43 protein-coding genes (1 of these 43 running past the window's edge) are annotated in these 57,671 nt (G+C 41.5%); 20 read left to right on the top strand and 23 right to left on the bottom strand.

The window, feature by feature from the left end; all coding sequences use genetic code 11:
* From L1272_RS02770 to L1272_RS02760, 3 genes are all read left to right on the top strand, one after another.
* Positions 1 to 472, top strand: the 3' end of a protein-coding gene (locus L1272_RS02770; protein ID WP_235372681.1) for a TrkH family potassium uptake protein. 896 nt of this gene lie to the left of the window's left edge; the window shows 472 of its 1,368 coding nt (coding positions 897-1,368); its start codon lies beyond the left edge, outside the window; its stop codon occupies positions 470 to 472.
* 69 nt (positions 473 to 541) lie between these two features.
* Positions 542 to 1,108 (top strand): type IV toxin-antitoxin system AbiEi family antitoxin, encoded by a 567-nt coding sequence (gene abiEi, locus L1272_RS02765; RefSeq protein ID WP_235372680.1) that lies wholly within the window; start codon positions 542 to 544, stop codon positions 1,106 to 1,108.
* A 1-nt stretch (position 1,109) separates the two neighbouring features.
* Positions 1,110 to 2,030, top strand: coding sequence for a nucleotidyl transferase AbiEii/AbiGii toxin family protein (locus L1272_RS02760; RefSeq protein WP_054553460.1), 921 nt, complete (start codon positions 1,110 to 1,112; stop codon positions 2,028 to 2,030).
* A 7-nt stretch (positions 2,031 to 2,037) separates the two neighbouring features.
* Here L1272_RS02760 and L1272_RS02755 read toward each other — a convergent pair whose 3' ends face one another.
* Positions 2,038 to 3,972 carry a RecQ family ATP-dependent DNA helicase gene (locus L1272_RS02755; RefSeq protein ID WP_235372679.1) on the bottom strand — a complete coding sequence of 645 codons (1,935 nt, stop codon included), beginning with the start codon at positions 3,970 to 3,972 and terminating at the stop codon, positions 2,038 to 2,040.
* A gap of 257 nt (positions 3,973 to 4,229) precedes the next feature.
* Here L1272_RS02755 and L1272_RS02750 point away from each other — a divergent pair, with 257 nt between their 5' ends.
* The 3 genes from L1272_RS02750 (at position 4,230) to L1272_RS02740 (ending at position 8,442) form a co-directional block, all read left to right on the top strand.
* Positions 4,230 to 5,534 (top strand): NAD(P)/FAD-dependent oxidoreductase, encoded by a 1,305-nt coding sequence (locus L1272_RS02750; RefSeq protein ID WP_054563253.1) that lies wholly within the window; start codon positions 4,230 to 4,232, stop codon positions 5,532 to 5,534.
* A gap of 120 nt (positions 5,535 to 5,654) precedes the next feature.
* Entirely contained in the window at positions 5,655 to 7,784 is a 2,130-nt protein-coding gene (locus tag L1272_RS02745) for a hypothetical protein (protein ID WP_235372678.1), read from the top strand.
* Positions 7,785 to 7,869: 85 nt separating this feature from the next.
* Positions 7,870 to 8,442 carry a manganese efflux pump MntP gene (locus L1272_RS02740; protein ID WP_119853239.1) on the top strand — a complete coding sequence of 191 codons (573 nt, stop codon included), beginning with the start codon at positions 7,870 to 7,872 and terminating at the stop codon, positions 8,440 to 8,442.
* On the opposite strand, the gene L1272_RS02735 is transcribed toward L1272_RS02740, so the two are convergent.
* The gene (locus L1272_RS02735) at positions 8,439 to 10,886 is read right to left on the bottom strand and encodes an EAL domain-containing protein (RefSeq protein WP_235372677.1); all 2,448 of its coding nucleotides are present in this window, start codon (positions 10,884 to 10,886) and stop codon (positions 8,439 to 8,441) included. The genes L1272_RS02740 and L1272_RS02735 overlap by 4 nt on opposite strands.
* Before the next feature lie 145 nt (positions 10,887 to 11,031).
* On the opposite strand from L1272_RS02735, the gene L1272_RS02730 reads away from it, so the two are divergent.
* From L1272_RS02730 to L1272_RS02720, 3 genes are all read left to right on the top strand, one after another.
* Positions 11,032 to 11,973: a GGDEF domain-containing response regulator gene (locus tag L1272_RS02730; protein ID WP_199528803.1), complete on the top strand. Its 942-nt coding sequence runs from the start codon at positions 11,032 to 11,034 to the stop codon at positions 11,971 to 11,973.
* Between the two features lie 54 nt (positions 11,974 to 12,027).
* Positions 12,028 to 12,429, top strand: a complete 402-nt coding sequence (locus L1272_RS02725) for an Hpt domain-containing protein (protein ID WP_199528804.1) — start codon at positions 12,028 to 12,030, stop codon at positions 12,427 to 12,429.
* A 129-nt stretch (positions 12,430 to 12,558) separates the two neighbouring features.
* Entirely contained in the window at positions 12,559 to 14,064 is a 1,506-nt protein-coding gene (locus L1272_RS02720) for a phospholipase effector Tle1 domain-containing protein (RefSeq protein WP_235372676.1), read from the top strand.
* A gap of 18 nt (positions 14,065 to 14,082) precedes the next feature.
* On the opposite strand, the gene L1272_RS02715 is transcribed toward L1272_RS02720, so the two are convergent.
* From L1272_RS02715 to arfA, 5 genes are all read right to left on the bottom strand, one after another.
* On the bottom strand, positions 14,083 to 14,835 hold the full coding sequence (locus L1272_RS02715) for a substrate-binding periplasmic protein (RefSeq protein WP_235372675.1): 753 nt from the start codon (positions 14,833 to 14,835) through the stop codon (positions 14,083 to 14,085).
* A gap of 453 nt (positions 14,836 to 15,288) precedes the next feature.
* Complete coding sequence (locus L1272_RS02710; protein ID WP_235372674.1) at positions 15,289 to 17,922, bottom strand: glycosyl hydrolase family 18 protein; 2,634 nt, start codon at positions 17,920 to 17,922, stop codon at positions 15,289 to 15,291.
* Positions 17,923 to 17,987: 65 nt separating this feature from the next.
* A complete protein-coding gene (locus tag L1272_RS02705) occupies positions 17,988 to 19,595 on the bottom strand; it encodes a lytic polysaccharide monooxygenase (RefSeq protein ID WP_235372673.1) in 1,608 nt (535 codons plus the stop codon).
* A gap of 52 nt (positions 19,596 to 19,647) precedes the next feature.
* Positions 19,648 to 22,812 carry a glycosyl hydrolase family 18 protein gene (locus L1272_RS02700; protein WP_235372672.1) on the bottom strand — a complete coding sequence of 1,055 codons (3,165 nt, stop codon included), beginning with the start codon at positions 22,810 to 22,812 and terminating at the stop codon, positions 19,648 to 19,650.
* A gap of 463 nt (positions 22,813 to 23,275) precedes the next feature.
* The gene (gene arfA / locus L1272_RS02695) at positions 23,276 to 23,467 is read right to left on the bottom strand and encodes an alternative ribosome rescue factor ArfA (protein ID WP_054553449.1); all 192 of its coding nucleotides are present in this window, start codon (positions 23,465 to 23,467) and stop codon (positions 23,276 to 23,278) included.
* Between the two features lie 234 nt (positions 23,468 to 23,701).
* On the opposite strand from arfA, the gene L1272_RS02690 reads away from it, so the two are divergent.
* Positions 23,702 to 25,579: a monovalent cation:proton antiporter-2 (CPA2) family protein gene (locus L1272_RS02690; protein ID WP_235372671.1), complete on the top strand. Its 1,878-nt coding sequence runs from the start codon at positions 23,702 to 23,704 to the stop codon at positions 25,577 to 25,579.
* Positions 25,580 to 26,611: 1,032 nt separating this feature from the next.
* Here the strand turns inward: L1272_RS02690 and L1272_RS02685 are convergent.
* The 3 genes from L1272_RS02685 to L1272_RS02675 all read right to left on the bottom strand — a co-directional run bounded on the left by L1272_RS02685 (position 26,612) and on the right by L1272_RS02675 (position 31,147).
* Positions 26,612 to 29,155 (bottom strand): TonB-dependent receptor plug domain-containing protein, encoded by a 2,544-nt coding sequence (locus L1272_RS02685; RefSeq protein ID WP_235372670.1) that lies wholly within the window; start codon positions 29,153 to 29,155, stop codon positions 26,612 to 26,614.
* 313 nt (positions 29,156 to 29,468) lie between these two features.
* The gene (locus L1272_RS02680) at positions 29,469 to 30,119 is read right to left on the bottom strand and encodes a UPF0149 family protein (RefSeq protein ID WP_054553445.1); all 651 of its coding nucleotides are present in this window, start codon (positions 30,117 to 30,119) and stop codon (positions 29,469 to 29,471) included.
* An 80-nt stretch (positions 30,120 to 30,199) separates the two neighbouring features.
* Positions 30,200 to 31,147: a sensor histidine kinase gene (locus L1272_RS02675; protein WP_235372669.1), complete on the bottom strand. Its 948-nt coding sequence runs from the start codon at positions 31,145 to 31,147 to the stop codon at positions 30,200 to 30,202.
* Between the two features lie 95 nt (positions 31,148 to 31,242).
* Between L1272_RS02675 and L1272_RS02670 the strand changes: the two genes are divergently transcribed.
* Together L1272_RS02670 and hemH are read left to right on the top strand one after the other, a co-directional pair.
* Positions 31,243 to 32,550 (top strand): HD domain-containing phosphohydrolase, encoded by a 1,308-nt coding sequence (locus tag L1272_RS02670; protein WP_138599364.1) that lies wholly within the window; start codon positions 31,243 to 31,245, stop codon positions 32,548 to 32,550.
* Positions 32,551 to 32,628: 78 nt separating this feature from the next.
* The gene (gene hemH, locus L1272_RS02665; protein WP_054553442.1) at positions 32,629 to 33,651 is read left to right on the top strand and encodes a ferrochelatase; all 1,023 of its coding nucleotides are present in this window, start codon (positions 32,629 to 32,631) and stop codon (positions 33,649 to 33,651) included.
* Positions 33,652 to 33,710: 59 nt separating this feature from the next.
* On the opposite strand, the gene L1272_RS02660 is transcribed toward hemH, so the two are convergent.
* Positions 33,711 to 34,859 carry a benzoate/H(+) symporter BenE family transporter gene (locus tag L1272_RS02660; RefSeq protein WP_138599365.1) on the bottom strand — a complete coding sequence of 383 codons (1,149 nt, stop codon included), beginning with the start codon at positions 34,857 to 34,859 and terminating at the stop codon, positions 33,711 to 33,713.
* Between the two features lie 209 nt (positions 34,860 to 35,068).
* Between L1272_RS02660 and L1272_RS02655 the strand changes: the two genes are divergently transcribed.
* The 4 genes from L1272_RS02655 to L1272_RS02640 are packed head-to-tail and all read left to right on the top strand — an operon-like array spanning position 35,069 to position 38,969.
* Positions 35,069 to 36,373 (top strand): DUF5666 domain-containing protein, encoded by a 1,305-nt coding sequence (locus L1272_RS02655; RefSeq protein WP_138619794.1) that lies wholly within the window; start codon positions 35,069 to 35,071, stop codon positions 36,371 to 36,373.
* Between the two features lie 57 nt (positions 36,374 to 36,430).
* Entirely contained in the window at positions 36,431 to 36,964 is a 534-nt protein-coding gene (locus L1272_RS02650) for a hypothetical protein (RefSeq protein WP_054553439.1), read from the top strand.
* Entirely contained in the window at positions 36,964 to 37,647 is a 684-nt protein-coding gene (locus L1272_RS02645; RefSeq protein WP_138599367.1) for a response regulator transcription factor, read from the top strand. Before L1272_RS02650 ends, L1272_RS02645 begins: the two co-directional genes overlap by 1 nt.
* The gene (locus tag L1272_RS02640; protein WP_187489855.1) at positions 37,647 to 38,969 is read left to right on the top strand and encodes an ATP-binding protein; all 1,323 of its coding nucleotides are present in this window, start codon (positions 37,647 to 37,649) and stop codon (positions 38,967 to 38,969) included. The genes L1272_RS02645 and L1272_RS02640 overlap by 1 nt, the downstream gene beginning before the upstream one ends.
* On the opposite strand, the gene L1272_RS02635 is transcribed toward L1272_RS02640, so the two are convergent.
* Complete coding sequence (locus L1272_RS02635; protein ID WP_187489854.1) at positions 38,966 to 39,922, bottom strand: ATP-grasp domain-containing protein; 957 nt, start codon at positions 39,920 to 39,922, stop codon at positions 38,966 to 38,968. The two genes, L1272_RS02640 and L1272_RS02635, sit on opposite strands and share 4 nt — an antisense overlap.
* Positions 39,923 to 40,117: 195 nt before the next feature.
* Between L1272_RS02635 and L1272_RS02630 the strand changes: the two genes are divergently transcribed.
* The gene (locus L1272_RS02630; RefSeq protein ID WP_138619797.1) at positions 40,118 to 40,654 is read left to right on the top strand and encodes a hypothetical protein; all 537 of its coding nucleotides are present in this window, start codon (positions 40,118 to 40,120) and stop codon (positions 40,652 to 40,654) included.
* A gap of 177 nt (positions 40,655 to 40,831) precedes the next feature.
* On the opposite strand, the gene L1272_RS02625 is transcribed toward L1272_RS02630, so the two are convergent.
* From L1272_RS02625 to L1272_RS02610, 4 genes are read right to left on the bottom strand one after another with little or no spacing between them, the layout of a single operon-like run.
* Positions 40,832 to 42,025 carry an alkaline phosphatase family protein gene (locus L1272_RS02625; protein WP_235372668.1) on the bottom strand — a complete coding sequence of 398 codons (1,194 nt, stop codon included), beginning with the start codon at positions 42,023 to 42,025 and terminating at the stop codon, positions 40,832 to 40,834.
* A 12-nt stretch (positions 42,026 to 42,037) separates the two neighbouring features.
* Positions 42,038 to 43,795 (bottom strand): hypothetical protein, encoded by a 1,758-nt coding sequence (locus L1272_RS02620; protein WP_235372667.1) that lies wholly within the window; start codon positions 43,793 to 43,795, stop codon positions 42,038 to 42,040.
* 16 nt (positions 43,796 to 43,811) lie between these two features.
* Entirely contained in the window at positions 43,812 to 46,127 is a 2,316-nt protein-coding gene (locus L1272_RS02615; protein ID WP_138599373.1) for a carboxypeptidase-like regulatory domain-containing protein, read from the bottom strand.
* A gap of 10 nt (positions 46,128 to 46,137) precedes the next feature.
* Positions 46,138 to 47,550, bottom strand: a complete 1,413-nt coding sequence (locus tag L1272_RS02610; RefSeq protein ID WP_235372666.1) for a glycerophosphodiester phosphodiesterase — start codon at positions 47,548 to 47,550, stop codon at positions 46,138 to 46,140.
* A gap of 219 nt (positions 47,551 to 47,769) precedes the next feature.
* Between L1272_RS02610 and dgt the strand changes: the two genes are divergently transcribed.
* On the top strand, positions 47,770 to 49,227 hold the full coding sequence (gene dgt, locus L1272_RS02605; protein WP_235372665.1) for a dGTPase: 1,458 nt from the start codon (positions 47,770 to 47,772) through the stop codon (positions 49,225 to 49,227).
* Positions 49,228 to 49,336: 109 nt separating this feature from the next.
* Positions 49,337 to 51,736, top strand: coding sequence for a hypothetical protein (locus tag L1272_RS02600; protein WP_235372664.1), 2,400 nt, complete (start codon positions 49,337 to 49,339; stop codon positions 51,734 to 51,736).
* A 237-nt stretch (positions 51,737 to 51,973) separates the two neighbouring features.
* Here the strand turns inward: L1272_RS02600 and L1272_RS02595 are convergent, their stop codons facing one another.
* The 3 genes from L1272_RS02595 to L1272_RS02585 all read right to left on the bottom strand — a co-directional run bounded on the left by L1272_RS02595 (position 51,974) and on the right by L1272_RS02585 (position 53,930).
* Positions 51,974 to 52,669, bottom strand: a complete 696-nt coding sequence (locus L1272_RS02595; protein WP_235372663.1) for a hypothetical protein — start codon at positions 52,667 to 52,669, stop codon at positions 51,974 to 51,976.
* A gap of 761 nt (positions 52,670 to 53,430) precedes the next feature.
* Positions 53,431 to 53,712, bottom strand: coding sequence for a putative quinol monooxygenase (locus L1272_RS02590; protein WP_054553427.1), 282 nt, complete (start codon positions 53,710 to 53,712; stop codon positions 53,431 to 53,433).
* Positions 53,709 to 53,930: a DUF2798 domain-containing protein gene (locus L1272_RS02585; RefSeq protein ID WP_054563225.1), complete on the bottom strand. Its 222-nt coding sequence runs from the start codon at positions 53,928 to 53,930 to the stop codon at positions 53,709 to 53,711. Before L1272_RS02585 ends, L1272_RS02590 begins: the two co-directional genes overlap by 4 nt.
* Positions 53,931 to 54,011: 81 nt before the next feature.
* Between L1272_RS02585 and L1272_RS02580 the strand changes: the two genes are divergently transcribed.
* Positions 54,012 to 54,866, top strand: a complete 855-nt coding sequence (locus L1272_RS02580; RefSeq protein ID WP_235372662.1) for a LysR family transcriptional regulator — start codon at positions 54,012 to 54,014, stop codon at positions 54,864 to 54,866.
* Between the two features lie 41 nt (positions 54,867 to 54,907).
* Here the strand turns inward: L1272_RS02580 and L1272_RS02575 are convergent, their stop codons facing one another.
* From L1272_RS02575 to L1272_RS02560, 4 genes are read right to left on the bottom strand one after another with little or no spacing between them, the layout of a single operon-like run.
* Complete coding sequence (locus tag L1272_RS02575; protein ID WP_235372661.1) at positions 54,908 to 55,633, bottom strand: hypothetical protein; 726 nt, start codon at positions 55,631 to 55,633, stop codon at positions 54,908 to 54,910.
* Between the two features lie 38 nt (positions 55,634 to 55,671).
* Positions 55,672 to 56,193 (bottom strand): hypothetical protein, encoded by a 522-nt coding sequence (locus tag L1272_RS02570; protein WP_235372660.1) that lies wholly within the window; start codon positions 56,191 to 56,193, stop codon positions 55,672 to 55,674.
* A 1-nt stretch (position 56,194) separates the two neighbouring features.
* On the bottom strand, positions 56,195 to 56,503 hold the full coding sequence (locus L1272_RS02565) for a hypothetical protein (RefSeq protein ID WP_235372659.1): 309 nt from the start codon (positions 56,501 to 56,503) through the stop codon (positions 56,195 to 56,197).
* A 24-nt stretch (positions 56,504 to 56,527) separates the two neighbouring features.
* A complete protein-coding gene (locus L1272_RS02560) occupies positions 56,528 to 57,508 on the bottom strand; it encodes a hypothetical protein (protein WP_235372658.1) in 981 nt (326 codons plus the stop codon).
* Between the last annotated feature and the right edge of the window lie 163 nt (positions 57,509 to 57,671).

The raw sequence follows: 57,671 nt of genomic DNA, 5'->3' as shown, positions 1-57,671 counted from the left end.
GAGTCAAGATTCAACGCTTTTGACTATGCTGCTGATGGTAATTGGCGGTGGTTCAGTCAGTACGGCGAGCGGCATAAAACTAGGCACCTTTGTGATCCTAATTTTAGCGATGCGCAGCTATTTAAAACAGCAAACCACGGTCACCGTGTTTAACCGTCAGCTGAGCGACAAGTTAGTGATCAAGGCATTAAGCGTCATGATACTGTACTTATTTATCGCTTTTACCAGCATTATGATCATCACCAAGCTTGAACAAGGGTCGTTACTTGATATCACCTTTGAGGCAATTTCGGCACTCAGTACCGTAGGCCTTTCGCGAGGTATAACTGGGGATTTAAGTGCGCCTAGTCAGCTCATCATCATACTGCTGATGCTGATAGGTCGGGTTGGGCCATTAACCTTTGCTTATTGTTTTGCTCGCCAGCACGGCCAACCTTTGACCTACCCGACTACCAGTATTCAAATTGGTTAAGTGTACAATTTTGACACTTTTTAGTGTTAAATTTGTGAACTTGAAAAGCACTAAAATAAGTCTACAATAATGACATATAAATATGCCATTAATCATTACTTGAGAAATAAATTGAAAAAGTCAGATGCAATCAAAAAGCTATCAGAATTTGATAAACAAGGACGTTATATTTTTACAATGTCTGATTTTGCAAAGATTTTTTTTGATGATACTAATAGGAGCTTGAGAGCGGGGATTTCTCGACTCATCGATGATGGCTTTTTAATTAGAGTTGCAAATGGCATTTTTATTTACGCTCTTGCTCAGTCAAAAGGAAGTGATACGCTGGAGCTAATTGCAAAAACAATCCGCCGTGGTGAGTACAATTACGTTAGTTTAGAGTCTGCACTTTCAGAGTATGGAATTATTTCACAAATCCCCGTTGGCAGATTGACCATTATGACAACAGGACGCTCGGGTGAATATAAAACGCCTTTTGGTACAATTGAATTTACTCACACTAAGCGAGACCGTTTAGACATTCTAGAAAACACAATGAAAACAGATCGCTCTTTGAGATTTGCAACGAAAAATACTGCTCTAAGGGATTTAAAAAGAGTTGGCCGAAATACTCATTTAATTGCAGAGGAAGCATAAGATGAAAACTGAACAAGAGAACTTTGCGCAACTAGTAAATCTCGCTATGCAAACCACAAATGTTTCTCATATGCGAGCTGTTATAGAAAAAGAGTTATTGCATTACGACATCCTATTTGCTCTCGAACGAGGTGGATTCCTTGATAAGCTGGTATTTCAAGGAGGTACTTCTTTAAGATTATGTTACGGCGGAAATCGCTTTAGTGAAGATTTAGATTTTGCTGGTGGTAAAGAATTCAATTCACTCATGTTAAAAGATATCAAAGCATGTATTGAAAAGTATATTGGCGAAAGATATGGCCTTGAGGTGACAGTTAAAGAACCGAAAGAGTTAAAAAAAGACCCTAAATACTCAGAATTAAAAATTGATAAGTGGCAAGTTGCAGTAGTAACTGCACCACAAAGAAAGGATTTACCCAAACAAAAAATTAAGTTAGAAGTTGCCAATATTCCGGCCTACACAAAGCAGCCTTTACCACTGAATGTGAACTATGATTTTCTGCCTGATGGATACAGCGATACACTGATCTTAGCTGAAACACTCGATGAGGTGATGGCTGACAAAATAATTTCATTACCAGCCACAACAAAGTATGTGCGACATCGAGACATTTGGGATCTTGCTTGGTTGCAACAGCAAGGGGCTCAATTAGATATTGAACTAGTTAAAAATAAAGTTGCTGACTATCAACTTGAGCAATATCAGCCCATGCTCTCTCATTTAATTGATAGGTTACCCGAACTTACCACGAGCCCTGAGTTTATCGGTGAAATGAAACGCTTTTTAGATACCGAAGTATTCGATAGAACTCTCGGTAAAGAAAAGTTTCAGTTGTACTTACAAAACACCCTGACAGAGTTATTCAAGACAGTTCTGTCAAAAATGTTTACCGAAGCTAAAGAGCCTGATTTTAAAATGTAAGACCCTGCTACAACTGCTGTAGCAAGGCTTTAATGTCACTGTAGCGCTGCTGCTCGCAAAGGCCAAAACCTGAAAGCTGCCTGACTTTATTACGGGTAAATAAAGGCACGCTCATGCCCGCTAAAAAGCGGCACTGAGTATCGATGCTGACATCACTAATTCCTTTAGCGGCTAAGTGCTGTTTAAGCTCTGCAACTTTACTGGCAATCACATTTTGCTCAGGCATTTGATGCACTAATGAATAGCTAAGCTTTACTTGCTGGCCTCTACACACTGAACAATGGCCACATTGCTGGGGTGCATTCTGGTCATCAAAATAGCGGGCTAAGTTATAACTTAAGCAGCTATCTAGCTCAAAAAAGCGCACTAAAGTGGCGATACGTTTAATTTCGGCCTGTTCTTTTTCGATAAAATATTGGTGAAGTTGCGGTGCTAAATCTGCGTGGTTTATTACCGAGTTATTCACCTCATACACTTGCGTGATGCGTTTGGTCTCAAGGGCTATATGACCTTTCTCGGCCAAATAATCGAGCGCTGCAACCACACGTTTTCTATCAACTTGAGTGGCACGGGTTAACGCATCAAAATTAAGTGTGCCCCAAATTTTCTTAAACTCAGTGTGTTTGAATACCTGTTGTAAAAACGCTTGTCGGTCAGCATCAAACTGGCTAAGTAGCTCGTTTTGATCCGTTAAAAACTTATATTTAAAATCGGCGTAATAGGCATATAAAGGCGTAATAGCCCCTTGCATTTCTAACTGCACTAGTAAGGTTTTTAACGCTAAAGCACGAATATTACTTTCGCTAGATAAGCTGTACTCTTGCATTTCCCACTGGTTGTTCGTTTGTTCGTTGCGAATGTTATTAATGACATAGTCAATCCCACTTTGCTCGGGCGTGTCGGCATAAACAAAGTTCTCAACGGTATTTAAGCCATCAAGGTTTGCTAGGGTAAAACAGTTTGAAGGCGAACCATCTCGCCCTGCGCGGCCAATTTCTTGGCTATAGTTCTCAATCGATTTTGGCAAATCATAGTGGATCACAAAACGAATATCAGACTTATCAACACCCATCCCAAAAGCAATGGTTGCTACGACGATATTAATTTTACCCGCCATAAAATCGTCTTGAATTTGCCAGCGTTTATCATCCTCAAGGCCTGCATGATAGGCCACTGCATTAAAGCCCGCTCTTGCCAAGCCTTCGGCCACTTGCTCAGCAGTATGCTGTAAGGTGACATAGACAATCCCTGCCCCTTGTTGGCTGGCTATGATATTTGCTAATTGCTGAGGTTTTTCTTGGCTTGCAACACTGAGCACTGATAAATCGAGGTTGCTTCGGTAAAAGCCTGTTTGCACTACACATTCTGGGGCAATGGCAAAACGCTCACACATATCGCGCTTTACTTTTTTAGTTGCGGTGGCGGTAAGTAGCAATACCAACGGAATATTAAGCTCTTCACGATAGCGCGGCAGTTTTAGATAATCAGGCCTAAAGTTGTGGCCCCATTCAGATATACAGTGTGCTTCATCAACCACCAGCATCGAAATAGGCACTTGTTTAATAAATTCACGAAAGCGCTCATTCTTAAAACGCTCAACTGAGACCATTAAAATTTTCACCTTCCCTGCTCGCACATCACTCATTACCGTATGGCTTTGCTCACTGGTTTGGCTTGAATCAAGGCTTGCCGCGTAAATACCTTTGCTATTTAAAAAGCTGATTTGATCTTTCATCAGTGCCAATAATGGCGATACCACTAAGGTCAAGTTGGGTAAGTGCAATGCGGTTAATTGATAGCACAAAGATTTACCTGAGCCAGTTGGAAAAATTGCCAACGACGATTGCTGATTTAATAGCTGCTCAATGGTTTGTTGCTGACCTTGGCGAAACTCATTAAAGCCAAAGTATTGATTCAACGAAGTGTGTAGTGGTGTAGTCATCCTGATCCCTCACTTTCATTCCCTTTTCAGGTAATGATAGGTCTCTTACTGCGAATTAGCCATGTTAACGTGTTTAACTCAATCTCCCAAGGCCATTGATATAACTAAGCGCACTATATTGTTCTTAACAGGTACTGACAAAACCAGTAAAAAGGCGCACAATGGGCGCGTTGCCATGGGTATTGATGGATGGACTTGCAATACCTAAGCGCTTTTTCGCAAGAGTGTTTAGGTATTATACTTTTGAGGGCAACGTAATGATTAACCAACCTCCTAAAATCGTGATAGTCGGTGGTGGCGCTGGTGGCTTAGAGCTAGCAACACAATTAGGACACAAACTCGGGAAAAAACGTCAAGCAGAGATACTTTTAATCGATAAAAACCGCAGCCATATTTGGAAGCCGTTACTTCATGAAGTAGCGACGGGGTCGATTGATGCCGATTTAGACGGCGTTGTATACTCAGCTCATGCAGCAAAACATCATTATAATTTTCAACTCGGCAGCTTTTGCCACTTAGATCAAACCAACAAAACCATCACTTTAAGCGAGTTAAAAGACGAGCTTGGCCACCGAATTTTACCCGAGCGCCAAGTCAGTTATGACTACCTTGTACTTGCTATAGGCAGTGTCAGTAACGACTTTAATACCCCTGGCGTTAACAAGCACTGTTTTTACCTTGATTCAAACCAGCAAGCTGAACGCTTTCAGCATGCTCTACTCGATAACTTCACCCGTTTACATCAAGATGACGACCCACAGCATTCTTTAACCATTGCTATAGTGGGAGGTGGTGCAACCGGGGTTGAGCTGTCGGCAGAGCTTTATCATGTGTCAGACATGCTAAAAATGTATGGCCTTAATAAAATGACCGCGAAACGCTTACACATTGATTTAATTGAAGCGGGGCCGCGAATTTTGCCCGCATTACCCGAGCGCATTGCAAACTCAGCTAAGCGTGAACTGGTTAAATTAGGAGTAACAGTCCGCGAAGGCACGCAAGTAAAAGAAGCCACAGAAAACAGCTTTATTACCAAAAACGATGAACATATCAAAGCCGACATTATGGTTTGGGCTGCGGGTGTAAAAGCACCTGATTTCATTAAAGATATTGGTATCTTTGAGCTCACCCGCAATAACCAAATTAAGGTGAACCAATATCTGCAAAGTAGCGTTAACGACGATATTTTTGTGATTGGTGATTGCTGTGCATTTACTCAAGAAGATGGCACACAAGTGCCACCCAGAGCACAATCGGCTCATCAAATGGCGCAATGTGTTGAAAAAAACCTTATAGCTACACTCAAAGACCAGCCTCTGAGTGCCTTTACCTACAGTGATCATGGCTCTTTAGTTAATTTGTCACGCTACAGCACGGTAGGCAGTTTAATGGGCAACCTAACCAGTAATAGCTTTTTTATAGAGGGTAAAATAGCGCGATTTATGTATATTTCGCTCTATCGTATGCATCAACGTGCTATCCATGGCAGTGCAAAAACTTTTGCACTGTGGATCAGCGAAAAAGTACTCCGCGTTGTTAGGCCAAAAATGAAACTGCATTAAGCTACGGCATAAAGCCGGCAAATTAGTTGTTTGTCGGCTATTTATGCACTTCGTCCCTAGGTAATTGACATCACTCTACAAAGTCATACACTTCAAGCAAGATAGCTCCATGGATTGAAGATGAAAAAAGGTATTTCGCTAACCGTTTTTGCAGTGCTTTGTGCCTGTGGGGCCTACCTGATATTAGATAAACCCACACCCATCGAAGCGATAAGCAATGAAGTCTCGACATCTTCTGCTACTGTCGCTGAACAAAAAAAGGCTACGAGCCTCTTTAAACCATCAAATCAGCCTAATAGCAAAGCAACAGAGCTGGCTAAACTCAAGCTAGCCAAACGCCAGTGTAAGCAACAAAGTTTAAAAGCCACTCAAGCTGCAGCTGATCACAGTCAAATAGAAGCAGCGATTAAACAAGCACTAAAAGACAGCGACTCCCTTGAAGATATTTTAAGTTATTCGGAACTTGTGAAAATATCTTACCGTTCATTTAATACCTTAGTTATTAACGCAATCAAAGAGAATGCAGAACAGCAATTTCAATATGCCTCATCAGTCAACATATTAAAAAGCTGGCAAGGGATTGAGGTCATTGATTATTTTGAAATAGATACAATCAATCAACTAACGGCAATTGATGGACCCCTTAGTCAAAATACTGGCTCAATGATGTTTAATGTGCCATTACCTGAGCAAGTAAACAAAACAGCATTGTACAAACTATTGGATAACAACGATGATTTTAATACCTATTTAAAAACGCCGTTTAAAATCGGCCCATCAAGGCTCATTTCACCATCTATTTTGTTTCTTGTTAATGCTCATGCGCTTAGTTTAACTGAGTTTGAAAACGCAATATCTAGCAAAGAGTTTACTGTTAACGACATTGCTGTGGCTTTAAAAAGCAACTTACCTAATGATTACCTAACAGCGCTCATCTCTCAAACAGCACAGCTAAACGGCTCGCCTACAGCAATGAGTGATGACTTTATGGATGAACAACTGTATTTAAACCTTGCAGATGTCGCTGTGAGTGAATTTAACGTACCAATTTTAAAGTTATTAAGTGAGCGAGGTATTGAGCCCACTAATCAGCCAAATGTATTTACGGCGATGGATATTGCCATTATAAACCTAAAAGGCAGCTCAAATAGCGAAGTCCAGCCACTAGAGAGCAAACACATAGAAACACTAAATTATCTAAAAAAGAAAGGTTATCGAGCTCACGGCGAGCTTGTGCGCGACACACCGAACGATAGACTACTGATGCTTAAATCTTCATTCTTACCGAGTAGCCTTTTATTTGTTGGCGACCAAGTTGCTAATGATGCTTTTTCTCAGTTTATAGGTTTAAAGCTAATCCCAAATAACCTAGCATTTAAACGTAAAGAAAAAGATAACTCTGTAATATCAAAAGCACTCAGCGCCTATGAACTACAAAAACAGCAAGCGAAAAAAATACCTCCTGAGTGTGAAACGATAGATCAGCGGATCAATTCACTAGAAGCGATAAAAACACGCTCTCAAGCACTCAAAGAATTAGAAACACTCGAAGCGCAACAAGGCTTACTTACCCTGGACACCCTTCAAGAAATCGACCCTGTACAAGTTCATAATTGGCAATTCTTGCATTCAAATGAGTATAAATATCAAACCTCAACGCAGTATCAAACCTATAAAGAAGCAATTGTCGAAAAAGACTTTAATACTGTTGCAACGATTACCCAAACAGCAAAGCTCAGTACCCACCAGACAAATATGTTGCTTGCAGCAACAATAGAAAACGCTCAACAATTGACGTCTATTTGGCAAAACAGAGTCGCTCCAACTGCACCTGAAAATCTTTATCTATTTACTAAGTTACCATTAGCACAATGGCAAACATTAGCTGATAACGGCTTTGATTTTTCATTAAAAGACATGCAAAACAACGACATGTATTTTTATGCAAGCATGCATTCAAAAGAAGCCGTTAAGTTTTTAATGAGCCTTGCAGTTGCGCATGACTTTTCTAAACCTGGGCTTGATATTCTCGACCAAGCACTGGAGCAAAGCTATAACACACAAACCCTCGCTGACTATATGCCAAGCGCATTAAAACTTGTTGACCAATATGAGCCTAACCACTTTCGTCGTGCCGAGCGTCTAAAAATTTTTGTTCCTGATGTTTATGAAGAGCTTATTAAACTTGAGCCAAAACTTGCACCCAAAGATGGCACTGTAATGAATAACTATCTGTACAGCGCTTATTAAGCCTCTTACTAATTTGAGCTGTAAATTAACCTATCTGTTTACGGCTTAGCCGCGTATAATGCCCACTTTTTGTGGGGCGCAAAAATTGAATATTATTACGCTAAGCGTTTTGTCGCTTGCAATGTCGACTGATGCTTTTGCAGCTTCAATCACCAAAGGCAGTACACTTAAAAACCCTCGTGTTCTGAGTGCAATCAAGCTTGGTTTATTGTTTGGCTGTATCGAAGCTATCGCACCGATTGTTGGCTGGCTGATTGGCAGTGCCGGTGCAGATTACGTTGAAGCCTTTGATCACTGGATTGCTTTTGTGTTGTTAGTGGGTTTAGGCATTCATATGTTGCTTGAGAGTCGTAAAGAAGATGACGACGATGAAGAGGAACTTGCACCGAATACCAAGCGCTCTTTCATTGCCACACTACTAACTGCCGTTGGCACCAGTATAGATGCGATGACAGTAGGTATCAGCCTTGCTTTCATGAAAGTGAATATTTACCTAGCTGCCGCCATGATAGGCCTAGCAACCACAATTATGGTTACCATCGGCGCGCTACTTGGTAACGTAATGAGTGGCTGGGTAGGCAAAAAAGCCGAAGCAATTGGCGGTGTTGCACTTATTTTTATCGGCTGTGGCATCCTATACAGCCATACCATGGCTTAAACTAATAGCTTATCAAACTCTTCTTTGGGCATGGGCTTATAAAAATAGTACCCCTGCCCAAGTTCACAGCCTAAATCGATCAACTTATTTAGGTGCTGTTTTTCTTCTACTCCCTCGGCAACAATTAATAGACTTAATGAATGAGCTAAGCTTGTTATTGTCTTGACTATATCCATACTCTGCGAATCAACCATCATGTCTCTAACAAATGATTGATCTACTTTTAAAACATCGACCGGAAAAAGCTTTAAATATGAAAGACTGGAATAACCCGTTCCAAAATCATCAATCGCAATAGTCAGGCCAAGCACCGCTAAATCATTCAGCATACTCTTAGTTACTTCAAAATCTTCCATTAACGCACTTTCTGTAACTTCTAATTCGAGCAATTCACTCGGTAAGCCCGACATTTGGAGAGTTTGCGCCACAAAGTTGCAAAAGTTTTTATCCGTAAACTGCTTTGCTGAAATATTGACAGCAACCTTGATACGAAAGCCTTTATCTAACCACTCCTTTGCTGCGTAACAACTTTGCTTTAAAACTGACTCACCAAGAGCGTTAATAAGTCCAGTCTCTTCAGCTAAAGGAATAAATTCAACTGGCAATATAATTTGATTATTAGTATCTCGTAACCGAACAAGTGCTTCAACACCGACTATTTTTTGTGAACCCAGTGCGACCTTGGGTTGATAATAAACTTCTATCTTGTCGTTTTCTATCGAAGTACGAATCAGTTTTTCAACATTTTGGCGCTGTTTAAACTGATGCTCTAAATCATCTGAGTAATAACAAAAGCGATTACGTCCTTGCTCTTTCGCTTTATACATAGCAGCATCAGCATGAGTCATCATATCTTCTGCTGTCACTGATTCTCTAGGATAAATGCTAATACCTACACTCACTGACAAAATATAAGGTTGTTCATCAATTTTGAATGGTTCACTCATTGTATTAATGATGTCAGTAGCAATCACATCAATAATTGATGTTAGCTTTATTTCAGGGATTAATATCGCAAATTCATCACCGCCGATCCGCGCTAATGTGTAGTTTAAATCAATTAAAGATTCTAATCGCTTCGCAACAAGTTTAATTATTAAATCACCTTGTTGATGACCAAGTGTGTCATTCAAGTATTTAAAATGATCAATATCAATTAAAATTAAAGCAACTTGTTGCTCCTTGCTCTTGGCTACTTTGCAAGCATAGGAGACTCTATCATAAAGCAAGACTCGATTAGGCAAGTCGGTTAGTAAGTCATGATTAGCAAGGTGACTCATTTTAACTGCCATTGCCACTGACTCACTAACATCGTGAAAAACGATGATCCCACCACTGACACGACCATCATCATCACGAATTGGCGCAGCAGAATCTTCGACTCGATAAACACGGTTATCTAATGCTGTTAATTGGGTATTTAACGACATAGCAACAATACGATTTTCTCGCAAAGCAAGTAGGATAGGATTAACTAGGTTTTGTCCTGAATACGCATCAGTCAACTTCATCACGTCATCAATATGTTTTGCCTGAGCCTGCTGTGCTGAATAACCCGTTAGCTTTTCAGCAATGGGATTCATAAACGTAATATGGGCTTCATTATCTGTTGCGATAACCGCATCACCAATCGAGTTGAGCATTACTCGCAATCGCTCAGACTCAGCAGCTAATAACTTTTTAGTGCGCTTAATTGATGTAATATCCGTAAGCGTCAATATAACGCCTACCGCTTGTCCTTCATGAAATTGTAAATTAATTTGTGCCCTAACATGCTCAATATTATCGCTCGGATCGACAAACGGTACATTTAACACTTCCTGCGGCTTTTGCTCTTCTAAACAGTTATGCAAAGCAAGGTATAGATCATCAGGAAGAATATCTTTAGCTCTGTGGCCAATCATCTCATTGCCACTTACGGCAAACCACTGACAAGTCATGTCATTATTAAAAAGGTTTAGCTCTTGCACTGACCAATAAGAAATAAATACCGGAACTTGAGCTATTAGTGCCGCAACGTCATCTTTTGCAGTACTTATTTGCGCTTCCTGTTGCTTCATTTTTAGATGATTTACTATTCTCAACCGACATAGATTTAAGTCTACAGGCTTATGAATTAAATCAACTCCACCATTCTCAAAACTCTGATACTCAAATATTTGTTCATTATGCGAGGTAACAAAAATAACGATTGATAGGGCTGTTAGTGGGTTTTGTTTAATTGCTTTGCATACTTCGAAGCCATTCATATTTGGCATTTCAATATCAAGTAAAATAATATCGGGCCTGAATGAAAATGCTACGCCTAAGGCTCCAACTCCTGACGCACATCCAATAACTTCACCTAAATCACCAAGAGCCTCAGTCATCACCAATAGACTTGTAGGTTCATCATCAACAACGAGTATTTTACTCTGCCGATTATTTAGATGAGAAAAAAGCAAGACTATGACCTCAATTAATGTAACTAAAAAAACTCTAGTCCTATCTCATCAGTAGCGCCAATAAAAAATATAATTTTCCATTCTTTAGTTGTAGAAATTCTAAAAATTCAGTCTATGCTTAATCAACACTCAGGGAGAAGATAATTTGCAATCTAATGAAGTAAATAACAACAAACTGATTGATGATTCCATCATTTTGATAGTCGATGACGAGCCAATCAATGCGACTGTCATTGAAGGCCTACTAGCATCACATTTTAAAACCCACACGATTAATTGTGGTGAAGAAGTGATGTCTGTTTGTGACTCTATTAAACCCGATCTAATATTGTTAGATGTCATGTTAGGGTCTATGAGTGGTCTTGATGTGTGTAAAGAGCTAAAAGCTCACCCTTCTTATAAAGATATTCCGGTTATATTCATCACTGCAATTATGGATCAAGAAGAACAAAACCAATGCTGGCAAGCAGGCGCTGTGGATTTTGTAGCTAAGCCAGTCTATGGTGTAACCCTTCTAAACAGAGTGACTGCACACCTAACATTAAAGAAACAAGCAGATCTTTTAAAACAACAGACACAGCAAGACAGCCTAACGGGATTAAAAAACCGCCGTTCTTTAAATACGACTCTGACGCAAAACCTATTACTTGCGAAACGTCATAGTCAGGCACTATCTGTGCTGATGATCGATATAGACTGGTTTAAACAATACAACGATCAGCTTGGACATCAACAAGGCGACAACTGCTTAATAAAAGTAGCTACAGAAATCAAAAATAGTATTAACCGACCAACAGACACAACTATTCGCTACGGTGGTGAAGAATTCCTCTGTATTTTACCTGATACCGATATTCAAGGAGCACAGTTTATTGCTCATAAGCTATTGGCCAACATTAAAAATCTAGCTATTAAACACCCAACTACAGAGTCAGGAATAGTCTCTATAAGCGTGGGAAGCGCAACACTGTCAGATGATAAAAATTTTACTCCAGAAAATTTAATCAACAGTGCAGATACAGCGCTATATCAGGCTAAACAACAAGGAAGAAATCGCTGCGTTTGTATTATCGCAACCAGTGAATAATTTAAATTTTTGTAGATTTTTTCAAAATGACATAACTATAAAGGCAAATAAAAAATGAACAGTGAGATGTCAGGGAAGCAGCAAAAAACAGACTCGAAAAGCGAAAGTTTAGAATTGAACCATTGGAATAAAAAAGCTGCACTTTACCGACTCATGAACAATGAGGTCTTGCTCATTAGAGTAAGCAAAATGTTTTTAGATAGTTCTCATGTCAAATTAGCGTCACTATCTCAGTCCATACAGAACAGAGACTTTAAAACAACTACATCAGCCAGTTATTCACTTAAAGGAGCCTGCGGCGATTTAGGTGCTACAAGATTAGATCAGCACCTAAGCGAATTAATTGTATTAATCGCCAATGAGCGTCACCCTTTTGAGGAGATACAATCGAAATTATTTGAAATAAAAAAAGACTACCAAGTATTACTGACAATCTTACAAAAATACACCTCTTGATAAACCACTTAGTTTTAATTTAGCAACCACGTTAGCGTAGCATCAAAAATGCTCGTCTAGGTGAATCTTTGTCTTCAAATTTTCATAAAGTGGGAGTATGTTTATACAAACCACTAAAGGAATGACGCTATGACCGCTAAAACGCTGATTTTCAACTTTGATGGCACAGGCAGTGAGCCTCGTGATGCTGAACAATTCAGCGCCGCACATTTCAAAGAAGACGCCAGTATTTCTAATATTCTTAAACTTCATTTATTGTTCGGCGGCGCACTCAATAGCGAACCCGCAACACCATTTCCAACTCAACTTAGCTTTTATTATCAAGGTATAGGCACCCAAGGTAGTCGCTTTCGACGTTTATTCAATCAAGCCCTTGCGCCAAGAGGTGATGATGTTGCCAGCATTTTAAATCGTGCTATGAGCGACTTTAAAAGCTATTACAATGTAGGCGACAAGATACTTCTAACTGGTTTTAGCCGCGGTGCTGCTCTTGCTAGGCGCTTTGCCAAATGTTTAGAGCCACTTATCAGTAATGATGTGTACTTATGTGTATTCGATACCGTTGCATCAATAGGCTTTTCGAAAGTAACAAAAGCAACCCGCGGTGCTGAGCATGTCATTTTTGAAAACTACACACTAGCAAGCAATATAAAAGCTGCCCTTCATTGCGTGGCACTTGATGAAAAACGCCGTGCATTTGAACCCACACTTATAAACAGTGCACCGCATGTGCAAGAGATCTGGTTTGCAGGCGCCCATTCTGATGTGGGTGGCGGCTATTATCGTGATGGCTTAGCAGACATTTGCCTGCGCTATGCGATTGAGTGGCTGATTGAACAAACCGTTGCATTAAACTTACTTACCAGCGCGGATATCAATTACAACACTCTGCTCCCAGAAGAGCATCGTAACCTCATTGCACAAGATGATGTAACCGTTACCCCAGATCCGCTGGCTCTTAGTCATCAGCAAAACTATTTTTGGTTTAACCCGTTGTTCAAACTGGTAGATCGCGAATGCTGTGTATTGGTTGATAACGAACAAAGCACGCTCGCACCAACCATTCATTACACAGTAGCAGAGCGCATTAATCGCCTAACGAGCTATCGTCCGGAGTCGTTAAAAAGCCTTCATTACGATGTACTTTATAGCGATGAAACCCGCTTGAAATTTAAAGGCTTAAGCCCACATATTGCGCTTGATAAACAAAATATGACGGTGTTGGGCATAGACGAAAGTAAAGATGTGTTTGTGTATGGCGCTGAAAAGTACAATCACACAGGCTTAATGTTAGAGCAAGGTGGCACGTACCGATTTACGCCTTACCCAGAGCAAACTTGGTATGACGACGGCATTAGTTGCGGACCTGCAGGTTGGCACCGCGACAATATCCAACTTGGGGTGAAAGAAATCCCAATGGCCGTGCTTGAACCGTTTAGACGTTTACCCCACGCACAATGGTTTGCGCTAATTGGTGCTATCGATAACAACGACGATCATTTATTTGAAATTGCTGAGGGTGCTGATATTCGTATTGCTAAATCAGGTGAGCTTTGTCCTTTTGCCAACGACCTAAACCGCTTTTATGGGGCGAATGCGGGGCGAATTAAATTGCGTGTGACTCGTTTAGGATAATTTAGTGATTAGGCTAGCTTAGTGCTTAACATAGCGAGCGATAATCTCGGTTATCGCTTGCTGGTTGTTTATAATTGCTGAGTTAATAGCTGCTCTGTCTTCTGCTAAAAGGGTTGTTTCACTCAGCATAAAATGGACGCTGTCATTATTGACAATATACGGATGCAACTCGATCCCCTGCTGGTTATTTTTTTGAATTAAATATAAACCGGCTAATTCATCATCAACAAAAAAATCGACCCGCTTAGCAACCAGCATAGCTAGCCGCTGGCGCAAAGAGGGTACAGTAACGAGTAGCTCTTTATACTTTGGTTCTTCTTTTAAATGAGTAAAGTCAGATCCAAAGTAGCTCCCGCTGTTAGTTAAAATAACTTGCTGATGTTCGAGCAAACCTTGCAAGTCTAAAGACTCTAACCGGCCATGAGGATACCAAAACAAGCGCATCTCTTCATTACGGTAAGGCTCTGAAAAAAAACTAAAAGAGTCACGCTCTGTGCTATAACTTGCGGCAGGTAGTAAATCGACTTTACCGTGTTTAAGCTCTGTAAACCCGCGTTTAGATGAAGGCATGACGACGTATGTTGCACAAAACCCTGCCTCATTTAGTACTAAGTTGACCACATCGATATCAATGCCGATGAGTTCACCGTTTTGCGTAAAGACATAAGGCGCCCACTGCTGACTAATTCCCACTTTTAAGGTTTTATCGCAGCTAAATACCGAGTTACTAAATACAAAAACGGTAAGTAAAAACAACGCACTTAACCTCATTTATCCACCTTAGCTTAAATACTTACAGATCATATTATTCAAGTATGGTTGATAATGCCTGAAAGATCAGTGTATGAAATGAGAAACAGAAAGTTAGTAAGTTTTAAGGGGAAAGTTCCGAAATGCGAGGTGGCAGCCCGTAGGACTGGCTTTAGCCGGGAAATGTTTTAAGTTAGCGAGTTTCAAGGGGAAAGAGTAAAGTTAAGAGATTCGAGGTGCGAGATACGAGTCTGTAGCAGAGTTTTTACATCACGCCCCAGCGCCTATGTTTTCCCCGTAGGCGTGAAACTTGTTTCGCGCGTCTGAAGATAAGAAATTTGAAAAGGTTTACATGGATTATGTTGGGTTTCACTCCGTTCTACCCAACCTACTTCCCCCACAAAAAAGCAGCCATGCGGCTGCTTTAAAGGGAAATCACATTTTAATGATGGGCATTAAATGTGGTTATTACACTTAAAGTGCTTTCCATACATCCGCGACGCCTGGCTCGTCTCCTTGAGTCCACCATTTCGCTTCGTATTTATTACCTTGGTGAGTGACTTGGTCACCACCGTTGTAGATACCCGCAGCTTGCCACACAACATCACCATTACCGTCGGTTGGTTGTGAGCTAGCTTCCCATGGGCCACCTAAATCAGGGCGGTCACCTTGTGTCCACCATTTAGCTGTGTACTCAACGCCGTTATAAATCACCGTATCACCACCAACATAAGTCGCTGCTGCATCCCATGTGGTTTCACCATTTGGCGGAGTTGTTGTACCAGAATCTGTCACGGTGACATTAAAGCTCACTGCTGTAGCAGTTTGACCATCGCTTACTGAAACCGACACAACATAACTTGTATCTGCATCAACGCTGCCCGCTTGTAAGCTCACATCAGCACCTGAGCCCACTAACGTTAAGCCTGCTGGCACACTCCAGTTGTATGAAAGTGCATCGCCATCAGCATCAGATGCCGAAACCGCCACAGCCACACTCGCGTCTTCTGCTACGGTTTTATCTGCAATTGCTGCAACCACTGGTGCTTGGTTCTCGCCTGTCGTTGGTGCAACTACATTCACTGTAACGTTACGGCTTACACTTGCCTCACCATCGCTCACACTCACAGCAACCGTGTATTGCGTATCAGCAGTCACTGATGGCGCTGTGATAACAAGGGTATTTGAATTTTCACCGCTTACTGTTAACGCGCTGTCAGCTGTCCAGCTAAAGCTTAGCGGATCGTTATCAGCATCTGTTGCCGATGCACTAATAGATACACTTTCGCCCGCATTCACAGATACGGTACTTGATACAGATAGCACTGGCGCTCTATTGCTAGGCTCAGTTACTGTGCCACCAAGCGCTTCGTGCATAGCGTTAAGAATATCGCCATTATCAGCGTCAATTTCCCATGCAAACAGACCACCTAGATTATATTGATTAACATAAGCACCTTTTGCCAAAACAGAACGACGGTTATCGTATGTAATTAATTTACCGTTACTGCGGTTCCATACATAAGCGGCTTCGGCTTGTTCGTCATAACCTGTTTCAAACCCATTGATGCCATTTTCTGCAGCGCCCAGCATGTAAGTTTTGATGCCTTTATAATCAATTACACCATCTTCCCATACGCCTTGCGCTGTAGTGCCTTTAAGTTTGCCGTTGCCCGGTGCTGTCATAGGGTTATCAGCGATAGTGGCATTTTCTGGATAAACGCCTTCCCAGCCACGGCCATACATAGCGGCACCTACCACGATTTTCTTCGATGGTACGTTTTGCGCAAGTAGATTTTGCACTGCGTTATCAGTTGTGTAAGCAGGGCCTTTATATGGAACGCCTTCTTCATCAACACCTGTGCCATCACACTGACCAACACGGAAATGCGATGAACAATAAAGCGCAGCCTGATGGCCAGTTACATTGCTCCATGCACCATAGTAGTCGTAGCTCATTAAGAAAATGTAATCCATATATTGTTGAGCTTGTGAGTAGTCGACATCTTCAATTTTGTCGTAACCCGCACCAATCGCTGATGTTAACTCATACTCACGACCAGTCTCTGCTTCAAGCTTATCAAGCATCGCGCGCAGCTCTTGCATTAACGCAACGTATGCTGGGCCGTCAGCAACTGGGTCGCCTAAGTTTGGATTAGCCCCCTGACCACCCGGGTATTCCCAGTCAATATCAACACCGTCGTAGAACTTCCACGTTCTTAAAAACTCTTCCATTGATGCCACAAACGTGTCGCGATTTGCTTTATCGGTAAAGTAGGCAAATGGGTCTGATAAAGTCCAACCACCCACTGATGGTAAAATTTTCAGATCAGGATAGCGCTGCTTTAACGCCATTAACTGCGAATATGTACCACGAATTGGGTCATTACTATCAACACCCGGTAGCGCTTTTTGAATCGCAGCCCATGGGTCGTGGATCACAACTTCAAAATCTTGCGAACCCGCACAGGCAGTATTTAACGCGTTTTTAGGGCCACCTGTTAACGAGTCATTAGGTCCACAAATTGGAATAAACCCATACAAGATATGACTGAGGTTTTGTGCTGGTATATTGGTTACGTCGAAATCGCGACCATAAATACCCCATTCAACAAAGTAGGCACCGGTAACAAGACCATCTTTGGTGCCAATATCTTGGTTGTTTGGATCATAATCCATCGGCAATGGCGCTAAGTGACCGCCATCTGTATCGGCAATAACAATTGGCTTACCTTCACTGCGCGCGCAGGTGGTACCGCCTTCACATAGTTCTACATATAATGTGTGACGACCTGCTTTATCATACGGGAAGCTAATAACACCACTTTTAGTGCCTGCTGCCAGCGAGCCTTCATTAACCAACATATCATCGAAGTACACTTTATAGCTGTCGCCGCCATCCCCACTCCATGCGTTCCATTCAATGCTGATAGTGACTTCATCAACGCGGTTCACTAAGCTCTTGTATGAGCCTGTACCTTCAAGATCAACCTCAACAAATGAGTACTCTTGTGGCTCCCAAATAATGGTTGGTGTTGAAGGTGCTGCATTCGCTGCACTTGCAAAGAGTGCAACACCAATGGCTGCGCTTAATTGTTTTATATTCATGATTCTCTCTTATCTGTTTTTATATAGCGTTACGCTGTTATTGATAAAGTTTGAACTACAAAACTTTAGATTTCTGTCCATACTTGGCTGGCACCCGGTACATCTCCTTGGGTCCACCACTGCGCTCGATAGCGCTGTCCTTGATAGGTTACTTCGTCGCCGCCTTGATAGGCTTTGCCGCTGTTCCACTCGATTGATGCACTGCCAGATTCAAGCTGCCATGCATCACTACTATCTGGTTGTGCGCCTTGGTTCCACCATTTCGCACTGTAAACGCCGCCGTTAAAACTCACTTTATCGCCCGTGTTGTATTGGCTTGTGCTATTCCAAGCAGGCACGCTCGGATCAACAGGGTCAGGGTCGACCACAGTGCTATTGAGCACAGTCACGGTAAAACTTACTTGGCTTGTGAGCTCGCCATCTGACACCGATACTCTTACGGTGTAGCTTGTATCAGCATCTACAGAGGGGGCATTTAGCGTGATGTTGGCATCGCTACCCGTAAAGCTCAGTGGTGCAGGTACATCCCAGCTATAAGTTAATGTGCTTTGTTGATCATCAAAGGCGTGTAGGTGTATCGCGGTGCTGCTTTCTTCTTCGACTTGAAGGTCATCTGGTTGATGAATTATTGGCGCGGTATTGTCAGGAGCCGCTTGTACGCTTAGTGCAAAGCTGTAATTTGCATTCGTTGTAAAGACCTGATTAGTCATTAAATCAGACGCATCAAAGGCAATATCTCCAGCGCTATTTTGCACGCCAATATTAACTAAGTGCGCGTAATTAAGGTTTAACAGTGCTGCAAATTCAGCCTGCCAATTAGCTTGGTTATCAGCTGTGATCTGCATTTGTTGAGTGAGTAACTCTTGGCCATTTTCATCAAATAACCTCGCTGACACTCTACCGCCAACCTCAGCGTCTTGTCCTTGACGAACAAAGTAGCTGATTGCTGTCCAATCGCTTGGCTCTGTTGGGGTCGCATCGCTAACGATATTGATATCGCTACAGTTGTAGAAGCCCTCGCCACCGGCATCATCTCGTTGCCAACGCGTATATAAAATGGCATCACCACTGCGCCCTTGTGGGATAGACACGCTCATTTCATAGTAACGGTCGTTGTTAGCATCAATGCTAAAATCAAGATTACCGTACTCTTCAACAAGCTCTAGATCATCCCAAGTAAGCACTTGAGTCGCACTATCAAAGCCCGGTTTTGTTAAATAAAACTGCCAGAAACTCGGGTTATGCGGCGTACTTGCTAAAAAACGCACTAAAATATCGCCATTCGCATTAGGAATAACCTCACTGCGTTGCCAATGTGCTGAAGGTAAATCCATACCGCGTTTTTCAGGGTCGCCTGCGGCACATAATCGGCCATCAGGCACGCTTTGCTTTACTGCATCAAGGCTTGTGTAATCAATGGTATTAGCTGAAAATTCAATGTCTTGCACAAACTGTACATGCCCTGCTTCAACAAACGCTGCACGACAAGCAAGGTTAGGAATACCCGTACCATCAGCAGGCCACCAGTACCCACCATCAGCATTACATATCGCTTGACGAGCCTTCGGGCTTTCTAAAAATCCGTGGGCATTCACATGGCTTGATGCACAGGCAAGCAGCATACTGGTTGCCACTGCCGATAAAGACAATGCCTTTGATTTCATTACTTTCATTGTTGTTCTCGCTGTAGAAATGCGGAGCAAAGTGCTTGCTCCGCTTAGTTGGTTAAAGCGTGCAACTCACCGTCCAGTCAGCAGATGTGCCTGGTTCTGTGCTCGTCCACCACTTTGCTTCGTAAATCACGTTGTTGTGATTCATTAGGTCGCCGCCAACAGCATGGCTTGGATTACCAGCCCAATCAGTTTGCGGCCAATTTGGATACACAGGGATGCTTGCTACATCAACACCATTACAGCTTCCCTCGCCACCCGTATCACCACCGGTGTCACCGCCAGTATCACCACTGCCGGCAGTGCCATCTGGTAGCATTGGGTATTCGTATTTGAAGGCGTAAGTTTTGCCATTTTTCTCAATCGTGAAGTTAGTTGGCCCCGTAATTGGCATGTAGTACATAACTTGCGCCTCAACGGTTTCACCTGTGTTAAATGACTTTTCGATACCGCCCCACTCATTCACTAAGGTGATTGAAAAACGATGAAACTCATTTTCAAAGCCGCCGATATTATCGCCAGCCGCATTAGAGCCATTCGCTTCAACAGCCATGCCGAGCTTTTCTTGTGCATTCCAATTTGATTTGAAAATTGCCGAGGTAGAAACGGGCACATCAAAGCTGATTTTTGCGCCGCTTAAGTCGATACCTGAGTTATTGTTGAATGCGAATGTAGGTGCGATTGGGTAGTTATCATCACCAATTGGAAAGTCTTTCACTGTAAAGCTTACGTCAACCGCTTCGCTTGGCAGGGTGAAATCGACATTACCTTGATGAGTGCTGTAAGCCACACCACTTTGGTTAAATTTATCGTAAGCAAGTGTGGTTAAGCTTGAGCCCATGAAGTACTCACCTTTCGCTGAGTCATAATCATAGTCACCGGCAAGCTCCCAGAACATGATGCCGCCAAGACCATTGTTGATAACATAATCAACTTTAGTTGCCATTGATTGCTCATCTTCAATTGATAAGAATACCTTTTTCTCTGCATTCCATAGCCATGGAGCAACCGCTACATCATCGTAAAAACGTGTATAAGTACCCGTTAATACATCATCTGCATCAGTTTCTGGCGTTAGACCATAGATTTCAAGGTAAGAAGGGTTAATGCCATTTTCAAGATTTTTCGCATGCCATAGTGGGTTAGAACCTGCTGGCATTTCTTCACCAACATCGTTCTTATCGTGCCATAGGTTATCAATGCCGAGTGCGCCATTACCGCATTGATTTTTCTCACCAACGCCAGTCCCTTTCGCACATTTTGATTGATCTGGTAGCGCTGCTTGGCCCCATAAACCATTAGTACCACCGGATACATCTTTAAAGCCACGGGTATAATATGGAATACCAATATTGATTCGACCTGCAGAGACCGCACCGCGGAAGTAACGCACAGCCCAATCCGTATTTAAGTAGCCAATACCTTCAAACTCAGCGGTGGTATAAACGCCCCATTGCGCTAATTCAGAATCAAGACCGGTATCAAACAAGGCTGCGTTATGGCCTACATGTGAATTCCATGCACCATGTAAGTCATAAGACATAATGTTAACGTAGTCGAGATACTTCACGCTTTGGAATGTTTCCATGCCACGTAATAAGTAACCTGAAGATGGCGAAGCAATCGTTAGTAAGTAATGTTTACCTGCCTTTTCACCTGCAATATCAAGCTCTTCACGTAGTTTTTGCATCAATACACGATACGAGGCGTTAAGACCTGCGCGACGAGCATTAGAGATAGGAAAATCATCAGGGTGGCCTGAGTCATTCATTGACGATGGGTATTCGTAATCAATATCGACACCATCAAAACCGTAGGTTTCAATAAACTCAACGGCACTTTTCGCAAAGGCATCAATCCCCGCTTGGTTCACTGAGCCATCGGCATTGGTTGTCATCGTGTAGAAACCACCGCTGTTTACGCGAGTACCGTCTTCACCAAAATAACCACCTGTTTCAGCCCAGCCACCTACAGAGATTAAGGTTTTTACATCTGGGTGTTGTTTTTTGAATTTATTGAGTAAGTTAAAGTGACCTGTGTAACTAAAGCTTGGATCCATTTCAGCGCCTGTAACGCCCGGCCAAGTCATGTTTGTCGCTGGGTTGCCAGCTGCATTTGGATCACCTATCGAGACCTTGTTATTACCATCAACATGCGCAAAGGCATAGTTGATATGGGTGATCTTGTCCCAAGGAATATCGTTAACTAAGTAGCTTGGCTGGCCATTGGCACCATTTCGCCAACTCGTAAAGTAACCAATAACGCGGCGTGGATGATCTGGGCCCATTTTCTCGCGGCCATTTGCATCATACACGCTACAATATGGGGTATTTACACCCGGCGTTTGGTATAAACCTTGCGGTTTACAATCTGTGCCTGGCTCTGTTGCTTCAACAACATTCACAACTTTGCTTTGTGTATCCGTCGCGCCTTCGTTATCGGTCACCGTTAAGGTAAATGAAAATTGCCCAAGTGCTGGAGCCTGCCACGTGTAACTTGAAGAAGCAGCACTTGCTTGATGAACTTCAGTGCTGTTTTCAGTTAACGATAACGCGGTCACTTGACCATCGCTATCAGTGCCAGAAAGCGCAAACACCACACTGTCACCCACAGTTACTTGTGACGGCAGTGAGCTAAATTCAATGCTTGCCACCGGTGCTTGGTTGACCGGCTCAACGTCATCAGACACATTCACTGAATGTGCAACCGCTGTAGAGGTTAGCCCTAAATCATCCGTTGCGACCGCGCTGATTACATGGCTGCCTTGGGTTGCTTGCCAGCTCGCTGAATAAGGTGCGCTTGTCACAACACTCAGCGAAGTACCATCAACAAAAAACTCTACACTTGCCACACTACCATCAGGATCAGCAGCGATCGCACCTATGACAACGCTGTCACTTATGGTAAATAAAGAACCCTCTGCGGGTGTTAAGCTGCTAATTTGAGGTGCTTGATTTTCATTGACAACGCTGTCACAAACACCCAATAAACGCCACTCTTGATCGACACCAGAAGTCTCCACAGGGTTGGTTTGCGTCCACCACTTGGCTTCATAAGCGCTACCTTGTGCTTGAACCTGATCACCACCAACATGAGTTTGCCCTTGTTGCCACACTTCTAAGTTGCTGCAATCAATCGCAGCCTGTGCTGTAAAGCCGTATAAACCTAGTGACAGCGCACTCAGTTTAAAGGCATTTTTTATTAATTTATGCGAGCTCATTCGCTCCCTCCGCCCAAAGTTTTAATAACATTTATTTTACAAATCCAACTTTAAAGTAACACAAAGCGCTATTACGTCAAGTTTTCATTTACCTATAAAGGGTAAAATAAACACACTTTTTGATGCAAAATTTAAATATAAACACTAAAAAAGAATTAATTATTTTTATTGAAAAGCAAAAACGAGGATGATTCTACAGAGTAAAAATGAACATGAAATTAACAATATTTTAACCACAAAAGTACGGTTTATCTGGTTTGCGCACAAAATAGTCAGAGGTTATGTGAGGTAAAACAAAAATAATTACCGTATCGATTCTGGGTATATAACGAATAAATTAGTTTTTAGGTAAAAATTTCTATTAAAATTGGGGGAAATTTATTCTTAACACGAATTTTAGTCATAAAAAAAGCAAACACTCAGTGTTTGCTTTTCACAAAAATCCTATTTGATCACAACTTAATTAAGCAGCGATTAAATAGGACTCTCGTCCTGCATGTTTTGCCTTACGTTGATAAGCACCTTTACCTTTTTTAGGTTTCTCTACTTTTGCTGTGAACAGCTTAGATGTCACCATTGCGGCGTACACATTGTCGTTGATTACACCACGACCAGTATCAACTTGGCCTTGTGCGCGTTGTTTCTTTTTGCTCATTTTTTGCTCCTATTAAACGTGCTGCGAGTATATACCTAGCCAAGCTCTACGCAAGTATTTTTAATAAAAAAACGATGATTTTTTACCCCTTATTTTGTCTTACTTGTTTTGACTAAACACCATTCCTTGTTGTCATTTTACTGACTAAATTCGCTTTTTGATTGCATTCACTACCTAACTACTGGCAAAACTAGCGAAACCATCCATAGTTAATTAAAAACAAACAGGATTACGATGACTGACTTTCTCTTAATCGCCTATATTTTCCTTATTGCAGGTATTATTGCCGTGCCTATTGCCAGCAAACTGGGGTTAGGCTCAGTACTTGGCTACTTACTCGCTGGTATTGTTATTGGGCCAACACTGACACTTTTAAATGTTGATGTGATTGCCATTCAGCATTTTGCTGAATTTGGTGTGGTAATGATGCTGTTCATTGTTGGCTTAGAGCTTGAACCCAAAGCGCTTTGGTCAATGCGAAAACAGCTTATTGGACTTGGTGGCGGACAGGTGGTTTTATCATCTGCCGCCTTTACGGGTATTGGTTTAGCATTTGGTCATGCTTGGCAAACAGCACTTACAATAGGCTTAATTTTATCACTTTCATCGACCGCGATTGTGCTGCAAACGCTTTCAGAGCGCGGGTTATTAAAATCAGATGGTGGTCAAGCCTCATTTAGCGTATTACTTACTCAAGACATAGCCGTTATTCCTATGCTTGCGTTTATTCCCTTACTTGCTTTACCTGAATTAGCGCCAGCCATTGCAGATACAGCCCATACAAGTGAAGACACTCATGCTAGTTTAAGCTTGGTGGCGGGTCTTGAGAGCTGGCAAGCAGCGCTGGTTACTTTAGGTATGATAGCGCTCGTTGTTTTTGGCGGTAACTACTTAACCGCACCCATTTTTAGATTTGTAGCACAAGCACGGCTTCGCGAATTATTTACTGCAACAGCCCTATTCTTTGTTATTGGTATCGCTTTGATGATGTCGTTAGTAGGCTTATCACCTGCACTTGGTACTTTTTTAGCGGGTGTTGTGCTTGCAAATTCACCTTATAAACACGAACTCGAAAGTAATATCGATCCCTTTAAAGGGCTGTTGCTAGGATTATTCTTTATCACCGTTGGCGCTAGTATCAATTTTCAATTACTCGCAGATAACCTAGCTACCATTGTGCTCTTAACCAGTGCATTGATTGTAACAAAAACAGCTGTACTGCTTATTTTAGGTCGTATTTTTGGTCTTAGAGGCGCCGCACTCTGGTTGCTAGCACTGGGGCTTGCTCAAGCTGGTGAGTTTGGTTTTGTACTACTTGCTTACAGTGTCTCTAATAATGTATTGGCAGACAACATCGCCGACCAACTTTTACTGGTTGTTACTTTATCCATGCTACTTTCACCTGGGTTATATATCCTTTATCAGCGTGTGATAGCACCCCGTTTCATTTGTGAGCAACCAGGAAAAGAAACAGACGAGTTTCCCGATGATAGCCATGTGATCATTGCAGGCTCAGGCAGAATGGGTGGGCTGGTTGACCGTATTTTACAAGCTGGCGGCTATAAAACGACTGTGATTGATTACAACTACAAGCAACTCGAAGCCTTAGAGCGTGTTGGTATTCGTAACTTCTTTGGTGATGCAACTCGACCAGACTTACTCAGTGCTGCAGGCATTGAAGATGCAAAACTGCTGGTTGTTGCGCTTGATGATGCCGAACAAATCACTAAATTAGTTCGTTATGCGATGCAAAATTACCCGCATTTACATGTGGTTGCCCGCGCTGTAGACCGCCATCATGTATACGATTTATGGGCTTACGGTTGTCGAGATATTATTCGCGAAACATACGACAGTACCATGCGTATGGGCCGCTCAGCTTTTGAAGCACTCGGTATTGAGCAAGAGAAAGCCCAAGAAATGGTCGATATTTTCAGTGAGTTCGATAAAGAAATGCTACGCGAAGCCGCCGATGTCTACGAAATCGGCGTGCCATTCGAAGAAAACCATGCCTATATCGAGCGGATCAACAAGATATTCGATGAAAAAGAACCCGAAATAAAACAACAAATGCGCGAGATTTGCGACCGAGTGGTTAATGGTATGAAATAGCAAAAATATTACAATTATGGAGGAGGTGTTTTCACTTCCTCTTTTTCTTCTCATAAACTTCTCTTTGTGAAAATAATTTTAATCACAGACAACAAAGAGGCGCTTCGCGGTACACAGAGAAAACAAAAATTCTCAAAGAGGCTGCGCATTGAATAGGATAAAACGCGATATGAAATCGCTGCTACAAATTTGATGTTGTTCGTAGGAATGGCTTCAGCCATGAACTCTTAAACACCACACCTATGTAAAACGATTAGACGTAGGCGTGAAATTTATTTCGCGCGCCATGCAAGCATAACGCCTACGTAGCAGCGGCTTTATGGCTCGACATTGGTGCGAGTTACGAGTTACGAGTTGCGAGATGCGAGTTGCGAGTTGCGAGATGCGAGATGCGAGATGCGAGATGCGAGAATAAACCCGATATAAAATCGCTGCTACAAATTTGATGTCGTATGTAGGAATGGCTTTAGCCATGAACTCTTAAACACCACACAAATGTAAAACGATTAGACGTAGGCGTGAAACTTGTTTCGCGCGCCACGCAAGCATAACGCCTACGTAGCAGCGACTTTATGGCTCGACATTGGTGATGGATGCGAATTATGAGATGAGATGTTCGAGGGGCTAGGTGCTAGGTGCTAGGTGCTAGGTGTGAGGATAAACGCGATATAAAATCGCTGCTACAAATTTGATGTCGTTCGTAGGAATGGCTTTAGCCATGAACTCTCAAACACCTCACAAATGTGAAACGATTTAGACGTAGGCGTGAAACTTGTTTCGCGCGCCATGCAAGCATAACGCCTACGTAGCAGCGGCTTTATGCCGCGACATTGGTGATGGATGCGAGATACGAGATGCGTGATGCGAGTGTAAACGCGATATAAAATCGCTGCTACAGACTCGCATCTAGTATCTCGAAACTCGCAAACTTTCCCCTTGCAACTCTCTAATTAAAGACAAATGTCGGATACTACAATTAAGCAAAAAAATAGCGCCGTTAGGCGCTATTTAAGTTTCATATCAACTTAGGAATTAAAAACTAAAACTTAATTTTGCGTAGTAGGTCATACCATCAAAACCATAAGGTAGTGCTCGAACAGGGTATTTGAATGCTTTATTTGTAATAAAATCAAGCGCTTCATCTTCGCCTAGTTCGTCTGGCGTTACATCAAAGATATTATCAATACCCGCCGATAGCATGAGTTCGTCAGTTAGCTGATAGCCCACATTAACATCCACTAATACCGCCGATTCTACCGTGCTTGTGTCTTTAAACTCACCGGTAGGTGATAGCTCATCAGGCAAACCAATGTGGTCATTACCAAAGTATTTAACGTCTGTTTCACCATAGTAATTAAAGCGTAGCATGCTGTTGAAATCGCCACGATCGTATTCAAACGTTAGCGTTGCACGCTCACCTGGTTGACCGTCTGTTAAGAAACTACGTTGTAAATCATCAAGGGCGATTGATTCAGGAATACCCTCTGGTGCATTTACATCATCAATTTCAGTTTCGTTAATGTTACCCGCGAAGGTTGCTGAGAAATTACCGCCGTATAAATCGGTGCGGTACGAAGCAATAATATCAACCCCTTTAGTGGTTGAATCAACTGAGTTTGAGAAGTAGTTGGCTTGCTGTGCCCCTGTTGCATTAAGCGCAGCCACAGCCTCGGCACTAAATGCCACATCGTCCGCCGACATTAAGCTGCCAAGGGTAATTCTGTCTTTGATCTCTACATGATAAAAATCAACAGTTAATGATAAATCGCTTGTTACGTTATAAACAAAACCCGCACTTAAGTTTTCAGAGCTTTCAAGGCCTAGACTATCAACACCAAGTGCTGATGGGAAATCAGAGCCAGCAGTTGCTGTGAATGACTGCAATAACACACCACCAGCACCTAGGTTTGTAGTGTAAGCAGTGTACGCACTTTGTTGCAATGATGGCGCTCTAAAGCCAGACGAAATCGCACCACGCACGGCAAAGTCATCGGTAATTTCATAGCGCGTTGCTAGCTTACCAATGATGTCATCACCGGCATCAGAGAAGTCTTCATAACGAAGCGCTGTACTTACTTGCCATGCATCCGTGATCAACGTTTCGGCATTCACATAAAATGCATAGCTGTGACGACTCTCTTTATTTGACGCTTCAGGGCGTAAACCGTTATAAGCTTGGAAACCACACTCAGCAAATACGCTGCTGTCGTTTACCGCTGGGAATGAAGTATCTGAATTAGCTAAACCACACGCATAAGACGCTTCTTCGCCCGGCACGATTTCATAATTCTCTTTACGGTATTCAGCTCCCACTGATACATATAAAGGCTCACTGCGGCCAATATCAACAATACCATTCAGGTCTGCATTTACTGTTGTTTGATCAAACCTAAAGCCACCTGAGTAGCCACCATTAGGGCCTGCATTTGCAACAATATCAGCATCGCTTGCATCAGGGTTATTCGCAACATATTCAGCAGCATACGACGCATTTAGGGTGTTTTTTGACGTAAAATCATAACTGTTTTCACCATATACTGCAGATACGTCATAGCTCCAATCTGGATTTAACTCACCGCGTAAACCAAGTGAAAACGAAATATCTTCAGCTTCGTTATCGATACGAGGTAAAAAGCCATCGCCATATACTTGCACCACGTTTTTCGCTGCTTGGTCAAAGTTACGATAAAAACCATTACCTAGCGCAGTACGGTTTGAGTATCCGCCAAATGAGTAAAGCTCAGTCTCACCAAATGGTAACGCCATGTTATAAAACACAGACGTAAATTCGCTATCAGCATTACCTTGCCCCCAACGAACCTCGTCAGATAGCGTACCTGCTGGTACATCAACTGAGCCACCAGTATCACGCTCTGCGCGGTTGGTGCCATCAGCATCACGGTATTCTAAAGAAAAGTTAATGAAGCCGCCTTCATCACCTAAATCAAAACCCCGGTTTAAACCCATTGAAATAGTGTCACCATCGCCTTCACCTGTACTACCCGCTTGCACATAGCCCGTTGTTACACCAGTTGAATCGTTTAACGATAAGTTGATAACACCAGCAATCGCATCTGAGCCATATTGCGCCGCAGCACCATCACGAAGTACTTCAACGCCTTTTAAAGCGGTAAGCGGAATCGCGTTCATATCGGTACCTGCAGCACCGGCACCTACAGTACCATTTAAGCCAAAAATAGATTGGTTATGACGGCGCTTACCATTGATAAGCACTAACGTTTGGTCAGGCTGTAAACCACGAAGAGTCGCTGGTCTAAATAAGTCAGAGCCATCTGATACTTGCGTGCGTGAAAAGTTAAATGAAGGAGCCGTCGCTTGCAGACTTTGGCCGAGCTCAGTAAAACCACCTTTGTTTAGGTCATCTGCATCAATTAAATCAACGGGTGATGTTGATTCGGTAGCCGTACGATTAGCAACCCGAGAGCCTAATACAGAGATTTGTTCGATGTTTTTATCTGCTTTGGCAGCAGGTGCTTGCTCAGCTGCCTGCACTGAAGTCGCAGAAACAGCCACACTGACCGCAACGGCCAGCATACTTAAAGAATGTGTTGTCATGTGTATCCTGTTGATATTCTGGCTTTCCTTAAAACAAAAGACGCCCCTTTTGGAGAAATTTAGAAAAGCACTAAGCACGTATTATTGATTTTAAAATCACAAGTTTGAAAGCTAACTCAAGCCTGCGAGTTAACCTTTACAAAACATCCTATCAACAAATCCACAAAATGAAAGAAAAAAGAGGTACGACTTAGGTATAAATATTTCTATTTATAGTATTAATAGAGTTTCAGTGGTGGGAATTATTCGCTTTACAGCAGAAATAAGCAAAATAATGCAACTATCAGCTTATCTCTACTGAGGTGAGGAGTATTTACTTATCTTGTTCCAACATCGCCAGCTTTTCATCTTCAAGCATTAACGCCATAGTGGCAATTTCAGATAAACTCTCGTCTAGTGCGTTAAAGAAGGTCACAAACCCTTCGCCTAGTTTATCTGGTTCAGGGTGGTTTGCTAGCGCCTGATCCCACATTGCAAAGGTGGTAAGCAAATCGAGAGTTGCTTCAAAATTATCAATAAACAATTGACCATCTTCGCTTTCATTTTCTTGTTGACCATCCGCTTGCAGTAAAAATTGTAAATCGCTGTGCCAAATTTCTTGATTCACGATATAAGCTGCAATATAGCCGCTACAAAAATCTTGCAGTGCTTGGCTTGGCTCATTGCTGTTTACTTCATTTGGATATAATTCGGCTAAAATCTTCTTTTGTTCAACTTGTGCCTCGGTCACATTATCGAGCAGCTCAATCATTGCATCGCGTGGCTCAGAATCCGTCATTAAGGTGTTGAATACCGCTTCATCATTATCAGCAATGTAATTGGCAAGCTCTGACTCTCCAAAAAACTCTGAACAGGCTAACAAACCAGACATATAGCCAAGCACTTGATCCAAACTCACTTGATTCGTTGTACTTTGACTGGCGAGATAGTTGTTAAAAACATCTGAACTTTGTTGATTGAGCATAACGTGCCTTTTCAATAATTTTAAATGGGTTTAGTTCTACACTAGCGAATCCACAAATTTTTGCAACAACTGAAATATTGTCAACTAGTTACCTGACTCAAAACAGGAAATACGCAACTCATTCTTGTGCCAATTCCTTGCGAGCTTTGAATATCAATTCGACCTTTATGTTCATGCACAATAGCATACACCATCGTCATACCCATGCCGGTACCTTCTCCTACTGGTTTAGTAGTGAAAAAAGGATCATATATTTTAGCGATGGTCTCTGCTGACATACCAATGCCATTATCTTCAATGTCGATATATATGTGTTGCTCTAGCTCATAAACACTGATAGTAATTTTTGTTTGAGAGTCTTGATTATCGCAAGCTTGTTTAGCATTAATTAAAAGGTTAACAATTACTTGGCTAATAGCAGCTAGATTACACCAGCTTTGAGATATTGGGCTATATTGCGATTGCAAATGACAATTTCTTAATTGATTAGTAAGAAGTTTCACCGCACTTGTCACTGCATCTGTCATATCAGCAAACTGCATATCCTGACTTTTAGGGCGAGAAAAATTCAACAAGTTCGACACTATTTTACTAATCCGTTGCAAACCCTGTTCTGTATCATCAATTAAATCAGGTAAATCATCAGCAACAAACGCAAAAGAGTGTACTTGGTTTAGATCCACCAGCTGTTGATGAAAAGCCTCTTTGTCTATGTGATTTTCACTAAACTCGCTACATAATTTCAGTAGCTTGCTGAAGAAACCACAGTAGCTTTTCAAACTATCAAGGTTACTCATACTATAAGCAAGCGGGTTATTAATTTCATGTGCGACTCCAGCACACAATGTGCCTAAAGTTGCCATTTTTTCAGCTTGAATAAACATAGCTTGATGATGCTCTAAATCAGCAACTTTTTGTTCAAGCTCACTATTAACAGCTACCAGAATCCGGCTTTTATCGGCAAGCAATTGTTCGGCCTCTTCTCTGGCCGCTTTCTCTAATAAATAAGCTTGTTTAAAATCATCCATTTTAATCTCAAACTGTGTTTGTCTCTTTTAAAACCTAGCACAAGGCTTAATTTAAGGCTATGTTATTGATTAACGATGATTCATAGTAAAATGGCATGGCAGAGCAAATTAGCAAACAACATATTCAGGTTTTATGCATTGATGATGATGAAATAGTGCTGCGAACTCTTTTGCGGTTATTATCAGCTAACAATATCACCGTAAAAGCCTGCTCAGATCCCAAAGATGGACTTAAAACTCTAGCTAATTATAGTTTTGATGTAATTATCTGCGACATGCGTATGCCAAGCATGAATGGGGCTGAGTTTTTCGCACAGGCACTCACCATTGCTCCTGAACCACAGCGCATTTTACTAACCGGTTACTCAGATATAGAAAACACGATTGCTGCAGTCAATATCGGTAAAATTCATACTTACATACAAAAACCATGGCAAAACGAATTACTACTAAGCAATATAAATGATGCGATAGAAAAAACATCTTTGAAACGCCAGAATCAACAGTTAGAACAAAAAATTAAAGCGCAAAACAGCCAACTAAAAGAGCTAAACAACAACCTTGAGCAAATGGTAGAAAAGCGCACACAACAAATCCGTAAAGTATTAAAACAACTTGAAACAGTAAATGAACGAGAGAAGCATGAGCATCGCGCTACTTTTGAGATTTTATATAACTTTATAAATGCCAACCCTTACCTAGATGGAACACAAGCTCAAAATATTGCTGCTACCTGTAAACAACTAGCCACGCGCCTTGGTCTAGACAATCAACTTATAGAAATGACAGAAATGGCAGGATACTTATCACAAATAGGTCTACTTGCAATGGAGCCAGAGCTTTATAAAAAACCAACTAAAGAGCTCACTGAAACACAACGAAAACTATTTTATACGCACCCAAGTACAGCACAATTAATGCTCATGCCTGCGCCTCACTTAAGTGATGTATCTGAAGCAATTTATTACCAGTTTGAACACTATAATGGGACAGGAAAACCGAAAGGGTTAAAAGGGAATGAGATTCCAAAAGCCGCGATGATATTAGCTGTAGCCCGTGATTTTTGGCAAGCCGTTGCACAACTTTCAAGCTCAGAGAGCAGTAATTTTGAAAGGGCTCGCGATCAATTACAGCTCTATAGCGGAACATACTACCACCCAAAAATTTTAGAAATATTTAATAGCTTAGAAATTAACTGTGCGAGTGTTCAAAATGTTGGCACTATGAAAATTCTTTCAGCACAAAACCTTAAAAATGGCATGGTACTTGGTCACGCGCTCAGAAATTACGACGGTATTTTACTGTTGCCAAAAGGGCATGTATTTGGCCCTAAATCGATTAATAAACTGCAACAACTAGAATCGAAAAAACCGAACCCTTTCAGGATCATGATCAAAAATTAGCGAATAAAGTGATCACATAGTCAGCTTACTTCGTTACAATGTGATTTATATTACGATTACTTCATACAGGAGCACTCAGTGTCGCGATTTTCCGCCATTACCGATAAGCCGCACGACGGCCGATTCAACAAAAAAACGGGCATTTTACTGACCAACTTAGGGAGCCCAGACGCCCCTACTACCGCGGCACTTAGAACATATTTACGCGAGTTTTTATCAGACCCACGAATTGTCGAGATCCCGCGTTTCATTTGGATGATCATCCTTTATTGCTTTGTACTTACGTTACGCCCAAAACGTTCAGCAGCACTTTATAAAAGTATCTGGACTGAAAACGGCTCACCGCTTACTCATATTACCCGAGAGCAAAGCAAAAAGTTAGCAGCCCTTTTAAAAGACAAAGGACACCACGACACCGAAGTAGTTATGGCCATGCGCTACGGTAACCCTTCAATTGAAGCAGGCCTTGAAGAGCTGCGCGAAAAAGGTATCACTCGCGTGATTGTGCTGCCTATGTACCCACAATATTCAAGCACGACCATTGGCTCAACATTTGATGCAGTATCAAATGTGCTTCGCAAGTGGCGCTGGGTGCCAGAGCTGCATTTTATTAATGGTTATCACGACAACCCGACTTACATTGATGCTCTAGCCGCTAGCATTAGCGAAGATCTAAATGCCCATGGCACGCCACAAAAGTTGGTGTTTTCGTACCATGGTACACCTAAACTGTTTTTAGAAAACGGCGACCCTTACTACTGTTTTTGTATGCAAACCACCCGTTTAGTGGCTGAGAAACTTGGCTTTGAAAAAGACTTTGCTGTAACAACCTTTCAAAGCCGTTTTGGTAAAGCTGAATGGTTGAAGCCATACACAGACGCAACCCTTGAAAGCTACCCTGCTGAAGGCATTAAAGACGTTGCAATTTTAAGCCCTGCGTTTAGTGCCGACTGTTTAGAGACACTAGAAGAACTCGAAGGCGAAAACCGCGAAAACTTTGAGCATGCAGGCGGTGAAAAGTACCGCTACATTCCAGCATTGAATACCCGCGATGACCATATCAATGCAATGTTTGAAGTGATAAAACCACTACTTAAATAACAAAAGGCCTTAGCTATTATATACAGTAACTAGGGCTTTTTTAATATTGAAGCGTGTCACTAATCTTTGCGTGTCATAACCAAAGTCACCGTACCTGCAACAATTCCCCAAAATGCAGAACCAACCGAGAACAAAGTTAGATTAGACGCTGTGACCAAAAAGGTCACGATAGCGGCTTCGGTATAATACGCCTCAGTTAAAGCTTGCTGTAAGCTACTGGCAATAGTGGCAAATAGTGCGATACCCGCCAACGCCAAAATCAATGCCTGTGGCAAGCTTGCTACCAAACCAACCAAGGTTGCCGCGAGGAGCGCCATAATAATGTAAAACACCCCACCAGCAATGCTTGCCCAATAACGTTTTCTTGGATCTTTATCAGCCTCAGGGCTCATACAAATGGCAGCGGTGATAGCCGCTAGATTAATGGCATAACCACCAAGTGGTGCAATAAATACATTTAATAGCCCGGTTACATTTAACGCTGCCGACACAGGGGCTTTATAGTGATGCGCTTTTAATACAGCAATACCTGGTAAGTTTTGCGACGTCATAGTCACAATAAACAGCGGTAAACCAACACTTATCATGGCGTTTAAATCAAACTCAGGTGCAATGTAAGCAAACTCGCTCATTTTCCACTGCCAGCTAGAGGTATCAATTTGCCCAGTTACACCTGCTATTAAAAATCCCGCCACAACCACTGCGAGCATAGCAAAGCGTGGAAAGTAACGTTTTCCACATAAATAAACAGCCACCATTAACCCAATCACTAAAGGCAGCTCGTTCATAAAGTTGAACACATCAATACCAAAATTCACCAACACGCCTGCAAGCATTGCACAGGCCAGTTGACTTGGGATCTTATTCATCATTTTTTCGAACACGCCAGTAATGCCAGACAAAAACACCAGCGCAGCGGAGAACATAAACGCGCCAACAGCTTGATTTAAGCTATACCCTTGGGCACTTGAAATAAGGAGTGCCGCTCCGGTTGTTGACCACGCGATAAGAATAGGCACCTTGTAGTAGTAAGACAACGCAATTGAGCTGACGCCCATAGCAAGACCAAGCATTAATACCCAGCTAGCAACCAAATCAGGTGTGCCACCTAACACCATAACGACCTGATAAATAAGTGCAATTGAGCTAGTAAAACCAATAATAACGGCCACTAACCCCGCAGTTGCTCGACTGATGAGCTGACTCATGTACACACACTCCTTGCAATTAAAAATCTACCATATCCTATGATTTGCCAGATGGCACTGTACACTTTTGTAGTATTTTAAGGTTAATTTACTATACAGAAGAGGCATTTACTGCAATGCCAAACATTAACAAAATTTAATTTTCTCTCCACCTTCAAGCAATCCTTACTTAGTTAAACTGCAAACACTGACTAATTTAAGGACCAATCATGACAAAACTAATCAATCAAAATCGCCTATCTATTATTTCGTTAGCAACAATCAGTGCACTACTTTCAGGCTGTGGCAGTAGTAGTAAGAGTGAGGAACCAGTACAAAATACTCTCACTTTGCCAAGCTTATTAGTCGGTGAGGTAAGTGCGATATCAAGTAACAGTATTACAGTTAACCAACATCAAATAGCCACAAATAATGCTGACATTGAGGTGGATGACAACCACGCATTAATCAGCGATCTAAAAGTGGGTATGATGGTTGAAGTTGAAACAAATGGTAAAGAAGCAACTCAGATTGATTATGATCCAAGTTTTAAAGGGCCTGTTAGTATCAATGAACAAGGCGCTACAATTGCGGGCTTCAAGTTAAATAATTTAAACACCGAAAACCTTTCAAATGGTAGCCTGGTTGAATTAAGCGGTTATAACAATAGCCATAGTGAATTCACGGTTACCTACCAACAACCATTATCTAACAGCGCAGAATTAGAACTCGAAGGTTTCATAACAGATCTAAACACTGCCTCTTATACTTTTAAACTAGGTGATTTAACTGTTCAATATCAACAGGCAGACATCGACGGCGCATTAGAAAACAATCAATTCGTTGAAGTAGAGGGCCGCTTAGAAGGTAACTTATTAATGGCACAAGAGGTTGACGCTGAACATAACTTTACAGCTGATGACGATCTAGATACAGCGCTTTTTGGTACAATTACCTTCATCAACAATGACGCTTCCTTGGTTACCCTGAACAATCAATGGCAAGTGAGTATTACCGATCAAACTAAATTTGAAGATACCACTCGCGCTACATTAACCATAGGAGATACGATAGAAGTAGATGCCATCTGGCAGCAAGCTAATAATTGGTTTTTAGCCCACGAAATAGATCTGGAGAAAAGCCACACTTCGCCTAATTTAAGCAGTAATTTTAGTGTTTCTGGCTTTGCCAATTACAGCAATGGCAACATTATTATCAATGGCATCAGCTTGAAAATCACAAATAGAACCGTTTTTGAAGATGGGTTAACAGCAGATACTCTTTCAGGTGAATGGTTAGAGCTTGAAGGTCTTATTGATGGACAGAGCTATATTGTCAGTGAAATCGAACGTGATAACAGCAATGAACCTCTTGAATTAAAAGGCATAGTAACAGTAACTGAATCGCAACAGGCTAGTTTATTCGGCTACATCAGTGAAGATAACAGCTTAGCGAGTTTTACAGAACAATATGTTGATCTAGAATGCCAGTGGGTACAAGATAACATCGTACGTGCATGTAAGCTTGATGATTAACAACAAAATACAACAATGGCAGCACTAAACGTGCTGCCAAACTAATGTCGAAATATTATGAAAAAACTAGTTTTAACTTGCCTGTGCTTAATTTCTGGCCTTGCTTTTGCTGCAAGTTCAGCCATTTTTAATATGCTAGATTCAAGCACAGCCCCCGCCCCGACTGAAGTTTTATATAACATAGAACAGCACTATGCGAAAAATGCCGTTATTGTTGAGTTTGAGCTGGAAATTGAAAATGGTCAAAGCGTATTCGAAGTCACTTTATATGAAGCTAAAAAACAACGATTTATCGAATTACTTTTAGACAGTGCGGGAAAGGTAATAGAGCTTGAATATGAAGCTCCGGAGCTTGATGAACAAGAAGAAATAGCAGCTGCTAATTTGATGAGCCGTAAAGGTTACACATTACATGGTTTAGTAACTCAACTAGATAGTGAGCCAACACACTACCTAATTGAAGCCCAATTAGAGCAAGACATGGGTATCACATACATGGTCGCCACATTCGTAACCAGCAAAGGGCGTCACAAAAAAGCGATTGATCTTGAGACGGGTAAGAACTTACCTTTGCTTCGTTGGGGCAATTAATGAAACTATTATTAGTTGAAGACGACCAGCAAAATCGCGAGTTTTTATACAAGGCTTTTATTGAGCAAGGCTACACATTAGATTGCGCAGAAGATGGTCAACAAGGGCTTATGCTAGCGACGTGTGAACATTACGACGCGATTATTCTAGATCGTATGCTTCCTAAGCTTGATGGTTTACAGGTATTGTTAGCATTAAGAGCAACCGGCAAAACAACGCCAGTATTAATACTATCTGCGCTAGATAAAGTAGACGACAGAGTGACAGGTTTAAAAGCCGGCGGTGATGATTATCTAACAAAACCCTTCTCTTTTTCTGAATTAGCTATTCGAGTCGAAAACTTAATAAAACGGCATACCTTTCATGCCCCACTGAGCACTAAAATTAGTCTTGCCAATTTAACGCTCGACTACAGTAATCAACGAGTTGAAGTAAACACTAAAACTGTTAATTTACAGCCCAAAGAATTTAAATTGCTTAGGTATTTATTAGATCACCAAGACAAATTAGTCACCCGTACCTTATTGTTTGAATCGGTATGGGAATATCATTTTGATCCTGGCACCAACGTTATTGACGTGCATATTGCGAGGCTTCGTAAAAAGCTCACAGAAGCGTCCGCGCAATTAGAAATCGAAACTGTTCGCGGTGTCGGCTACCGCTTAAAAGCTAGTGAGAGTTAATGTACGAAAATAACCTACGTTTGTTCGACCCAAGAAAAAGCTCAGTTTGGCGTTTAACATTGGCCTTTGCAGCAATTACCGCTGTTACTTTATTACTTGCGATTACTTTAATCTACCAACTGTTACTTGGCGAGCAGAGCCGTCAAGTTGAACGGCGCCTTGATGCCGAAAAAACACGTATCGAAGCGCTCGCCTCCGAATTTGACAAGCAAAGCTTTTTTCAACAGCTTGATGTTTTCAGAAGCGAAGGTGATGTTTTAATTTTTTGGCAGAGTGATTATGAACAAAGCCAGCAGCTAAGCTTTTTACCCGATAATATCCCCTCACTCCCTGAAACAGTTGTTTTTCCTGTTCTTGATACCGGACGAGGTCAAATACGCCTACTCACAACAGGCAAAGTTAAAACCGTTTATGGCAATATCGTGCTTGCCACTGCCACAGAGCATTTACAACGTTTAATCATCGATTTCAAATCAATCGCTAGTTGGACTTTTATCATAGCAATAGCGTTAACAGGCTTGTTTGGTTACCTATTTTCTCGTCGACATTTGCGTCGTGTAAACTACTTCAATGCAACAGCCGAACAAGTCCAAAATGGCAACTTAAGCGCGCGTTTATCCCATAAAGATAAAGGTGATGAATTTGATCGTTTAGCAGCTCACATCAATACAATGCTTGATGCAGTAGAGGAAAATTTCGCTTTGGTACAGGGAATTACCGATAATATCGCTCATGATCTAAAAACCCCACTGACACGATTAAAACTTAATTTAGAGCAGCGTTTACAAAAGCTGCCAGAAATGGGCTACGAGCTTGAACAGCTCAATAGTATCATTAACACCTTTGACGCCATGCTAAAGCTCACACGTTTAGAACATGGACAATTTCCGCTGCAGCTCGAAACAATTGATAGTAGTCAACTTGCCAATGATATTAGTGAAATTCTACAACCCAGTGCCGAACAAAACGGTCAATCAATTGATGTCGCTATTTCTTCATCTTGGCAATTAAGCGGTGATCGAAACCTGTTGTTTCAAGCAATTTTTAACCTAGTCGAAAATGCTATAAAGTACGCTGGTAAGGGCGCAACGATTAAAATAATAATTGCTGAAAAAAGTATATCAGTTGTCGACAATGGTAAGGGTGTCAACGAACATGATTTACAACAGCTCACAAAACGCTTTTATCGCAGCGATCCGGCGCGTCAAAAAGAAGGGTTTGGTTTAGGCCTTGCAACCGTACAAGCAATTTGCAACCGCCATTCACTCAACTTATTTCTAAGTTCAGAAAATGGCTTTTGTGCAAAAATAACCGAAGATTAAGCTGCGCTCTCAGCTGCTTTTTCTTGCGCTTCTGGTTTTGTGGGTTTATCAAAAATACCTAAACGAATGCGAATAAAGTGCAAAATCTCTTTAGCGACATCAATACCCAACGCACCTTCTAAGCCTTCAAAGCCTGGACTTGAGTTTGCTTCACAAATTTTAAAGTGCTGCTCATCAAACAATAAATCGATGCCTGCTACATCAAGGTTGAGTACGTTCGCTGTTTGGGTTGCAAGCCATTCGATTTCTGGCGTAATAGGAAATGACTTACCTGTGCCACCTGCACTAACATTGGCTTTAAAGTTTTTACCCTGTGAGTTACGTTCCATACATGCAACAGCACGACCACCGATAGTAAGTACTCGCAAATCACGGCCATGACTGGACTTAACAAACTGCTGTAAAATGATGTTTGCTTGTGGATTTGCAGCCTCAATCAGCTGCATTAAGTCATCAAACTCTTCTTTTGATTTTGATAAAAATACACCACTCCCCTGCGAGCCCGATAAGGTTTTAATAACCACAGGAAAGCCAATTTGCTTTTCAACCAAATCAATATTCACCGGAAATTTAACCAACATGGTATTTGGCGTTGGTAAATTACACTCTGCAAGAATTTGCTGTGCAAATAATTTGTCTTTTACTGTTTCGATGGATTGCGAACTGTTAACACAATACACACCTAAACGTTCAAGGTGGCGAATAATCGCTAGCGCAAAATAAGTTGTACTTGCCCCCATGCGAGGGATAACAAAATCGGGGAGCTCAACTGACTTACCATCAATTAAAATACTTTTACCGTCTTCACGGGTAATAGTCAGGTCAAATTGATCAGGCGAATAAACTTGTAAATCTATGCCCTCTTCTTCGGCTGCAGCAAGTAAACGTTCTACTTCATAGGTTTCTTGTTTTAACAAGCCTTGGCTATCTTTATAAATGATCCACCCGCGCATGCTTGGTACCTCTGGTCTTTGAGTTTCGGTGACAAAAAAACGCGGATTATGCTGAGCATTCAAAGCCGAGTAAAACAAATTAATTTTATCGACACGATAATAAAAACCACTACTTAGTGATTAACCATTGACCGGGTTGTTAACTTAAGGTAAAAACTAACAATGAGTTAACATAAAAACCCGTAAGAGAAACATGTGAACAGGACGCTTGCATTAATCTTCATTCTGCCACTTACAGCATTTGCACTGAATGAATGGCACATTCAAAGTGATGGTTTTAAAACAAAACCAAGCACACAGCAGTTTGTTGCCTCTTACAAAGCGCAGGCCGACCAAATAGCCCCACAGCCCATTGTGAACTTAACTGCGCCGCTTAATCAGCTATCTAATCATGCGCACGATTATCTATATAAACAAGGCCGTTTGCCTGACCAATTAGCAAACACCGCATTCAGCGAATTTGATTTAGACACCCTAAAAACCTTACAACCCGGCGATCACTTTATTTTAGTGATCGACGAATACCTCAGTTACACCGTCGAAATTAGTAACATTATTGAAGCCAGCAATGGCGATAGAAGTGTATTTGGCAAAGTCAATGATCATGCTAAAGCAGGCCATCAAGCCGTGATGACCCTCACAGAAAACACCCTACAAGGCCAATTTGATGCCGGTAATCAAAGCTACAAGTTTCAAAGCCATGGTGAGTACGGGTGGGTAACGAAGTTGTAGGTAACGGGTGTGAGTCTGTAGCTGCGATTTTACATCGCGTCCAAGAACCTAAATCCTAGCGCCCAGTGCCTAATGTATTAATTCGTAGGCGTGAAACTTGTTTCGCGCGAAATAAATTTCACGCCTACGGTATCGTATTTAGCCTTAGTAATGTGCTGGCACAAACTAACTCAAAGCTTACTGCTTCATAGCCGGCCACAAACTTGCGCCGTCGCTGTCGATTGGGCTTAAAATCTCAAGGCCAAGTATTTTAGCGATCAGCGGGTACACATCTAAATTACTTACTTCGTCTAAACGAAGGCCTTGTTTAAAGGCGGGGCCAGTGGCGATAAAGGTTGCGGCCATATCTTCGCTGTAAGCGTAACCATGAGTGCCTAGGTAACCAGCCATTTTACTGTCGGTAAACACACGAGGTGCGTCGGTTTGTAAAATAATATCGCCAACGCGCGGGCCTTTATTATAGTGATAATCACGCTTTTGCTGCTCGCTTAGCACGACGTAACGACCATCTGCGGCTTTAGCAAGCTTTTTGCTGAACCCGTTGATGTCTGCTTTGCTATCTGGTTTTGCATAATATAAAACCCGAGGGCCAGTGTTTTGCATTATGAAGTTTTCATCTTGCGGCAAGCTATCAATTTTAATGCTAAGGCTTGGATCAACAGAGGTCATTCCGTGATCAGACACAATCACCAAGTTAATGTTTTCATCAAGCGCTTTTAAACGGCTCGATAAATCAGCCATTAAACTATCGAGCTTTTGCACTGCGTCATAAGTCTCTTTGGCATCTGGGCCAAACTCATGCCCCATGCTATCCACCAGCGAAAAGTAGCTTACAACCAAACGTGGACGCTGCGCTTTTGGTAAGCTCAACCACTGAATAATTTGATCAACACGCTTTTGGTAATCACTGTGTTTTGAATAATGATAAAAGTAATCAGGCAACATACCGTTAAAGCGCGCATCTGATTCAGGCCAAAAATAGGTTGCGGCTTTTAAGCCCTGCATTTGCGCTAGGTTCCAAAGCGGAATACCACTCACCCAAGTGCTATCGTCTTTCCCTTTCCCCATTTTGTAACAGTCGTTGCGCTCAGTATCACAAAAGCGGTTCTCGACAATGCCATGATTAACCGGCAACAAGCCGGTAATAATCGACAAATGATTCGGGAAGGTTTTGGTCGGGTAAACAGGACGCATTTTGCTAGCTCGTACGCCCTGCTCACTGATTGCTTTTAAGTGTTTTGCATGGTGTTTTTCAATATAATCCCAACGAAAGCCATCTATCGAAATAAGGACCACAGATTGCTCTTGCTCCGCTTTTACAGCCGAGCTAAACACTAATATACCCGCTAAAACTAATTGCCAAATACGCATGCGAAACCCTTTTTAGTTCAATTTGTTAATTTGCTCAGAAACGTTACCAAACTGTTTTGAAAATTTTGTGATCATGCTCTCAAGCTTTTTCACACTACGCTTTAAACGTGAGCCGTTTATTAGGCTATAAATAAAGCCCCAAATGCCTGTAACCACACTTAATACAATAAACACAGCAACCGGAAGCCCATCTAAATGTTCGACCACTTGCGGGTAATTATTGAGTAAATCAATCCCGGCCTCTGGTACGAGTGTATTTATCAACGGGTAAAAATCTTGAGCATCAAAGTACCACGCTAGCCCTATTGACGTAAGGCCAAGCAGTACCATACGGTTAAAACCATGTACCATACCAAAGCTACGTACTGATGAGTTGCCATAGGCAATGTCTTTACTCACATTAACCGCATACTCTCGGTAATACTTATAATAACGCTTTGTGTCTACACTGCTGTAGGCGTAATACACCCAATCGCCGATATCAACTGAGCCCAATAAATCTTCACCGGCTTTAAAAACAAACGGCTCACCTGTGGCCGTTTCAAGCATAATTTCGCCTTTTAAAGTCGTGCTACGATTGCGATATACCTCTACGCGCTCTTTTACATCGCTACCCACATACATGCCACCTCGATAGGTGGTTGTTGTTTCAGTGGTGGTTACTGTTTCACGTGTTTCATTGGCATGTGCGCTTTGCTCTTTTTCTAATACTTTACCAAGCACAGCACGATGACGAATAGTGCCTTTTTCGTTACGTGCCCAAACATTTTTATGCACGTAATCGTTTTCATACGCAAGACTATATTCATCCATAATGGCATGCTCAAGCTCAGCGATACTAGTTGGTTTGGTTATAGTTGGCTCTAACGCTTTTTGAATGCTAATAGCTTGCTCATCATCTTTTGCAAGCGACTGTTCGTTTGCAGCAATCGCTTCAACATGTTGCTTAGCACCACAGCAATAGCAATGTGCCGCATCTTGGCTGATACGCTGCTGACACGAGATACAAATAACATCTGACTTACTCGGCGTTCTTGCCAGCATGTTATAACCCAATTGATTTAGGGTGGTCGATAGCATCACATCTGTTGCCGCTAAAATCGCATCATACTTTGCTTCTTGTTTGGCTTTGGCTTTTTTATGGTAGTTTTGCTCTGCCATAAACACCCCAATTGCCACAGGCAATGACGCAAGTAGCGCAGGCAAAAACTCAAGCTTTGCAGCGAACAACATGATTAAGAATGTAATAACACTTAGCACCAGCCACAATATCGTTCCACCAGTGTAGTTTCGGCTAATGGTTTTGTCCCAGCTGCGATATTGCTGATCGGCAAAATGCACAATCACAACTGGCATAAAGCGGTCATTTTTAACTACCCGCCTAGCATTGCCATCAGCAATGCGATAATTAAGCGTTAACGGTGTTTCCTGAAAAGCAGTGATCACATTACCCTTTTGTAGGTTAGCAATTACATCTTTTTCTGCATCAACACTAAACTCATGAATAATGCCGTCTTTGTCTTCTACTTCTAGCCACCAATAACCATATAACATGTTGTCGTTATTGGTTTTATAGCGGCGCTTATAGTAATACATTGACTTCACAACACCTGTGATCGTACCCGCTTGTGGCGCATAGTTTTTTACATCAACCAGTAAATCAGGGTTGAGTTCCTCAACCGTGTGCATTTGTCTTTTTTGCTCAAGTGCTTCTCCACAATCACAACAGTGGAGGTCGGTGGCATACACCGTATTTTGGCAATGTTGCATTTTCATTCCTTGCTAATTACTTGCTTAAATCAATGGTTAATGTTTGTTCACCAGCATCAACTTGGTGCCAACGTCGATACGTTTTATATCCAGGCGCCGATACTTGAATATCATAAGCACCCGTTTTTAACGTCATGCCAGGACGATACTTCGGGCCGATATTCATGATACGAATTGTGGCATTCGCCGCATTCGTGGAGATTGTTAACTTAGTTTTTTGCTCAACCATGTATTGTCTGCGCTGCTGTTGTTCCGCACTTAAGTTGGCATCGCCATGACGCAAAATATCAACCTTAGCTAAAGCATGGCTCACTGGACTAAAACTCTCGTAAATATGCAGTTTTTCTTCAAATTCTAAGCCTAGAGGATGCAGCAAAGGCTGCGCATGCAAAGTCCAACGAATCGCATAACTAAACACCGGATTGCTCGATTCATCGACCTTGTCTAAAAAGTAGTTAACAGGGCTTTGGTCGTCTTCAGTAAAGGTGTTATGCACAAACATTACTGGCACTATCAAAATCAGCGCTGGCATAATCAGCTTTTGCAAAACAGATACAGCAGTGGTTGGTTGCTTTTCTTGCTGAGGTTTAATCAATTGCCATAGTTTTAACGGCAGCTTGCTAAAGGTTAAGCAAATCAAAAACAGTGACAACGACATCGAAATAGGCGGAATAATCACCGAACGCAATGCTTGTTTACCGTACTCAGCATACTCGCCACCATCTGCAAATTTACCTTCTGAACTATTAAGCATAGCTAGGTATTTGTCGGTGCGTTTTGCAATGTTTGGATCTAATACCTTGTCTTTAAAGTTCTTTTTGTTCCAATCGGCGCGAATGTTTTTCACATATAAATCGCCCATTCTGTCGGCAATTTTAGCTTGAATTTGCGGGTGTAACTGAAACGCAACCCAGCTTAAGTTTGGCTCTAAGCTCATGCCACGTTTACGCATTTCGCTTTGCCATTGTGCATTCGCTTCGTTGGTAACTTTGGTTGCGACTGCATTAGCAAACGCTTGGCGTTGATTCACATTCCAATTGCTTTCAAGTTGTAAACCTTTACTAGCAAAGTGTGCTCTAAGCTTGTTTTGCGTTGTTTCGTGAGTACGAAACGCCACTAAGTTTTCAACCGTAAACGGGTAACCTGTCTCGCTAACAAACATCTTATGAAAGTTCGGATGCTGTAAAAAACGCAGTTGATAATGATCGGGATCATCGGTGTATTTGTAGCGTTTATCCTTAAGACCACCATCGCCACCGGTTGCTAAACTTGCCGCTTGCAGAGCTGTATAAACACCGCCAGTGAGCACCCCCATCAAAATAGTGCCTGCGGCATTTTCTGCAGCCGAGATTTCTTCTTCGATCAGCCAGTAATCAGGCTCTATATAGCCAATACCCGCTTTTAAAATAGTGCTTCGGTAGTCTGCTGCTTCGCGCTCATAGCAGCGATTACGGCGATCTTTTTCGCTGCTCTTATCATAACGCTCACGGCATTTAGCGATACTGTGATGGTAATCATAAATCTTAGGGCCATACTTTTGCGCTCGTGCCGATGCTTTGGCAATGTGGGCTTTTTGTGCTTGCTGATACTTGCTCCAGCCACTGTTGATCTCTTGCTCAACTTGCTGCCAATAACCTTGTTCACGTTCACCTATTCCAGCCAAAGTGTTGTTATACTTTTTACTGCCATCAGCATAGGCTTTGTATTTAACCACCAGCTCATCATATAGCTGGCTGTAGTTTTTATAATGTTTATCAAAATCTTGATACGCTTTCTTCTGCACAAAAGCAGCGATGATCTTACGTTTATCTTGCTCTAAATTATCTGAAAGTGCGGCATCGCTATACAGTAAGCCACCAAATAGCGCCAAAAAGGTTAAGTTCTCTGAACTATGTAATTGCTCAGGGTTATAATCGAGATCATTCACTTTAATCGAGTTAATTGCTAGAGCATCACGCAGTGCTGCACTGTACGTAGCAAACTGGCGTTGCTCTGCTGTAGAGGGCTCAATCAAGGTCTTTTCAATTACATACTTCTGGCCAAAAAACACCACTGGCCAAACTAAACACAGTAAAGCGATAAACGAGATAAGTCCGCGGCCAACTTTAGCAACCATGGCTTTAGGTAAAAAGTCAGCTAACAGCAGCGCAACACCTACTCCAGACACTGCTCGGCCATAAATTTCAAGGTGTTCAAGATCTTCTGCCGAAGGGGTACCTAACCCTACTAATGACACTAATTGGGCATTAAAAATTGCTTCGGGTAATAAATATAAAGTAGCTAAAACAAGTAGCAAGCAGCGCCACCAAAACGGCTTTATTAAATCAGTCATAGTTTTGTTCTTATTGTTTTTTACGTAGTTCTAGTTCAACAGCAGGATCTGTTTCTAGGCTAAAGTCTTCATCGGCTTGGCGAGTCCCTATTTCTAAATTAGGCGCTGAAGGAGTCGATGTTACTTTGGGAATATAAGTTTGTGCTTGAGTTGATTTAAGCGTGCCGCCCACCGCAGGATAAAGCTGATTAGCTTTATAAGCATACAGCTCATCTAAGCGTTCTAAATCAAGGTCTGCAGGCATACTAGCAATTAACTTAGCTTCTGGGTCATCGCTAAAAAACGGCTGCATTTTTGGCAACTCGAACACAGAACAAAAACCATATACGGTGTAGTCCATGATCACCGAGTCTGGACGCAGCGAACGTGACTGCGCTAATAAGCTGCGCTCATGATAGTCGTGACCATTAATTGAATATGTAGCAATCATAATGCCGCGCGCTTTAGCAACTGGTTTCAAGCGAGCTGCACTTTGCTTGTAATGACGAATATCAAGCACATAGCCAAAGTTACGTTTTAGCTGCTTTGCCAATTTATCAAGCTTAACAGGGCTGTCGTAACGCTTTTCACGATGGTAACGATTTCCAAGTGCTTGCAAGCTTTCAAGTTCTTCTTTGTTACGCTCATAAATAGGATCACTCCCAGCACCGCGTTTTAGATCACTTGCTAGCTTATTCATTGAGGCTTTTGCCGGTGATTGAATAAATGCCAAATAAATGTCTGGGTTAATATCGCGCATACGAGTAAGGTTGCGCATTTCTAAGCTACTAAAAAAGTAGTTTCCGCCGCCAACAAACTCATATGCCAAGTAATCAAGCATTTTTAAATCGTTAACTGAGGCCTTTGATTTTATTTCGATATTCAGTTTTTGATGGGGTTTACGATAGCGTGCAAACGTAGCTGCTAGCTCTCTAAATGATGGCGGCATTTTGTCGGTAAGTAGCCCAGTATCTTGATTACGATGACGTAAATAGCCCCACTCTTTTTTGTAGTTCATCGACTCAATTTTACGACGCTTATTATCAACCGTGCCTGTTTCGCGGCCGGTGCGAGCATCATGATGCACAACCCACACATCGTCACGGGTAATACGCACGTCAATTTCAACAACATCAAAGTTGTTGTCGATAGCATCAATTACTGCGTTAAGCGAGTTTTCGGCGTAGCGAATTGAGCCACGGTGACTTTGTAAATTAAAGTTACTGCATTGCCTCGTTGTAGCGTAATTGATATTACCTAGCTGACTTTCGTAAAAACCACGGGCGCGAAGTGCATCCTGTTTGGCCTTAATGGCATTTTTTTCGACTACTGTTAAGGTGTTTTCAGTACTTGTTTCAGGGGTACTTTTACAAGCAGTTAAACCAATACAATACAAAAGAATACTGGCTAGCAGCCATGTTTTTTTAGACAGAGTTTGCATCATTGCTATACAGCCAAAAGGCTTTCCTTTCTAATTCAAGATAATGAAGAAGTGCGTGAAACTGAATAATATATGAATAAAGGACTTAATTTAAAGTAATAACTTTAATAAAAATGAATATTTTAATTTAAGATACAAGCTGTTAGATTAAATTTAATAACTAGCAAAGTTTTGCTAACAACATATAAAAGCCCTATTTTTACCGCTTTGTGGGAACGAAAAATGATCGATTTTGGTAAAAAAATTACCCCAGCACGCGAAATGCGTTCTACCAATAATTTACACACTGCGCTTGAAAGTGATCGGGGCCGCATTATTAACAGTGCAGCAATTCGCCGCTTACAACAAAAAACCCAAGTATTTCCACTTGAGCGCAATGCTGCAGTGCGTTCACGGCTGACTCACTCACTTGAAGTGCAACAGGTAGGCCGCTTTATTGTGCAAACCATTTTTAATAAGCTCAGTGATGCAAAGCAAAAAGAATATGGCCTAGCAGGACTTGAGCGGCCACTAGAAAGCCTCGTTGAAATGGCCTGCCTAATGCACGATATTGGCAACCCACCGTTTGGTCACTTTGGCGAAGCAGCCATTAATCAGTGGTTCGAGAAACACTTAGACTCACTAACCCCAGAGCGCTGTAAAGGCATTGGCATCAGCGTGATTTTTAAACACTTAGCCCAAGATATAAAAAGCTTTGAAGGTAATGCCCAAGGTATTCGTATAATTCATTCATTACTTTCACTAAATTTAACCTACAGCCAAAGTGCCGGAATTTTAAAATATACCCGCCCGGCCAGCATGGCAAAAAAAGACAGCCCACAAGATAAAAACTACTTGATGAAAAAAGTGGGTTACTATTTTAGCGAAAAGCCTTTTGTTGAAGCACTGCAAAATGAGTTAGATATTGAACAATATTGCCGCCATCCTGCAAGCTACATTATGGAAGCCGCTGACGATATTTCGTATTGTTTAGCCGACATAGAAGATGCGGTCGAAAAAGGCATTATTAGTGTCGAGTCGCTTTGCGACAAGCTAAAAGAGCAATACACCCGCACACTCACAAACCTAACCATTGACGATACCAAACACAGCGACTTTGCCGAAAAAGCCATTGATTATGCGTTAAGTAAAGCGCAAGAGCAGCCATACAATTTTAACAGCGAATTTTTTATTTACCTGCGTGTGACCTTGCTACACCCATTAGTAAGCTACGCAGCAGAACGGTTTATCAGCAACATAGAAGCCATTTACCATGGTGATTTTAATCAAGCGTTATTAGAAGATCGTAGCCATCTGCACGCTGTCACGCTCACCTTAAAACAAGTGGCATCAAAGCACGTTTTTTGCCACAAAGAGGTAGAGCGCTTAGAGCTGCAAGGTTATCGAATCATTAGCGGTTTACTTGATTGCTACAAGCCCTTACTTGCCCTTGACGCCGATGCTTTTAAACGGGTTTTAAAAGGCGATCAACACTACTTAATTGAAACTCGTCTGGTGAAAAAACTATCTAATAAACATTTAAATAGCTATCAAAAAGCCATTGATGCCCTAAAAGCCGAACCTGATCATTTTACCGCCTACGAGTTCTATTATCGCTGCCGTTTAATTCAAGATTACATCAGCGGAATGACCGACCAATTTGCTTATGACGAATACCGAGCGCTCATGGTGATCGATTGACTTTGCTATTTCGCTGAAATTATTTAATGAATGTGGATAAATTGCCCTACTGGGCTTAGAATTAACTCATTGTTTGGGTAACCAGATAAACCTTACTGGTCAGGAAACTATGCCAATTATAAAAACAACTTTATTACTATTACTTGCAAGTCTGAGCTTTACATCAAAAGCACAGTACAACGAAGCTATGTGTATTTTGTTAAAGCAACAAATGCATGAGTATCGTAACAACACTAGCAACAAAAATTATCGTTCAGCTGCCAGAAATTACGAAAAAAATTGCCAAAATCCTACCCCACTCAATAATGGTTCAAACCTTAAAGTTCAGCAACAGCCAACACAACCCGTTGAACCAGTAATTCAGAGTAATAGCACCCGCTCAACTCAACATTCAGGAGCAATACAAGGTACGCCTGAAGAACCAACACAGCCTACAGTTGAGCAAGCATCAGAGATTATTGAGCCGCAACAGCCTGCAGAACAATTACAAATAGAGCCAGAACCACTAGAAACGCAAAATACACAGCTAACACCACCAGTGCAGCAAACAGAAGAGCCCGCTGACGTTGATCGCATTATAATCTCTGATACCCCGACAGAAACTGTGGCCGAGCCTGTAACCTCTCCTGTGATGGAACAACAGCTTGATAACGCAGCGCCTGATAGTTCGCAAAACAGTGAAACTACAGATGTAAGAAAAGCTGTCGAGGCAGAACCTGTTGAGCCAGCATTTACACCGGAGCCTGCTGCTCCTTATGAAAGTGAAAATAGTTCATCAAGCTCATTATTAATGCCAAGTTTAATTGTCTTGCTAGTACTACTTATTGCAGGCTTAGTGATTGTTCGTATTCGTCAAAATAAAAATACTGATGCAGACTCAGAGCTTGAGCAAAGCTTAATGCAAGCTAAAGCCCTAAAAGCAGCGGCCCAAGCGCAAGCTTCTGCAGAAAAAGAAGCCGAAGAACTTCAAGCAGCAACGGCTGCCGTACTAAATGAAAACTCAGAGCAGTCACAGCAAGACACTGATTCATTACCTGACTTCACAAACGAATTAACCGAGAAAAATGATAACGACGATCTCTCTGAACTAATGCACTTTAGTGCACAGCATGATAGTGAAAAGCCACAAACCCCATCTACACAAACAGCTGATGATTTTGCTGACGCCAAGCAATTTAATGATCTTGAACTTGGTTACGACGATAAAGACGTAAACGACTCTGATGACGACTTCTTAGATGAGCAACGAGGCCTAGAGCAAGAGCTAAAATTAGCGAGCCTTGCTTCATCTTACAGCATCATTGAAGAAACAGCTCCAAAAGCAGAGGAATCTAAACAAGATGAACCTGAACTAGAAGAACCGAGAGATTTCGCTTCGTCATCATTCGGCTTTGATGAGTACACAACTAAAGAACCAATTGCCGACGGCGAGCCAGTTTTAGCTGAAATCGAAGCGCTAGAAAAACCTGAAATCGATGAGCTTGAGAAGCCAGAGATTGACGAGCCAAACTTTACGAGTTCGTCATCATTCGGCTTTGATGAGTACACAACTAAAGAACCAATTGCCGACGATGAACCTGTTTTAGCTGAGATAGAAGCGCTAGAAAAACCTGAAATCGATGAACTTGAGAAACCAGAGTTTGACGAGCCAAGCTTTACGAGTTCGTCATCGTTTGGTTTTGATGAGTATAAAGCTAAAGAACCAATTGCTGACGATGAACCTGTTTTAACTGAAATCGAAGCGCTAGAAAAACCTGAAATCGATGAGCTTGAGAAACCTGAGATTGACGAGCCAAGCTTTACAAGTTCGTCATCGTTTGGTTTTGATGAGTATAAAGCTAAAGAGCCTATTGCCGACGATGAACCTGTTTTAGCTGAAATCGAAGCGCTAGAAAAACCGGAAATCGATGAGCTTGAAAAACCAGAGTTTGACGAGCCAAGCTTTACGAGTTCGTCATCGTTTGGTTTTGATGAATACTCAACAAAAGAGCCTATTGCTGACGACGAGCCGTCTAGAGATGACGTGCCTGAATATGACTTATCGTCATTGATGGGTGATGATTTATCGTTTGCTGATCATTTTGCTGAAGATAAACAAACAGTCACGGCTCCAAGCACAACAGACGATCACGACGACATTAGCGATGATGATTTAGCAAAAGCCTTACAAGCGCTTGAACAAGAGCTACAGGACGAACCTGCGTCATTTAGCCCTGAAGAACCAACAAAACCTGCTGAAGATACGGTTGATTTGTCTGTCGAACTGAGTAACGACGATATGCTAGAACAGATGGCTAGTGACTCTGATGAAGCTGATAAAGAAACAAATTTAGAGACCGAGCAACAAGATGATAAGCCGTATAATCCATTTGCGAACTTATCGCTTGATCCTACGTGGGATCCTAATTCTGACGAAAAGCCTGTGATAAAAAGTAAAACCAAACAGCCAAAATCACAAGCTCTTATTGATGCAGAAGAACGCGCTAAACAGCTTAAAACAGATGAGTGATTAAGTAACGAGAAATGAACCTGTAGCAGATTTTACACCGCGTCCTAGCGCCTAAAGCCCAGTGCCTATTGTTTCCCCCGTAGGACTGGCTTTAGCCGGGAATGGTTTGAGTAAATAACGAGAAGTGAGTTTCGAGAGACGAATGTGTAGCAGCGATTTCATATCGCGTCCTAGCGCCTAAAGCCCAGTGCTTATGCTTGCATGGCGCGCGAAATAAATTTCACGCCTACTAAATACTCACTTCACCACAGGACGTGGGCGCATCAACCAATGAAATATAAAAATCAGCCCAAAAAACACTGATACCGCTAAAACACATAATACAATTATATTGGTCGGTAAGAAGGAATCTGTTGTGTTGCTGTAGCGCTTTAATTGCTGTTGCGCACTCAGTTTTGCTCGTTCTGTTTTACTTGGCAGCACAAACTCATGAAACGAATCTGTCAGCTTAGCTTCAGAACGCGCGATTTGTGTATTCTTTTGCTGCCAGAGCGTATCAAATTTCTGAAATTGAAACTGTTTATTGTCAATACACCAATCTAGATATTTAAGCTCAAGAGGCTGATTAAAGCAGCGTGTTGGCATCACGTAAAAGCGTTGCCACGCAGCTTGTTTTTCTAAATAAGCTTTTTGAGACAACGGTTTAGCTAGTTGGTTTTCAAGTAAACTAATATCAGGATTAAAAAGCGCAGCTTTACGGTCAGCTATTTGTTCATTGGTAAAACATGTTTCAGCAAATCGAGCAGATAAGTTCTGAATTTGTTGTTTATAAATTTCTATTTTATCAAGTACATGAGACTTTCTTAACGCAGATTGCAATTCAGCGCGCTCAGTTTGAATACTTTTGCACTCATTAGAAAGGATTGGCTCTTTCGCCCATGTAGATACAGCTACTAGCAATAGCACTGTAAGCATTAAAGTCCGTTTAAACATGAATTTACGTCACTGTAAAATTTAGAGGTACAGACTAACAGCTTCTAATAAAACTGCAACAAATCTGCGCTAAATTCACCTGAAAGACTGATAAATTGCTAGTTCGATTTATGTTCTCACAAAGTGAAAGAGCAATAACAAATCTGAATATTAATTCTTACCAAAGTAAAACTGTTTATCATCCAATGCAAATTGCTCAAGTAACCACACTTTAAACAGCTGCATAACCAATACATAGGCAAAGAACAAACAGTCTCAGCCAAACTGTTTGCAAAACGCCCAATGGCCGCGTGTTTAACCCGCGAAAAAGCCAAACAAATTCTGCATATGCTGTAACCATTTCAACCTTGTAAACTAGGCTACGAATAGCAGTACTTCCCCAGTAGCCTAGTTTTTTACCTGTCGGCGTGAAACTTGTTTTGTACTTTGAGAGTATGAAATTTGAAAGGTTTAAATGGGTTTCTCTATGCAGCGCGAAGCGCCTCGGTGCACCCTAAAGTTCAAATATTTTTATTCACAAAGAGAAGTGAATGAGAAGACAATGAGATACAGCCAATTAATGTTCTTCTCTAAAGCGCAGCGCTTCTTAATCCTCTTTGTGCATTAAGTTTCTCTATGTAGTGCAAAGCGCCTCGGTGCCCTCTGTGGTTCCAATATTTTTATTCACAAAGAGAACTGAACGAGAAGACAATGAGATACAACCAATTAGCTATTTTCCTCTAAAGCGCAGCGCCTCTTAATCCTCTTTGTGCAAATAAAATCTAAAGCTCCTCCACTTTCTCTACCTCAACCGGCTCTGCCAAGGCATTTTCATAAAATGCGAACACCGCTTGGGTATAAGGCTGAGCATAATGCTCATCAAGGGCGGCTTGCGATTCAAACTGCTCAACTAAAAACAAACAACGCTGCTCTTTGCTCGCAAACAACTCAAAACGATTACAACCAGGTTCTGCGCGAGTGGCTGCTAATATGCCCTGTAAACGCCCTTTACAGTCATCAAATAATGCTGCCTTTGGGGTAATTTTTGCCACGATATTAATCATACTGACTCCTTACTATATAACTTTAAAACCAATGCCCTAATTGGCGGGGCAACCGTAAAAGCCACCACAAACGCAGCAGGCCATGCATTAGCAAACGCCTTCATCCAACTTAGAAAAAATGTATCGCTCAGCCCTAAGTTGACATAAGTGACCCATGCCGAAAGTAAAAACGACATTAAAAACGAAAATGCCGCAGTAAAAGTAAAATGAATTTTCATATGTCCTCCTTGGCGTTACTATATTTGCACAGGCCAAGTGGCAACAGTCACGAAAATGCAAACTAAGATTGAGGGAGTCGTATGCTGGATGATCTGCATTTATTTATTGAAATAGCGCGCCGTAAAAGCATGAGCCAAACAGCAAAAGATTTAGGACTGAATCTATCAACCCTATCAAGGCGCATTCAGGCGTTAGAAGAAAAACTTGCTGAGCCATTACTGCAACGTACAGCCCGCGGCATTGTGTTAACCGCCAAAGGCGAATCTCTTTATAACGAGTTAGGCGAGCAGGTGCTTGCTCTTAACAGCCAGCTTGAGCAACTAAATGACTCACCCACCGCAAAAGAGTTTTACCTGTTGTGCCCACAAAACATCATTGCGGGCCCACTGATGGGAGCCTTTAATCAGTTTGCGATGGAAAACCCTGCGCTAAACCTCCACATTTACCCAAGTAATGCCAACAGCCAACTAAGCCAAAAACGTTTTGACTTAGCTATTCGCATCGGCGAACAACAAGACTCAAGCTATTTTCAAAAGCGCCTAGGCATGATCGCAATTAAGCTAATTAAAAAGAAAGATGCCCCAACATCAAGGCTGATACTGCCCTATTCAGAGTCACAACTACCCAGCGGTTTACTTAACAAACTAAAAACCGAGTATGAACATATAAGCTTTTGCTTTGATATTACAATCGCGAGAAAAATGGTTGAAGCAGGCTATGGCATTGGCTTACTGCCGATGAGCGAAATTTGCTGTATAGACAACACCAGCAACTTTAGTTATGTCGATTCCCTCCACGATATTCCCGCAAGGCCAATTTACGCCCTCTGGCCACATTCACGCACGCCATCAGCGAGTGCCCAGTTGTTGATAGAACAACTCCAAACCAGTATTGCAAACTCACCGAGTTTACAAGGAGAGGTGTTGAAACTGTAGTTGCGAGGCATCGTAGGTCGAGCTTTAGCCCGTCAAATAACTCAATCTTTAAACCAACGATAAAGACCAAACACAAACAACATGGCCGCAATGCCAACCAAGGCTAATTGCCAAATTTTAAGGTCATTCAACTTTGTCACTTGCGGACCAACACTCTCATTTAAAGGAATTGAAGCTTGTTTAACGGGTGCTTCGATTATCGGGCTTTTTATTGCAACTTGGCTTGTGGTTTTATTTGCATTAATTTCTGTAATAGTTGGCTTTACTGTAATAACAATATCTTTATGGCTTGCTTTTGAATTACCGCTCCAAGCAGATTCAAATAGCGCCTTTTGCTCAGCTTTATTTTCGCTACACCATACAAAATCAGCTTGCTGAATTTTCTTCGCTCTACAACGTTTTGGTAATTGATAAAATTGCCCCCAAGCATGGCGCTTTTTATCGTCATTATATGAATTTGAATACACCGTAGAATTATGTACTTTGGTGTTTAAAAGTGCGGTAGGGTTAGAGCGATACGTATAATTACCGCCATTACCAGAACTTCTTTTTGGGTGTTTGCAGTGTCTCGCCAACAGCGTAAAAAGCTCATCTAAACGTTGATTCCAACGTTCACTTTGCTTAGCCGTGTAGCTACGATTCATTCTTTTACGAATGCCCTCGCGCTCAGCCTCAATGTTATCGCAGCGGCTTTTTGAATATTGCTCATCAGCAACCATGTTGAAACTCGCAAGCAAAGTAGCGAGTAATAAAATCCATTTATTCATAACATTACATCTGTGTAATTAAAAAGCTAAACCTAATCTTATTTGGCGTCGATAGAAAAACCAGTATTTTCCTCATGAACAGGAACAGCCTCTTCAGAATTACCTACTACAATTGCATTACCTATCGCCTTGAGTGAAGCCCAACTTGAATAGCCAAATAGAAAAATACATACAACAAGCATTGAACTAATATCTATAGAACTAAAATTATTAAAATAAACAACATCTCCAAAAAATTGTTGGATATATACTCCTTTCAAAATTGCTGTCGAAGTTGTCGCAGCCAAACCATATGTTATTGCAGCAAAAAAAGAGTCTGCGAAAATACCAAAGTCTTTATAAATCAAACCAGAATAATAATTTTTGTTATCTTTTTCCGATAAGTAATGAATGAAAAATGAAATTGAAACCCATAACCAAATAGCCAAATTTAGTTTATCCCACTCCAGAATATATCTAACTCCTAGATTAATAGACTTTTGGTTTAACATATAAATAACTGATAAAAACAATAGAAATAACATCACGAAAAGCAGCCATATATTTATTCTTTTTTGCATCTTAGCTCCGATTAAAATTTTCAGCTTTTATTTTTTCTTCTTTATCAGAGCTATTTCCAAGCAGACCACCAATCAAGCCACCTATTACTACCCCTGGTATTCCTCCTAACACACCAACTACGCCACCTAACGCCATAGCTGGTGCTGTTTTTTCTTCAATTTCAGCCTTAACATCTTTGACAGTATATAAATTATTTTTTACTTTAAACTTTTCAGTCCCCAACATTTCCATTAAATGATTTCTATCTTTTGCTACCTGTTGTAAAAATATTTTTTCACCTGTACCTGGTTCTATAACGTATAACTTCATATAAATACACCTATATTGCTAATGCTAAATATTCTTCGCAATCAATTCAGCTTTCAACAAACCACCTTTTGTAAGTAATTTAGGTGCAAAGCTAGGGTTTCGTTTAGATTTAAAAGCATCAAGAATTAACTTCAAACCGTGAGCTTCAAGAAGTGAAATATTTACTTCTGTATCCATTTCTGCTGACTCAATAAAATCATCAGAAAAACTAGGTGCAATAATTAGCACTTGAGCAACTCTTTTGCCCTGATTCTCTGCACGATTTACATATGCTTTAACTTGACGAGAGGTAGTAGAGTATTTGGCAAAATCACCGTTTTTGCAGGTTTTCGCTTCACCAATAATGATATCGTTATCACTCAATGAAATCACAATATCGGCTTTATCTTTGGTTGTATTCAAGTCTTTACGCAGATCTTCATCAATGTTTAATTCTAAAACTTCTAATATAGCTTTAGTGACTTCTTCAAATTTAATACCCAAGTCAGCTTCGATGACTTCTACACCAGCGTCTTTAAGCCCATTTACATCTCTTCTTGCTAATAAGTCATAATTTTCAATTAACTTGTCTGTTGCATTAGCAAAACTTTCTAGTATGGCAAAGCGTGGATTCCCACGTTTTGATAACCCCATACTATCCCTGACCTCTTTGACTTCATCATTAGAGAGAAGGTATAAAATATCATGCGGAGTAATACTTAATGAACGTAGCTTTTCAGTATCAATAATCTCTGTTGGTTCTAATTCGAAAGCCTCTTTAAGAACAGCTTGCATAGATGGAAAGTGATCTTCCAAGGTTTTTAATAATTGCTTAAAACCACTCACACTTAAACAATCGAACTCTTTTTCAGTCGCTCCTGAAAGTGAATTTAGAATTAAGCCAATTCTTTCATCGAGCGTTGTACCTAATTTATCTGTATCTATTTCCAGATCAGTAATTAGCTGCTTTAATCTTTCTTTGCGCTGATTTTGAGTATCTTCAGGGTTATGGATATCATCACTCAAAAGCTTAGAACCACTGATACCAGAATGGATAATTGTGGCGTTGTTTCCTAAAAGTTTGAACTATCTTGCCAGCCTGTGATCAGATCATCTATATCCTACTAGCCTGTGCAACAACAATGAGCAAAATCACAAACTGGTCTCACTATAATCAAGCCCTCGTTAA

It is taken from the genome of Pseudoalteromonas sp. PAST1 (genome assembly GCF_021532515.1).
GTDB lineage: Bacteria > Pseudomonadota > Gammaproteobacteria > Enterobacterales > Alteromonadaceae > Pseudoalteromonas > Pseudoalteromonas simplex.
Note: the sequence above shows the minus strand (reverse complement) of the source record. Positions and strands in the feature narration are given on the sequence as shown.

What these genes read in the sequence shown, in the direction of transcription:
- abiEi (WP_235372680.1), top strand. Translation starts at nt 542, where the DNA reads ATGACATATAAATATGCCATTAATCATTACTTGAGAAATAAATTGAAA.
- L1272_RS02760 (WP_054553460.1), top strand. Translation starts at nt 1,110, where the DNA reads ATGAAAACTGAACAAGAGAACTTTGCGCAACTAGTAAATCTCGCTATG.
- L1272_RS02755 (WP_235372679.1), bottom strand. Translation starts at nt 3,972, where the DNA reads ATGACTACACCACTACACACTTCGTTGAATCAATACTTTGGCTTTAAT.
- L1272_RS02750 (WP_054563253.1), top strand. Translation starts at nt 4,230, where the DNA reads ATGATTAACCAACCTCCTAAAATCGTGATAGTCGGTGGTGGCGCTGGT.
- L1272_RS02745 (WP_235372678.1), top strand. Translation starts at nt 5,655, where the DNA reads ATGAAAAAAGGTATTTCGCTAACCGTTTTTGCAGTGCTTTGTGCCTGT.
- L1272_RS02725 (WP_199528804.1), top strand. Translation starts at nt 12,028, where the DNA reads ATGAACAGTGAGATGTCAGGGAAGCAGCAAAAAACAGACTCGAAAAGC.
- L1272_RS02720 (WP_235372676.1), top strand. Translation starts at nt 12,559, where the DNA reads ATGACCGCTAAAACGCTGATTTTCAACTTTGATGGCACAGGCAGTGAG.
- L1272_RS02715 (WP_235372675.1), bottom strand. Translation starts at nt 14,835, where the DNA reads ATGAGGTTAAGTGCGTTGTTTTTACTTACCGTTTTTGTATTTAGTAAC.
- L1272_RS02710 (WP_235372674.1), bottom strand. Translation starts at nt 17,922, where the DNA reads ATGAATATAAAACAATTAAGCGCAGCCATTGGTGTTGCACTCTTTGCA.
- L1272_RS02705 (WP_235372673.1), bottom strand. Translation starts at nt 19,595, where the DNA reads ATGAAAGTAATGAAATCAAAGGCATTGTCTTTATCGGCAGTGGCAACC.
- L1272_RS02700 (WP_235372672.1), bottom strand. Translation starts at nt 22,812, where the DNA reads ATGAGCTCGCATAAATTAATAAAAAATGCCTTTAAACTGAGTGCGCTG.
- arfA (WP_054553449.1), bottom strand. Translation starts at nt 23,467, where the DNA reads ATGAGCAAAAAGAAACAACGCGCACAAGGCCAAGTTGATACTGGTCGT.
- L1272_RS02690 (WP_235372671.1), top strand. Translation starts at nt 23,702, where the DNA reads ATGACTGACTTTCTCTTAATCGCCTATATTTTCCTTATTGCAGGTATT.
- L1272_RS02685 (WP_235372670.1), bottom strand. Translation starts at nt 29,155, where the DNA reads ATGACAACACATTCTTTAAGTATGCTGGCCGTTGCGGTCAGTGTGGCT.
- L1272_RS02680 (WP_054553445.1), bottom strand. Translation starts at nt 30,119, where the DNA reads ATGCTCAATCAACAAAGTTCAGATGTTTTTAACAACTATCTCGCCAGT.
- L1272_RS02675 (WP_235372669.1), bottom strand. Translation starts at nt 31,147, where the DNA reads ATGGATGATTTTAAACAAGCTTATTTATTAGAGAAAGCGGCCAGAGAA.
- L1272_RS02670 (WP_138599364.1), top strand. Translation starts at nt 31,243, where the DNA reads ATGGCAGAGCAAATTAGCAAACAACATATTCAGGTTTTATGCATTGAT.
- L1272_RS02660 (WP_138599365.1), bottom strand. Translation starts at nt 34,859, where the DNA reads ATGAGTCAGCTCATCAGTCGAGCAACTGCGGGGTTAGTGGCCGTTATT.
- L1272_RS02655 (WP_138619794.1), top strand. Translation starts at nt 35,069, where the DNA reads ATGACAAAACTAATCAATCAAAATCGCCTATCTATTATTTCGTTAGCA.
- L1272_RS02650 (WP_054553439.1), top strand. Translation starts at nt 36,431, where the DNA reads ATGAAAAAACTAGTTTTAACTTGCCTGTGCTTAATTTCTGGCCTTGCT.
- L1272_RS02645 (WP_138599367.1), top strand. Translation starts at nt 36,964, where the DNA reads ATGAAACTATTATTAGTTGAAGACGACCAGCAAAATCGCGAGTTTTTA.
- L1272_RS02640 (WP_187489855.1), top strand. Translation starts at nt 37,647, where the DNA reads ATGTACGAAAATAACCTACGTTTGTTCGACCCAAGAAAAAGCTCAGTT.
- L1272_RS02635 (WP_187489854.1), bottom strand. Translation starts at nt 39,922, where the DNA reads ATGCGCGGGTGGATCATTTATAAAGATAGCCAAGGCTTGTTAAAACAA.
- L1272_RS02625 (WP_235372668.1), bottom strand. Translation starts at nt 42,025, where the DNA reads ATGCGTATTTGGCAATTAGTTTTAGCGGGTATATTAGTGTTTAGCTCG.
- L1272_RS02620 (WP_235372667.1), bottom strand. Translation starts at nt 43,795, where the DNA reads ATGCAACATTGCCAAAATACGGTGTATGCCACCGACCTCCACTGTTGT.
- L1272_RS02615 (WP_138599373.1), bottom strand. Translation starts at nt 46,127, where the DNA reads ATGACTGATTTAATAAAGCCGTTTTGGTGGCGCTGCTTGCTACTTGTT.
- L1272_RS02610 (WP_235372666.1), bottom strand. Translation starts at nt 47,550, where the DNA reads ATGATGCAAACTCTGTCTAAAAAAACATGGCTGCTAGCCAGTATTCTT.
- dgt (WP_235372665.1), top strand. Translation starts at nt 47,770, where the DNA reads ATGATCGATTTTGGTAAAAAAATTACCCCAGCACGCGAAATGCGTTCT.
- L1272_RS02600 (WP_235372664.1), top strand. Translation starts at nt 49,337, where the DNA reads ATGCCAATTATAAAAACAACTTTATTACTATTACTTGCAAGTCTGAGC.
- L1272_RS02595 (WP_235372663.1), bottom strand. Translation starts at nt 52,669, where the DNA reads ATGTTTAAACGGACTTTAATGCTTACAGTGCTATTGCTAGTAGCTGTA.
- L1272_RS02590 (WP_054553427.1), bottom strand. Translation starts at nt 53,712, where the DNA reads ATGATTAATATCGTGGCAAAAATTACCCCAAAGGCAGCATTATTTGAT.
- L1272_RS02585 (WP_054563225.1), bottom strand. Translation starts at nt 53,930, where the DNA reads ATGAAAATTCATTTTACTTTTACTGCGGCATTTTCGTTTTTAATGTCG.
- L1272_RS02580 (WP_235372662.1), top strand. Translation starts at nt 54,012, where the DNA reads ATGCTGGATGATCTGCATTTATTTATTGAAATAGCGCGCCGTAAAAGC.
- L1272_RS02575 (WP_235372661.1), bottom strand. Translation starts at nt 55,633, where the DNA reads ATGAATAAATGGATTTTATTACTCGCTACTTTGCTTGCGAGTTTCAAC.
- L1272_RS02570 (WP_235372660.1), bottom strand. Translation starts at nt 56,193, where the DNA reads ATGCAAAAAAGAATAAATATATGGCTGCTTTTCGTGATGTTATTTCTA.
- L1272_RS02565 (WP_235372659.1), bottom strand. Translation starts at nt 56,503, where the DNA reads ATGAAGTTATACGTTATAGAACCAGGTACAGGTGAAAAAATATTTTTA.